Consider the following 55,444-nt stretch of genomic DNA (forward strand, 5'->3'; position numbering starts at 1 on the left):
CATCGTCACTTTCCGTCCTCTGAGCGAGGACAGCTATGTACAGTGGTCAAAATCAGTATTTAAGACATCACTGTTTGTGGTAACCGGAATCAGCTGTGTGCTGGGCCTGGAATTGATTCCGTTAATATGACGGCAGGCGGTTTATCACAATTTACCGATTCAACACTCTCTTAGCTAACAACTTACATTAGCTGCTTTTGTTCCGGTTTGGGTTTTTCCTGCCTCGATACTATCTCCATCGAGTCAGAGAAAAACCTTTTTTTCTTTTCATTCATAAAAAACCGAGCGATTATCGCCCGGTCTTGTCTGTCATTTCCTGCAACTGACTTTGTTGCTTATTCAATACGGCTTGTGCAACGTCGCTTATTTAGTCCGGTTTACTTCACGTAGCAGGCAAAACCTTTGAGGTAGAAACCTTCCGGATACGCTGAATCGAGCGGGTGATCTGCCGCCTGGCTGAATCGCTCAATAAATTGCACTTCACGTTTGGCATCCAGCGCCGCATCAGCAACTATTTTCTGGAACAGGTTGCTGTCCATCAAACCAGAACAGGAATAGGTCAGCAGTGTGCCGCCCGGTTTCAGGATTTGCATTGCCAGCATGTTGATGTCTTTATAACCCCGGCAGGCGCCCACCAGCTGTGCTTTGGATTCAGCAAATTTAGGTGGGTCCATGATCACCACATCAAACAGCTCACCACGTTCGCGGTACTCGCGCAGCAGTTTAAACACATCGGCATTAACGAAGTCAGCGTTTTCCGTTGGCAGACCGTTGATCTCGGCATTGAGTCTGGCGGTATCCAGCGCCGGTTGCGAGACATCAACGTTGATGACTTTGTCGGCACCGCCTTTGAGCGCATACAAGCCGAAACCGCCGGTATAGCAGAAGCAGTTCAGCACCCGTTTGCCTTTCACGTACTTGATGGCAGCCTGGCGGCTGTCGCGCTGATCCAGATAGAAGCCGGTTTTGTGGCCGCCAACGATATCAACATGAATCTTGATGCCGTTTTCTTCAATGGTGACAATTGCCGGTGGAGTCTCGCCATGCAACACGCCGGTGCGAGGCTTCAGGCCTTCTTTTTTACGTACTGATACATCAGAGCGCTCATAGATGCTGCACTCTGGGTAGCAGGTTTTGAGTGCTTCAATCAAATTGTCTTTCTGTGCTTCTGCGCCAGCACTGAGCAACTGACACACCAGGAAATCCTGGTATCGGTCGATAGTAATACCCGGTAGTCCGTCTGACTCAGCAGCGATCAGGCGATAACCTGTCAGCCCGTCACGTTCAGCCAGAATGTCCCGCAGTCCCTGAGCGGCGTTCAGACGCTTGATAAAGAACGCGGTATCAATAGTATCGTTTTGCTCAAAGGACCAGACACGAACACGGATCTGAGACTGGGGAGAATAGGCACCACGGGCTAGCCATTCACCTTTGTGATCAAACACATCAACGGTGTCGCCCAATTCAGGTTTCCCTTCAACACGTTGAATACCACGTGAAAAAACCCAAGGATGGCGGCGGCGCAGTGATTTATCGCGACCTTTCACCAAATAGATAGAAGCTGTCATGTTAGGACCAGAAGCTGTAAAGAATGGAGGCGTATTATCTTGTTCAGTGTGAGGAAAATCAACCGCAAGTCAGGGCATTTCAGGAATAGTGAAGTTCCCCCCTTTAAAGGGGAGGAACCAAGAGGCGTTCAGATACCCTCCCCTTATGAAGGGGAGGGTAGGGGTAATACCGTGATTGCGGTGAGTGTTGAAATCGTCGGGGCAGCCCTGAATCAGGCTTTCACGCCATTCATCAGCATTTCCAGTTGCTGCGCCTGTTGATTCAAGCGCTCTATATCACTGGCCGTGTGGGCAATAACTTGCTTGACCTGGCGCGATTGCTCCCGCACCTGCTCAACGCTGCTGGCAATTCCGTCTGCGACCGAACCTTGTTGCTCCGCGGCAGCCGCAATTTCCGTGCTGCGATCTGAGATATGCTGATTTCGCTCCGATATCTGGGTGATTTGCTGGTCAACCGAGCCCATCAGGGTTTCACTCTCACCGGCGTTGGTGACTGTGCTCTGCATTACGGCCATCAGGGTCTGACTGTTTTTTTGCAGCGATTCAATCATCTGCTGGATTTCGACGGTCGCGGTTTGTGTCCGGCCCGCCAGCGTGCGCACTTCATCCGCGACCACGGCAAATCCGCGCCCTTGCTCGCCAGCGCGGGCCGCTTCAATGGCGGCGTTCAATGCCAGCAGGTTAGTTTGCTCTGAAATGGCATTGATGGTGGTGACCACTGCGTCAATTTTTGCGGCATTACTGTCGAGTGCATTAACGGCTTCAGCGGCCTGATGAATTTCGCGAGTCAGCTGATTGATGGCCTGCTTTGTATTGCTGACCTGGATGCGACCCTGTTCAGTCACGTCCTGGGCTTCCTGGGTCTGCGCTGAGGTGTCGTGCGCATGGGTGGCAACTTCACGAATTGAAGAGGCCATCTCTTCTGTGGCACTCGCCAGCGAGTCCAGATGAGCTTGTTGGTCGGCTGAGAGGTTTTCAGTTTGCATCGAGCGCTGACGAAGCTCGCTGCTGATTTGCTGCATCAGTGCGGTGGCTTCCTGTGTGGCCAGCACCAGTTGCTGTTCACGATCAGCCACTTTGTCGATAGTGATGGCAATGGTGCTGAACTCATCCCGGACTTTAAAAAAGTTCAGGCGCTGCGTCAGGTCGCCATCAGCCAGGGTCGACAGTGCTTTGTGCGTAGTGAACATCGCACCACCAATAAAGGTCATGATGTAGTACACCATGGCACAGGCCATGAATACCACAAAGAGACCCAATCCAATCTGAAACCCTGTGAGGTAGTCAAATAAGCCCGATGACTCAGTGGAAATCAGGCTGTAATTCATTCCCGCCACCGATACTGCATCGATCCCACGTCCAATGGTGAGATCTGAACCGCTTAGCAAGCGTGCCGCATCAGCCTGAGAAACGTTGAGTTCGGACAGCAACTTAGCGGAAGCCTGTAATTTTTGAGCGATAAGTGATTGATACTGCTTTTCCCCAGCATCAGCTAAAATTGCACTTACAGTGATCATTCCGATAAGCGGCAATAAGAACAAGAGGTAGAACTTCTCCTGCAGCCTGAGGTGAATGAGATATTTATCAATCCATCGAAATGCAACTTCTTTCATTTTTTCATCCTGAATATAGGGGTGGTGTGGCGTAAGTGAATACTAATATTTTATCTTTTAAATAGGACTAATCTTGAGGTGATATATGTCACAAATTTGCGTCTTGGTCAGAGTCTCTGGCCATGTTCAGGGGGTGGGGTTTCGTTTTCATACAGCGCATGAAGGGTTGAAAATCGGTGTAAGCGGCTATGCGAAGAATTTACCCGACGGCAGCGTCGAAGTATTGGCGTGCGGTAAAGCCGAAAAAGTTGAACAATTGGTAGACTGGCTGGCCAGTGGTCCCCGCACATCTCGGGTGGACAGTGTAAGCCGGGATGATCTTGAATGGCGTGCGATTGACGGATTTGAAATTATTTAGCCGAAGCAACGTTGCCCCGGCCATAGGATCACAAACATTTTGTCGGTTTAGGTAAACCCGCCAGTTTGGTGGCTTGTTTAGCCGGCCCTTTGGGAAAGAGTTTGAATAGGTACTTGGAACTGCCTTTTTCTTCACCGTATTTTTTTGCCATTGCCTTCACCAGCATGCGGATAGCGGGCGAGGTATTGAATTCCAAATAGAATTCACGAACAAAAGTCACTACTTCCCAGTGGGCGTCAGTGAGCTCAACGCCTTCATCTTTCGCCAGTAGGGGCACCATTTCCGGTGTCCAGTCGCTGACATTCTTTAAATATCCCTGGGCGTCGGTGTCGATAACATTTCCGTCAAATTCAAGCATGGTCGGTCTCACAGTTATTAGCCCGGCAAGGATAGTGATATCGCACGTCCTTCGCAAGTGTTCTGCGCACTATTGCCTCTTAACTGAAGACCATTTACCGCATCGCAGAAAAACAAAAAGCGCCCCGTAGGGCGCTTCTGGCATTGTCAGTGATAGACGAGATTAATCGTCGCTGCCCATGATGCCCAGAATTTGCAGCAGGCTCAGGAACAGGTTGTAAATAGACACATACAAAGTCACGGTTGCAGAGATATAGTTTGTCTCACCGCCGCGAACAATCGACTGCGTAGTCAGCAGGATTGCCGCAGAAGAGAAGAGCACAAACATTCCGCTGATCACCAGAGACAGCATTGGCATTTGCAGGAAGATGTTTGCAATCACGGCAACCACGATAGCAATAAAGCCGGCCAGCAGCATGCCGTTCAGGAACGACAGGTCGCGTTTAGTAGTCAGTGCATAAGCAGAACAGGCCATGAAGGTCAGTGCAGTACCGCCCAGTGCCGGCATGATCACATGTCCCATACCTGCGCCAATATACATGTTCAGGATTGGGCCAAGGGTGTAACCCATGAAACCAGTGAGCAGGAAGGTAAAGACCAGCCCCAGGCTGCTGTCACGGTTCTTTTCTGTCAGGAACAGCAAACCGTAAAAGCCAACCAGGGTGATGATGATGCCAGGATGTGGCAGGTTCATTGCCATTGAAACACCGGCTACCACGGCTGACCACAGTAAGGTCAGGGATAACAGGAAATAAGTGTTACGCAGAACCTTGTTCGTTGACAGTACGCCTTCGTAGCCATTACTACGGACAATACGATCGTTCATAAATGCTTCCCCTTAGGGTTAGTGTTGAAATCTACTATGCCATATATGGCGGCAACGCCGGCAAGTTTCAATAGTAAGTCATTGAAAATTTGAACCGAAATTGAAAAAATCGTCGAAACTATTGGCTTAAATATACTGGAGACAGTGCCAATACCTATGATCAAAGATGTAACAGTGTGTAAATTTGACGGTTTGGCCCGTCTGATTCAGGCAAGACTAACGTATCGGGGGCGCATAATGCAAACCTCCCTGTGTCCAGAGACTGTTTTGTGCCCGCTGTATATGAAGCGGAGACTGGATGCCGACTGTGCGATCAAAGCTTTCGCCGTAATTACCCACTTGTTTGATGATTTGATACGCCCAGTCCGGATTAAGGCCCAGGCTTTTCCCCTGTGGGCCGTCTAAGCCAAGAAACCGGCGTATTTCAGGAATATTGCTGCTTTTCATCTCATCAATATTTTGCGAGCTGATCCCCAGCTCCTCGGCATTGATCATGGCATTCAGTGTCCATTTCACTATGTTGTACCATTGGTCGTCTCCCTGACGAACCACAGGTCCCAGCGGTTCTTTGGAAATGATATCCGGTAAAATAATCGCGTCTTCGGCATTTTTCAGATTCAGCCTTAAGCCGTAAAGGCCGGACTGATCCGCGGTCAGCACATCGCAACGGCCTTCTTCAAAGCCCATGATGGTTTCCTGCGCAGTATCGAAGGGAACCAGAGTGTACATCAGATTATTGAGCTTGAAATAGTCCTCGAGGTTCAGCTCGGTGGTGGTACCAGACTGAACGCAAATGGTGGCGCCGGACAAATCTGCCGCTCTGTTGGCATTGAGGGATTTTTTCACCATAAAGCCCTGGCCATCGAAATACAGGATACCGGCAAAATGCAGTTCAAGCGCCGTGTCGCGCTGCAAGGTCCAGGTGGTGTTGCGTGACAGTATGTCTATTTCGCCTTTCTGCAGTGCCGCAAAGCGCTCTCGGGCATTGAGAGGGATAAATTTGACTTTGCTTTTATCACCCAGTGCTGCGGCGGCGACAGCCTGGCAGAACTCTACATCCAGGCCATACCATTCGCCTTTCTGATTGGGTATGGAGAATCCGGGCAACCCGGTACTGACCCCGCATTCGAGATAACCTTTTTCTGTTATACGTTGTAAGGTCGGGGAAAAGCTGATTTTTTTGCTCAGCCGGCCCCTGAGTGTATTGACTTCTTTTTCAAGCTCTTCAACACGTTGCGAATCCTGACTCAGGAGGCTTTGTACCGGCTGTTCTTCCAGCTGCTGTTCGAGCATCTCGACTTTGTTTTCCAGCGCTTTGACTAACGCTTTGTCTTGTGCGTTATCGCGATCGCACCCTGAGATCATCAGCAGGCATAGGGCTCCCAGCAGACAAGCCTGAATCGTGTCCGTCATAACGTGTCCTTCTGCTTCATCGGTCTGTCGGTGAGAACCGACAGGTAATGATAATTAATAGAAATATCAATCTTCAGTATAGGAACCGTTCACGGATGTGCGAGTATCAATATTTATAAAGGGATCAGTGGTTTGACAGGCGACATATTAATGACCTCCCGTTTAGCAAACAGATCAGTCAGTATCCGGGTTTCCATATCGGTGGGCGGGCGGCTGACGGTCAGCCTCAGAAGAGGGTCTTTTGAGCTTGCCTGTCGGGTCAGTGCGTCCAGATCCACAACCGAAAGCAGCGCATGAAATTTGTGCACATAGTCGCGGGTTTCCTTCGGTAACGAGAGCGCCGTGAACCGGCGGCTGTTGGCTTTTTTTATGGCCCGGCCGACCCTGCCTTCACCGGCATTGTAGGCGGCCAGTGTCAGCGCAAGGTCCTGATCGAACTTGTTGTACAGAAATGACAGGTAAGCGACGGCGGCCTGAGTGCTCTTTTTAACATCAAAGCGTTCGTCGTTATCTGCCTGTACCTGTAATCCGAACCGCTCGGCGGTGGCCGGTATCAGCTGCCACAGGCCGGCTGCATTGGCTGACGAGATCGCATCCACTCTGAACGTGGATTCAATCATGGGCAGTAACGCCAGGTTGGCCGGGAGCTGTTTACTACGCAGTACCTGCTCAATATTTAGCAGTGTTTCTTTATTGCGCAGCAGGTGTCGCTGAATCAGCTGGCGGTGGGGCAGTAACTTGTCGACCTGAGCCTGTAACGCATCGGCACTGAGAGAAAAAGACGAAGAAGCCGGGTTGGCTAATGCGAAACCCGGCAGGATGATCAGTGTGAACCAACAACAGAAACCGGCCCAAAAGCAGGAGCCGGTTTTGCGGGCAATCGTCATATCAGCTCTGCATCAACGCCGTGCCATAGGCAGGTTCGCCTTTAATCTGCATCAGCAACTCACCGTAAGAGGCGGACAGATTGCCGTTTACCTGATTGGCTTTCTGGCAGGACTGGATGTGATTCTCCAGTTGCTGCCAGCTCTGGCGAACCTGAGTATTCAGGGGTGACGGCAGTTTTTTCATCAGTATTGTCATACCTTGCTTATCGGCAGACAGCCCGAGCTGTTGTAATAACTGCCTGCGCTGCGAGGCGCTGTGCTGAAGCTGAGCAAGCAAATGTTCCTGCTTTTTTACCAGTTCGGATAACGTCGTACCGTTAAACTGCAGATAACTGGCTTGCTGCCTTAACAGCAGTTGTCCGAGCTGCTGGTAAGCCTGAAGGTCGTGGCGGATCCCTTGAATCAGTGCTTTCACTATCTGCTGCTTGCTCATGTCTGGCCTCATTCGTGTCCGGTGTGGAATTCCAGAATCGCGCTGGACAGGGTATCAATGTCGAGTTTGAGATCGCCTTTTGCCAGTGCCTGCTTTACCGCATTCACTTTTTCCATATCGATGTCTGGTAAGTCGGCCAGTTTTTCCTGCGCCTGTGAAATGATCTGGTTGCTGACGCTGATCACTGGCTCCAGGCCTTTTGCCTTACCTGCGGTTTCCACTTGTGCCGGGCTGGACGGACGCTGTGTTGACGACGCCACTTGAGAATTAATTACTTTGTCAATTTTCATGAATTTATCCTGCTCGCTTTTTCTACCGCTTGAATTTAAGTATCTGCTAAAGAGGAAAAGCGACCGCTTCCGGGCGGAAATTAAAAAATAGTTTCAACTTTTCCACGCTCAACCACTAAAGCCTGAATGACCTTTCCTGAACTGATATTGCGGACAGAAACTTGTTCACCTTTAACACCACTTTGTAAAGCTTCTCCTTTCATGCTGGCCTCCAGGCCATTTTTGCTGGCCACTATAACGACAGCGTCACCTTCCTCGACCAGCCACAGTGGCTGGAGCTGTAGTGGGTTGATGATCTGGCCGCTGCGGATTCGCCTCAGGGTTCGCTGGCCAATGAGCTGCTCGGGACGGGTCGCAAACGCTTCATTGCGGCTCAGAGTCAGGATCTGAGGTTTGAGCATGGTTGCCGACAGCTTGGTATCCCGCCTGATGTGTGTGGTTGAGACGATAACCGGTAACCGGATACTGACCTGCGCCGTAATGTTCAGTTTCCATGGCTGAGGGCCGGACTGGCATTCGAGCTGACGGCGCAAATAGCCCACCGGCAAGCTTTGTTGATCGGCGGCGCTGATGTACAGCGCAGTGTCACAGGCCGGCAGGTGATCCACGGAAGCCGGCACACTAATACTGATCTCAGTGTGATAGTCCGGCCATTGTTGCCTTGACGCATAGCTGGCGATTTCCTGCTCTATCTGAGCCTGAGTCCAGGCCACCAGTTCAGACTCATCCTGTTTGTTGCCGCTGTCAGCCAGGACAGCAGAAGGGATCATTAATGCCGTTGCCCACAGCGCGAGAATGTGGCCGGATTTCCTGTTTCCTGATTTCCGCTTATGTGTGAAAGGGCGGAAGTTCCGCTTCCCTTCCTCTTTGTAACCTATTGAAAAATAATACATAAAATATTGGCATGTTTCTTGTTAGTAGTCATGGTGCAAGCGTGACCGATTTAAAGGAAAAACAATGGCGATCAGTTTTGAAAATGCGCTGGGTGTCCATCCTGATGCGCTTAATTTCAGGGTACAGCGCAGCAAAGTATTGGCAAGCAACTTAGCAAATGTCGATACCCCTGGATATCTCGCCAGAGACCTGGCGTTTGAAAGCGTGATGAAAAACACAAGCTCACGAGTGGACACACCCCCACCGCAATTGGATGTGAGCGCGAAATACCGGGTGCCGTACCAGAACAGCAAAACCGGTAATACCGTTGAGCTGGGCGTGGAACAAGCCAAGTTTGCCCAGAACAACATGGATTTTCAAACCAGTCTGACCTTTATGAACATGAAGTTCAGCGGACTGGCCAAAGCAATTGAGGGTCGTTAAACACTATGGCTTTTACGGACATCTACTCAATCGCTGGTTCTGCAATGACGGCGCAAACCGTCCGTCTGAATACGGTAGCCAGTAACCTGGCTAATGCCGATGCAGTAGCCAGCAATCCTAATGATGCTTACAAAGCGCTGAAACCTGTGTTTGCTACTGTGTACAGCCAGACACAATTAACTGCCGACAAAGATGTGTACCCGAATGCGGAAGTGCGCATTGTCGATGTGGTTCAGCATGAGAGCAAAGTGGACAAGCGTTTCGAACCGAATAACCCGCTGGCGAATGATGAAGGCTATGTCTTCTATCCGGGTATCGACGTTGTGGCGGAAATGGCAGATATGATGTCCGCCACCCGCAGTTACGAGACCAATGTCGAAGTGCTGGCCAATGTGAAAAGTATGCAGCAGGGCCTGCTGCGTCTGGGGGAGGGTAGCCGATGAGCTTAGCACAATACACCGCCTTGTCCGGGGATAGCCCGGCAACCACAAGCGGCAATAACGGTGTTCAGGCAAACCGTACCAGTGATAACAGCGCCGATGCCCTGCAGAACGAGTTCCTGACCCTGATGGTGGCTCAGATCCAGAATCAGGATCCGCTCAACCCGCTCGACGGCACAGAATACGTCGGTCAGCTGGCGCAGTTCTCTCAGGTTCAGAGCACCGAGAATATGTCCAAGATGATGCAGAACAGCATGGTCTTGATGGACAACATGCAGGTACTGGCAACGGCAGGTTTAGTCGGTCAGACCGTGTATGTCAGCACCAATGAAATGACACTGGGTGAAGGCACGCAGAGCGGCAAGATTGAACTGGCGCACGCGTCTAATCAGGTCAATCTGCTGCTGGAAGATGATTATGGCCGTGTGACCAAAGTACCGCTGGGAGCGCACGGTGCCGGGGATGTGGATTTCACCATTGACCCGGAAGCGCTGGAACTGCCGGAAGGTAACTACACAGTGTCAGTGGAAGTCCAGTCCGGCCAGACAGAACCCAAGGTGCTGCTGGCTGGTCAGGTTGAACAAGTACGTGTTCCAAGTAACGGGGGCTCAGCCCTGGTCAATGTTGCCGGTGTCGGCAGCATTCCTTTCTACCAGATTAGCCAGTTCGGCAGCTGATTTTCATACAAGATAACGAGGATATTATGAGTTTTGATATCGCGCTGAGTGGCCTGGGAGCCACCAATACACAGCTCAATACCATCAGTAACAACATTGCAAACGTGTCGACCACGGGTTTTAAAGAGTCACGTACTGAGTTCTCTTCTGTTTACAACGGTATTCAGGCCGGTGGTGTGGAAGTGGCTGCCATCTCTCAGAACTTTGATAAAAATGGCACGGTGAGCGGCACGGGTCGTTCACTGGATCTGGCTATCGGTGGTAACGGCTTTTTCGTCACTAAAGATACCAGTGGTCAGGTTGTTTATACCCGCTCTGGCGTGTTCAACACAGATAAAGACAACAACATTATCAGTAACACTGGCATGAAGCTGCAAGGTTATACCGTTGACGGTAATAACAATCTGCAATCGGGCGCTGTGGGTGATCTGCAAATTAAAACGGCGTCGCTGGCTGCCAAAGCCACTGATCGTGTGGATTTCGTTGCTAACTTCGATTCTCGCGTGAACACGCCTGCGGTTGCGCCGTTCAATATGGGCGACCACGATACGTATAACTCTTCTTACACCACCAAGGTGTACGACTCGCTGGGTAATCCGCACACCATGACCCAGTATTTCGTGAAAACCGGTGCTAACGCCTGGGACATTCATGTTTCTGTTGACGGTGCTGCACCGGGTGCACCTCAGGCGGCGACATTTAATACTGACGGTACGCTGGCCACACCGGCGGCACCTTTCAATATTGCCTTTAACCCTGCCGGTGCTGACCCAATGAGTGTGGACATCGACCTGCTGGGTACTACACAGTTCGGCGCCGATTTCGGCACCAGTACCAACAACCCGAACGGTTATTCATCCGGTGAACTGACAGGCGTGCGCGTTGAAGATAACGGCATGGTATACGCCACTTACACCAATGGTCAGTCGTTGCTGCAGGGTCAGGTCATGCTGGCCGATTTTGCTAACCCGCAAGCTCTGGTCAAAGTCAGCAACACTGGCTGGCAGCAAAGCTTTGGATCGGGTGCACCGATTACCGGTCAGCCTGGCAGCGGTATTCTGGGCAGCCTGTCGCCGGGGGCGCTGGAAGGCTCTAACGTGGATCTGACCAGCGAACTGGTCAACCTGATGACAGCACAGCGTAACTATCAGGCGAACGCCAAAACCATCTCGACCACAGAGCAGCTGACCCAAGCGCTGTTCAACGCAATTTAAGGGTGAGTTGATGGATAGCTTGTTATACACAGCAACCAGTGGAGCAAGTCGGGTACTGAGCGCACAGCAGGTGCGCTCGAACAACCTGTCGAATGCCGATACCACAGGTTTTCGTGCCGACATGGAAAGAGCAAAGAGTTATGCCATTCAGGGACGTGGTTTTGACGGCAGCACTATGGTGGTAACGAACTCGGCCTCGACCCGTTTTGATGCTGGTGACATGGTGAAAACCGGTCGCAAGCTGGATATCGCCATTAATGGTGATGGTTTTCTGACAGTACAAAGCCCGGATGGCGGTGAGTCTTACACCCGTGCCGGTAACCTGAAAATTGATCAGCAGGGCAACCTGACAGTCAACGGTTTCCCTGTAATGGCAGAAGGCGAACCTATCGTTATTCCGCCTAACCAGAGCATTGAAATCAGTGAAACCGGCATGGTGACTGTCATTCCGCCGGGTGGTGGTGCGGAACTGGAAGTCGGCCAGCTAAAACTGGTTAACCCGAATATTGCCGATGTTCAGAAAATGAATGATGGCTTGCTTCAAGCCCGTGACGGTAATGATTTCGCTGCGGATGCCACAGTGCGTCTGGCACCTGAACACCTGGAAGGCAGTAACGTTTCCGCGATTGAAGAACTGGTCAGCGTCATGTCGCTGACGCGTAATTTCGAAATGCAGGTGCGGATGATGAAAACCGCAGAAAAACTCGCTCAGGCTGGTAACCGTCTGCTGCGTAACGGCTAATAAAAAGGAGAGATCACATGCATTCTGCATTATGGGTCAGCAAAACGGGTATGGCGGCGCAAGACACCAAGATGACCGCCATCTCGAACAACCTGGCAAACGTTAACACAGTAGGTTTTAAACGCGACCGCGTTGTTTTTGAAGACCTCTTCTACACCATTCAGCGTCAGCCGGGTGCGCCGGTCGACCAGGTTAATGAACTGCCGACAGGTGTGCAGTTGGGTAGCGGTGTGCGAGTTGTCGGCACACAGAAAGTCTTTACCCAGGGTAACACGCAAAACACCAGCCAGGACTTGGATATAGCCATCATGGGTGGTGGCTTCTTCCAGATTGAAAACTCTGACGGTGAAGTCATGTACAGCCGCAACGGCCAGTTTCATGTCAACTCGGAAGGGCTGATTGTCAATACTCAGGGTCTGCCGCTGATTCCTCAAATTGAGATCCCGAATGCGGCCACCCGAATCAGTATCGGTGTAGACGGCACAGTCGCGGCGCAGGTTGCCGGTGATCCGCAGCCGCAGGAACTGGGTCAGATCACTCTGGCGCAATTCGCAAACCCGGCCGGTCTGGAAGCGCTGGGCGGCAACCTGTATCGCGAGACAGAAGCCAGCGGCCAGCCGGATGAACTGGTACCGGGTCTGGACGGGGCGGGCAGCATCAAACAAGGTGCGCTGGAAGGCTCTAACGTGCAGGTGGTGGAAGAGATGGTCGATATGATCACCACGCAACGTGCGTACGAAATGAACGCCAAAGTCGTCTCAGCTGCGGATGACATGCTGAAGTTTGTCGCGCAGTCAGTTTAATGCTTACACCGAAAGGAAATCCTATGAAGTGGCTGATTCCATTTCTCATGGTGTTATTGACAGGGTGCACCATGCGCCCTGAATTCTCCACACCAGAACCCGATGATGAAGCCTTCGCGCCACCGGTACTGGATTACTCTTTGCCGGAAGCGTCTGACGGCAGTCTTTATCGCAACAACTACATGATGACCTTGTTTCAGGATCGCCGTGCTTACCGGGTAGGTGACATTCTCACCATAGTGCTGGACGAAGAAACCCAGTCGAGCAAAAAAGCCAATACCCAGTTTTCCAAAGACTCAGAAGTTGGCATCAGTGCGCCGGTATTTGGCAATTACACCGCAGACAACTTATCGGCCAGTGTGGATGCCAGCCGCGGCTTTGATGGTTCATCGCAAAGCTCGCAGGGCAACAAATTGAAAGGGGCGATTACAGTGACGGTGAACGCCGTGCTACCTAACGGCGTGCTGCGTATCCGCGGGGAAAAATGGCTGCGTCTCAATCAGGGCGATGAATTTATCCGCCTGTCAGGGATTGTGCGGGTCGATGACATTAACCGCTTGAATCAGGTGTCTTCGCAACGTATCGGTGATGCGCGTATCACCTATTCTGGCCGCGGAGCACTGGCTGACAGTAACTCAGCCGGCTGGCTGACTCAATTCTTTACTAGCCCATGGATGCCGTTCTGATGAAATCGTTCAAAACCCTATTGCTGTTTATGGCAGTGGCGCTTTGGGGAGCTCACTCTGTCTCTGCCAACGCCTCCATTGCTATGCCTATTATGGATTTAGTGGATGTGCAAGGCATCCGTGGTAACCAGCTGGTGGGCTATGGTCTGGTCGTTGGTCTTGATGGTACGGGTGACCGTAACCAGGTGAAATTTACCAGCCAGTCTGTCACCAATATGCTGCGCCAGTTTGGTGTGCAGATCAGCGAGGGCACCGATCCTAAGCTGAAAAACGTGGCGTCAGTCAGTGTGACTGCGTTTATCGATCCAATGGCAGGGAAAGGCCAGACAGTGAATATTGTGGTGTCATCCCTGGGTGATGCCAAAAGCTTACGCGGCGGGACATTGCTGCTGACGCCTTTGCGGGGCGTGGACGGCGAAGTCTACGCGGTGGCACAGGGCAACGTGATTGTCGGCGGCGCCAGTGCTGAAGGTCTGAGTGGCTCGAAAGTGACCATTAACACCCCAACAACGGGGCGTATTCCGAACGGCGCCACACTGGAGCGAGAAATCCCGACTGATTTCAATCAAAAGCCCAATATCACGCTCAACCTGCGTACCCCGAGTTTCACCACCGCGAAAAACATTGCCCGCGCCGTCAATAACACCTTTGGTTCGGGTGTGGCTACGGCTATCAATAAGGCCAAAGTGGAAGTGCTGGCCCCTATGGATACCCAGCAGCGCGTGACCTTTATGTCGATGCTGGAAGAGCTGGTTGTCCAAGAAGGCCGTCGTCCGGCCAGAGTCGTGTTCAACTCCCGTACCGGTACTGTGGTGGTCGGCAAAAACGTGACAGTCAGCGCCGCAGCCGTCAGTCATGGCAGCCTGACAGTCACCATTCGTGAAATGCAGTCTGTCAGCCAGCCAAACGCCTTTGCCGACGGTGAAACCAAGGTGGTGAATAACTCGCTGGTCGATATCAGCCAGGACGAAGCACCTATGTATATCTGGCCGGAAGGTACTGAACTGAGCACGATTGTCGATGCGGTGAACAGTCTGGGGGCAACGCCGGATGATCTGATGTCAATTCTGCAGGCCCTGCATGAAGCGGGTGCGCTGAATGCTGAGCTGGTGGTTATTTAAGGAGTGGCAATGAAAATTGATGGTCAGGCTAACGCCATGCTGTATCACGATAACAGTGCAGTGAATAACCTGAAGTTTCAGGCTGATAAAAAACAGGCCCTGCATGAAGTGGCCGGTCAGTTTGAAGCCATGTTTCTGCAGATGGTGCTGCGCCAGATGCGCAGCAGCAGTGATGTACTGGCAGCGGAAGACAACCCGTTTTCGAGTAAAGAACAAGGCGTTTTTCGCGACTTCTATGACGGCCAACTGGCGATGGACATGGCGAAGCGACAAAGTGCCGGCATTGCCGACATGCTGGTTAAGCAACTTAGCCCGCATGACAGCAGCGATTCGGCGCTCAGCCGTGACAATCTGGCGGCCAACAGCCCGTCGCTGGCACCGGAGGCGGGCAAATTTAACACCGCCAGTGAGCAGGTCGCCCTTGATAAAGAACAGCTTCCGGCTACTCAACGAGTGACTGCCATTAACAATATGGCGTTTCAGCAGCCGCTAATTTCCAGGATTGATGCGAAAATGGAGCACGGATCTTAATGAGCATAATCAACATTGCATTAACCGGTTTGAATGCAAACCGTGCTGGCCTTGATGTTACCGCGCAAAATGTCGCTAACGTGAATACGCCGGGTTACAGCCGTCAGCAGGCGCAGTTTGCTGCGCTCGGTCCCAGTTCTGCACTGGGCACCAGTGCAGGTAACGGTGTGGAAGTCACCAGTATTCGCCGTATATCCGATGAATTTGTAGTGAGACAAACCTGGGCGACCCAAAGCCAGGCGTCCTATTCTTCACGTTATCTCAGCAATATGTCTCAGCTTGAGAACGTGATGGGGGCAGACAGCTTTAACATCGCCAAAGGTCTGGATAACTTGTACGCCGCCTTGAATGATGCATCGGTGAAACCCGAGTCAACGCCGCTGCGTCAGCAAATCATCAGTGAAGCAGATGCCCTGACGCGCCGTTTCAATACGCTGTCTGAGTCTTATTACTCCCAGCATAAAGATCTGAGTGAACAGCGCACGGCAGCGGTCGAACTGAGTAACAGCCTGCTGGTGAATATTGCCGATGTGAACAAGCGTATTGTTGAAATGAGCTCGACCAACGGCAACCCGTCTCAATTGCTCGATGAACGTGATGCACTGATTGGACAGCTGACTGAAATGATGTCCATCAAAACCAATAAGCAGCCGGATGGCAGTCTGCAGGTCACTCTGGCATCCGGTCAGCCGCTGGTGCTGGGTGATCAGGCCTCTCAGATCAAAGCCATTCCCGATCCGTCTGATCCCTATCTGGCCGACATGGAAATCGATTTTGCAGGCCAGCGTTTTCCAATTAACGGTAATATTGGCGGCGAGCTTGGCGCGATAGCTGATTATCAGGTAGAGACCCTGCTGCCTTTTCGTCAGACGCTGGATGAAATGGCCGTGGCGTTTGCTGATGCCTTTAACAACACCCTGGCCACCGGGCAGGATCTGAACGGCAATGCCGGCCAGCCATTGTTTACCTATGACCCGGCCAGCCCGTCTTCGAGCCTGAAGATTACCGCCTTGAAACCGGAAGAGCTGGCACTGTCTTCAGACGGTACTCCGGGTAACAGTGACGTGCTGACCGATTTAGTCGCTCTGAGCAACCAGACCTTTGCAATTACCGGTTACGGCAATATCGCTATCAGCGATACCTTTACTGCCATGGTAGGGGATACGGCGATCAAAGCACGCCAGGTCACCTCAGACGCAAAAGCGGCGGAAAACCTGAATGCACAAGCGATCTCAGTCAAAGAAAACCTGAGTTCAGTGAACAGCGATGAAGAAGCTGCCAATCTGATGATATTTGCCAATGCGTATCAGGCAAACATGAAGGTGATCAGTACGGCGAATAACCTGTTCGATACTGTACTGGCTCTGTTTTAAGGAATAATTATGCGTATCAGTGACACTCAATTCAGCCAGATGATGCTGAGCAGCCTGAGCAAAAACAATGTGGGTTTGGGCGAAGTGATGCAACAGATGTCGACCGGTGACCGTCTGACCAAATTGTCGGACGATCCGATTGATTCCATCAAGCTACTGAACCTCGGACGCGAAGGCAGCGCACTGACTCAGTATCAGGCTAATATCGCCAACGTGAAAACCACGCTGTCAAGTCAGGAAGCCTATTTAGACACGGCAAGCGATAGTTTAAAGAGTTTACGTGATCTTGTGCTATGGGGTTCAAACGGCACCATGACAGATGAAGATCGTCAGGGCATTATCACGGAAATGGAAAGCCTGAAAGAGGGCTTACAGGCGGTGTTCAATGCACAGGACGAGGAAGGCATTTATCTGTTTTCCGGCACCCAGACCGACACACAGGCTCTGACGGATACCGGCGCAGGTTACACCCTGAACGGCAATGCTGATAAGCGTCTGGTGACAGTCGCCAAAGGGGTCACGATGGAATCTAACGTGACGGCGCTGGAATTGCTGGATTTAGGTGGCGGTGCCACTGTCTTTCAGAAAATTGATGATCTGATTGCAGAGTTTCAGGCCCCGACGGCCAATTTCAGAACCGAAGTGGATGGCACCCTGGCTGCGATAGATACCACCTTTGGCAACGTGTTAGGCGCCATAACCGACATGGGCGGCCGCCACAATAACCTGGATCTGATGTCAGACGGACACGCCGATAACAAACTGTTCGTTGATAAAGTGGAAGGCGACCTGAAAAACCTGGATTACGCGGAAGCGTCTGTACGTTTGAGCAATTATCTCTCGGCACTTCAGGCATCACAGGCCAGCTTTACCAAGATTAACGATCTGTCATTGTTTGATCGCTTATAAGGAAGAGAGAACACTATGGTGAACTCTACTGCAGAGATTCGGCAACAGTCGATTTCACTGCTGAAAAATGACAAGGCAACAATTTCACCACCGGCACCCGCCGGTGGCTCTGTTTCCGCTGTTCAGGACACGGCACCGGCGCAACGCCCGGCTGTTGTAAAAGGCGGATACACGGCAACCAGCGAGTTATTCTCGCAGGGCCAGCAACAAGTGACCCGGGGTCAGATTGCGTATCAGAGTCTGGTCAGCGTGGGCCGTGATCTACAGGGGATGAAAAAAATCCTCACTCAGATGCTGGGCAGTTCGACCGCGATTACCCAAGGCCGTGTGGACCAGCTCCAGCGCCACCATAGCCACATACAGCAAACGCTGAATGGCAGTCGGTTTGATGGTGAACGGGTGCTGGACAGTCAGCTTCAGTTTCAGCCCAAAGGCGATCCCAAGCAAAGCTTTACGGTGAACGGGCTGAACCTGGTACGCCAGCGACAGCAGAGTGAGCAGCTTCACCTGACGGTACAGGATCGCGGCACGGCGCTGCTGACCTTTGATGCCTCGCAAACCGATCGCCAGCTGACCCAGCAAATAGACAAAGCAGTCATTCCGCTCGGTCTGCGGGCGGCTGCCACAGAAAGCGGCGATGTGATCTTCTCAACCTCTCAGTCGGATTTTCAGACCTTAGGCCAGCATGTCACCATCAGCGGGCAGGGCCACCGTTACCCGGCCGGTCAGCCGAATCGCATTAAAGTGCAGCCCGAGCCACAGGGCATTGAAAGTATCTCCCTGAAACTGGCAGACGGTGAACAAATTCGCCACACCATGCGCCATGTCAATCAGGGGTTGCAACAGATCCAGAAAGGGCTGGATCAGTTGAGAAACTTCCAGGCCGATCTGGACTCGAAAGTCGGCAAGGCGATGGCCGGCCAGTCTGCTGAGCGCATTGATACCAAGCTGCAATCGTTGCAGGACACCCGCTCCTTTGCTGCCGCCTTCCAGGTGGTATCAGCCCAGGCGAACGTTCACCGTCATACTGTGGTTGCTTTGTTGAAGTAGCGACTGTTTTGTTGAAGACACTAGTGAAAGGAAGCTCAGCTTCCGCCTGAGTGGATAAGTTTTCCCACCATACTGAATAACGGTCTGCACAGCAGGCCGTTCTTTTTTCATAGGCAGTGTATCTGCCTGCACAAAAATCTGTGCAAAGCCACAGATATGCATGTAAACACATGATATTTAGTGAAACTTCACTCATATCAAAATATGATGCTTGCCTTAAATAATACCTACCATCAAAACGCTAAACCCACTTCGTGACTTGATTGTCAGGGGCGGTAACATGTCTGGCAATGTCTATCGGAAACGGCACTGCGGTACCGAGCTGGACGGCGCGGTGGTGCAGGAAATGTTATGCGTACAACTTAGGAAGCAAATTTATGATCACAATCCGAAAGGCGATTAAGTCAGATGTTCAGGCAATTTTCGATCTCAGAAGTCGTGCGATTCTTGACCAATGTTCAGCATACTATTCCTTAGAGCAGTTAGCATTGTGGACTCAGAGCGGAATAACGGACTCATTAATCCGGGACATTATCGAAACATTCTATGTTTCAGAAGCAGATGATCGAGTGATTGGTTGCGGTAAGCTTACTGCTGCTACGGGTATGGTCGATGCGATTTTTGTCGATCCTGATTACTTTGGTAGAGGTGCTGCAAAGCAAATGCTGGCATTTCTAGAGGAGTTAGGCAAACAACATGGCCTGTCATTGCTAAAGTTAGAATCGACGTTGAACGCAGCGCCTTTTTACCGCTCCTGTGGTTTTATTGGTGAGGCGCTTTCTACTTATCATTCTCCAAGAGGCGTGAGTTTGGATTGTATTCCAATGGAAAAACCCCTGACAAAATACGTATAACAGAGATGGGTAAGTGAGCGTTAACAGGACAGTCTCGTTATGAGTTTTCAGCGGAAATGAATATGGAAATTTTAGTCAAACATCTCGAACCAGGAAATAGTGAACATAAAAACCTATTTGAGTCTTTGTTCAGAGAGTATCTTTCCGGCTTTTCTGTAGCGTTTGATCCTGCAGTCATTGAACAATTGTTTGCGTTGTCCTATTTTCACGGTTTTATGAGCTTCATTGACGACAAGCCTGCAGGTTTTGCTGTTTGCTTTGAATCTTTTTCTACATATCGATTGCAGAGAGTCATGAACATTCATGACTTTATGGTTGCGAATCGCTGTAGAGGTAAAGGGGTAGGTAAGGCGCAACTTCATGCGATAGAGCAGTATTGTCGCGATAATCACTATCTGAAAATTACCCTGGAAGTGGCCGATGATAATATTGCTGCTAAAAAACTGTATAGCTCATGTCAGTACGAAGATTACAGGGTAGTTTTGAAAGGTCAGCAACATTGGCAGAAATATCTGAATAATCGGAAAAAGCATTAATTTAACCTGCAGCCCGTCGCCCTTAGCTGTGCATGAAAGCTGTTTGATTGCTAAGGCATGAACGATTTGCCTGTCATTTAAGCGTTTTCTCGGCACTTTATTGATAACGATGTTGATAAAAATAAGGGTTGGCAGGTGGCAGGTATGAGAGATTATTTCAGTGTGATCAAAAAATATGCGGATTCAGAAGGCAGGGCTCGTCGTCAGGAATATTGGATGTTCTGCCTGATGAATGCGCTGATAAGTTATCTGTTTTTTTTCATGGGTGAGGCCATTAACGATGATTATGCACTTTTCGCTGTGTATACCAGCCTGACTGTAATCCCTTCGCTCATGGTTACTGTACGCCGATTGCATGATACCAATCGTAGTGGTTGGTGGATGCTGGTTGCTTTTGTACCTGTGATTGGCGCAATCATTGGTCTCAGTGTCATGATGGAAGCAGGGACTTCGGGTGAGAATGACTATGGTCCAGACCCGAAAGCGGTGCCTGCTTTAATTTAATACGTGTAAAACAAGGAGAGTGACGTGTATCAGAAAGTCATCGTTTTAATTGCCGTCATCTTTGCTGTTTCTGGCTGTAAAGATCGTGATGAAATATATGCAAACCCACCGCAAGAGTTGCTTCAGCATGTGGAGACCTTGCTTCCTGCCGCAGAAAACTATGTTCGCGGCAATGAAGCAGAGGCATTGGAGAAGGGTATGCCATTGGATGCAAATCAGTTGAGGATTGCCTCCAGGGTTGGTTTGAAATCGCCGGAGAAAGTGCGTGTTTATTATGTCGATAAACTCCCTTTTCCTGATGATCCTGATCTGGCTGCGTTAGCCAAAAAGTATGGCTACAGTTCCCCTTTAACGGGTGCGTATACTTATGGTTACGGACTCTGGATTAAACGCTCAGAGAAAGACAATCAGGAGCTGCTGGCACACGAGCTCATTCATGTTCGTCAGGCAGAGCAGATGGGCGTAAGGGAACAGACTAAACAGTATTTACTACAATTGTTTATTTACGGCTATCGCGATGCGCCTATGGAGCTTGAAGCCTACCGTGAAGCCAGCCAGTATTTGTGAGCACTGAATCTGTGATGGTGCTGCTTCAGTCGATAGGTTATAGCAATGTTGAAATAATAATCAGGGAGTGATTGGAATTCTATGGAAATTAACGAGCTACTTTTTGAAACCACGGACTGGAATCAAATTACGCCTAGCGTACATGAAGGTGAGACGGGTGTTGCTTCTTGGAGAACCAAGCATTTCGGACAAATCAGGGTGCGGGTTGTGGAATATTCAGCGGGTTATCTTGCAGATCATTGGTGTTCAAAAGGACATATCTTATTCTGCTTGTCCGGTGAATTGACCACAGAATTAGATGACGGACGAATGTTCACTCTGAGCCCTGGGATGAGTTATCAAGTTGCCGATAATGCTGAGGCACATCGTTCTTCAACCGAAGTTGGAGCTAAGCTGTTCATTGTTGATTAGGGTGTCAATGCCACCATCAGGAAAAAGACATGGACGAGACAGTAAAAGCAAAGTTTGACAGTTATCCGGCTCACATTAAACCTGTGATGTTTAACCTGCGCAGTTTAGTGTTAGGTGTTGCTGAAAACCATGAACTGGGGAATGTTGAAGAAGCACTGAAATGGGGCGAGCCCAGCTATCAGGTGAAAGGGGGCAGCCCGGTCAGGATGAACTGGTCACCTAAAGATCCTGCACACTATTTTCTCTACTTTAACTGCAATACCCGGTTAGTGGATACTTTCCGTGAAGTGTACGGACACTCGCTGTCTTTACAGGGTAACAGGGCTATAGTCTTGAATGTTGCTGATCCTCTGCCAGCAGCGATTGTCAGTCATTGCGTCGAGCTGGCGTTCAATTATAAACGTCTGCGTCATTTGCCGCTGTTAGGTGTGTAACTTAAGGTAAACACTGATCCTCATCGTTGAGTATCGCAATGCAGTAACAGCAGCCCTTTTTGCAGACTATGCTAATGCATGCTCACGCTTGGTCGGTTTATCAGTGAAAACCTGAGTGTTTGCCAGTGTGAGTGTTTTACCGTCATAGTCTTTTAACCATCGGGTAACTTGTGCCGTCTGGTAAATAGGAGGATTCATCATGAAAGCTGTGTTTAAACCCGGCAACAATATTGCAATGAAGATACCTTCGCATGAGTATGAGAAAACGCTGAGTTTTTATCGTGATGTGATTGCCATTCCGGAACTGGCTCGTGAGAAAAACACGGATACGCCCCGGTTTCAGTTTGGCGATAAAACGCTGTGGCTCGATAACGTTCCGGGTATCAGCCAGGCTGAAATCTGGCTCGAAATTGTGACTGATGATATTGCCGCTGCAGCAGAGCACCTTGCGAGTCACAAGATTGCCCGATGTGATGAGATTGAACCTTTGCCGGAAGGATTCGCCGCATTTTGGGTTGCCAGCCCTTCGAATATTATTCATCTGGTATCGCAATCGGACTAAGCGTCGCTCCCGCAAATAACACCGGCTGGCTTGGTACTTGCCTGTTGTACCTGAATGCGGGCAATATGGGCGGATTGAACCAGCAAGGTGGATTATTCATGGTTGTTTGGCCCGCGGTGTTGAAATATGAGGGTGATCAGGAGCTGAGTGTTGTTGCTGATCGCCATACTTGGGAGTCGGATTCTGATTTGCATTGCTTTGGCTTTCAGCCGGGTGATGCGCTGATTGATTCAGCCGGGCAGGTGTTTCGTCTTCTGAGCCTGCGCCCTGGCGACACCAGCTTAGAAAAGACGGAACAGACAATGCGCCTTGATGAGATTGTTGAGATCATCAAAGCGCATCAGTCTTGTCTGGGAGCATGTTGTGCGGCTAAGGTGTCTTTTGCCTCTGTCGCAGAGGCTATCAGTGCTTTATAGAAAGCGCTCTTAAAAAAGTGCGATACAAGACAGTGCGATACAAGGTCCCGGCTAGCCGCACGCGCAGGGGCTGATTATTTTATTCCCAGCCAAATACCGCATCATAGGTTTGGCAATTACTGACCAGAGTTTCCGTATCTTCAAGGTAGAGCTGTTGCTCAGCCGATACCGGATAAGTCAGCCATTCTGAACACTGAGCACTCTGTCCGTTGCCGATCACCAGTTTGCTGCCTGGCTTCAGCTCACACCGTGTCATTTTGTCCAGCGGCGACCATTGGTAGCAGATTTCGTACCCAGCCCGGTATTGAGCCACTTTGCCGTTTGGCTGATTTGCCGCCCACCAGGCACCAAACTGGCTGTTCGGGTTGGTGCTGTTCCAGGCCCGAAAGACGGTCAGTGCTTCCCCTTCTTTCACTTCGTACACTTTTCCCTGACACAACTTGCCCTTAGTAGGCTGACCGAGAGAACTGGCCAGCAACTGGGGATCATCGACAAGGTTTAACTTACTGGCCCATGCCGCAGGCGGCTCTGTTGAGCCAATACAGGCACTGGCATCAAGAATGTCCTGAGTAGCGTTGGCGGGATTGGCCGTATCAGTTTGTGCGGTATCGCCCGGAGTTGATGTGCAGCCTGAGAGTGCAAAACTGGCAATAAAGATGGCGGTCAGGGTAAGCCTTGTTTTCATTTCATGATCCTTATGTATCCAACTGAATATGTACTGATTATCGTATCTTGATGATTGCTTTTCTGGACTAACTGAAAGTAAACGATGAATTTGAGAAGCAGATAACAGTTTTTAGCTGGCAGTCGGTCAGCAGGAGAGTGCGGAGGGAAAACAGAAATAACCGGAATGCTGGATTCCGGTTATGCCGTTTATTTTCGGGCGTTGGCTTGCTTTCTGGTATCAGTGACAGGCGCCGTCACTGCAGAAGCTGCTGGTTTCACTGGCGCTGCGTTTTTATCCGTAGTACTGGATGCCTCTGCTGATTTGAGCTGAGTTGGTGGTGTTAGTGGTGCGGTCTCTTTACCGCTTTCTTTCTTGCTGAGATCTGGGGAGGCCTCGGCGGCTTTTACCGGTTCTTCTTTATTAATAGTGACGACTTTTTCTTTATCAGCCGGGTAAGTCTGACCGTGGAAGCAACCGCCTCGCTCAATGCAAATATCATTAGTGTAAATGACACCTTTGGCTTTGCCTTTTTCCAGGATCTCAATGCTGTCGGCGTGGCAGGCTCCTTCATGCAGGCCGTTGATGACCACTTTGCTGGCAAAGATCTCGCCAGACACACGGCCCGTTGCACTTATCGATAACGTTTGTTCGGTACGAATACGTCCTTCGATGTAGCCATCAACCTGGATATTACCGCTTAGTTCGATATCTCCTTTAAAGGAACAGCCTTGTGCAATGATAGTTGCAGTTGAGTGCTTGCTTGTGCTTCCAGCACTTTTACTAAAGAGTCCCATTGGATGCTCCTCTCATGGTTAAACAGATAGTCAAAGTTGTCGGGTCCCCAGTTGATAAAATACTTGGGATTCAAAGCCCGACCCAGAAAACGGACCTCATAATGGAGATGGGGGCCAGTCGAGGTACCACTGTTGCCTGATAATGCAATCAAATCGCCTTTTCTGACGAAATCACCGGTTTTGACTTTGAATGCTTTCAGGTGCGCATACAGAGTCATGAATCCATAGCCGTGGTCAATTTTCATTAAATTGCCGTAGCCTTTTTTACTCGGTCGTACCAGCTCTACCACGCCATCGGCAGGGGAGTGCACTGATGTTCCCGTGTGTCCACTGAGATCGATACCCAGATGACGACGCTTGTTACCGTAAACCGGATGGTTACGCGAGCCGTATGAGGAAGAAATACGCCGGTATTCCATAGGGCTACCGTTAGGTATTACTTTCAGCATGGCGACACGTACCGCCGAGTTCAGTGCAGCTGTATCCAGACGGGTATCCAAAGGTTGTTCCCCTTCGCTTTCAATACCCAAAACGTTTTCCAGCTCATTCACGCGGCCAGAAATCTGCTCCAGTTCATAGCGCCTGTCAGCCAGGTTTTGCTCCAGCGACTGCCGGTCGCTTTCCAGATTAAGAATTTCATCTTTCAGTTCATTGGCATGCTGGTTTAACTGCGATTTTTCCTGTTGTGTCTGATCAACAGCATTCCATAAATACTGAATCGAAAATGCCATGACCACGACGGCGACGATGAACAACAGCAGGGTTGCTATCAGGTTCCGTCGTAAATACTTACCCAATTGAAAATGGTAAGACCCGTTAATCGTTGATATCGAGATAGTGAGTTGATCTTTCATTACGCTAAGCTCATTCGCTTTCTCTAATGCATTAGGCGACAAACTGGATGCAGGATTAACCTTTGCCGGGAAAAGAAGATGTAAAACTGTGCTCCCTGGCATAAGTTCATTAAACGTGTCCTGCTGCCGGTTCTATTACGCAATGAGAAAGAAAAAATACAGAAATAGAATAAAAGCCAGCAATATCGCGGCGAGAGTAGGGTAGATAATGTAGAAATCACCGCTACGTCGTGCGCGTTTGAAACACAGATAGGAAAGCAGTCCGTTGTAGCCTAAAAGCAATAAACTGATTGTCGTCCCTGTATTCAGTGTCATGCTGTGCATCCTCAGCAAAAAATGGCTGAGCAGAAAATAATCCAGCACTATGAGCCAGAGAAATAACTTTTGCAGACTGTCCGGTCGACGTTCACTTGGGACAATTGCGGAAGAAGATGCAGCTCTTTTCATGGGTTAACTTCGCTAAAGTTCTCCAGGTGGCAAAGGGATAATCCCTTTGCCGGTTACTCAATTAAGACGCTTCAATGTAGTCCTGACGGATAACAGGCTGATTAAATTCTGCTTTCTCACGGGCCTGCTGTATCACAGGACCGTCATCGTTAGCCGGTGGCCCTTTGAACAGTGTTTCCACCATTCGGGCAGCCACTGATGTGAGGACAAACAACTCAATACGTCGGTTTTCGCTGGCTTTCGGTTCTTCAGGGTTCAGCGGCGCACGATCAGCCATGCCAGCAACCTGCAAGACATGATTTTCAGGCGCTCCGCCGACAATCAGAGTCTGGCGAGCTGCATTGGCGCGTGAAGCCGACAGCTCCCAGTTTGATCTTTCGCTGAAAGTGCCGCTGTAACGAACCGCATCTGTGTGGCCACTGATAATCAGCGGATTCTGAATCTTCTGGAAAATGGGGGCCAGTGCCAGTAATAAATCCTCAAAGAAAGGCGTCAGCTCGCTGCTTCCCCGGTGGAACATGTTCTGGCGGAAGTCGTCCTGCAAGACAATGCGAAGTCCTTGCGGCGTCACATCGACATGCACGTTTCCTTCTGCTGAAACCTGCTTCGCCAGTTCCTCAACCACTTGCGCCAGTACTTTCAGTTGTTCCTGAGTTTCATATGTACCCTGAACCAGTGCATCAGTTTGTGAACCATCGCCATTTCCGTCGTAGAAGGAGGTGACAGTCACAGCAGCATCATGCGAGCTGAGGTCCGCCGCTTCACCGCCCAGATCGATAGGAGACAGGCTGGTGGAGGTATTAAACGGATTACCTGAAGCCTGATCGAACAAACTGGAGCTGTTGAGATAAGCAACGATCGCTTGGCGTTCTGTCTTGTCGACAATGGCCAGGATCCACAGCACAAGAAACAGCGCCATCAGGGCGATCATGAAGTCGGCAAATGCGACTTTCCATGCCCCTCCATGCCCTGCTTCATGCGAATTGCGGCGTGCTCGTTTGATGATGATCTGATCGTGCCGTTGCATTATGCCTCCTGCTCAGACAGCCATTTTTCCATGTCATTGAAGCTTGGCTTCACATCGAGCTGAATGTGTTTACGACCAGCATCTATGGCCAGCAGAGTAGGCTTCTTGGCCACATAAGCGACCAGTGTGGCCCGGACACATTCAAAGGCGGTCATGTCACGTTTAACACGTTGCGACATGGCATTACTGGCCGGGTCAAGCACACAGTAACAACCGAAAATACCGAGGAATGTCCCCACCAGTGCGGCGGCAACTTTGTAGCCAATTTGCGCGATAGAGCCGTCGATGAACTGCATAGTGATAATGATGCCCATCACTGCCGCCAGAATCCCGAAGCCTGGCAGGGCCTCAGCTGTACGGTGCAGTGAACGAGAAGGCAGCAGAAGGTCATCTTCAATGGCCATGATTTCCTGCTCCAGCAGAGCTTCCAGCTCATGGGGTGACATCTGGCCCATGGCCATTAGTCGCAGGTTATCAGTAATGAAAGCCACCAGGTGGCTGTCGTCTTTGACCAGCGGATAACGTTCGAAAATCTCGCTGTTTTGAGAATCTTCTATGTGGCTGTCCAGTGATTTGAAACCACCGTTACGTATGGTTTCCAGCAACAGTTGCATCAGACCCATCAGCTGCATGTAGTATTCTTGCTCGTTTTTGCGGGGCTTCATTATCTGGCGAAACTGAATACGCATTTCACGAATAACATGTGGTGGGTTGCCTATGATGATAGAGCCCAGTGCAGCGCCGGTAATAATAAGAATTTCAGCAGGCTGCCAGATGGCCATCAAGGTACCGCCGGCCCATAGGTAACCGCCGAAAACACACAACAGAATGACGATTGCGCCGGTAAATTTTTGCATGTCAATTTGCTCCTATCAGCAAAGATATTGATTCAGTTGTTTCAGTGCCTGCTTATGAAGCTGGCATACACGAGGCGGTGTCAGGTTCAGCACCAGTGCAATTTCGTGCAGGTTCATATCATGTTGATAGAACAGGGTCAGCAGAAGCTGTTCACGCGGTTTGAGCTTGCCAAGCGCCGCCGATAGCGTACGGCGAATATGTTCATGACGAACCGATTCACCGCCGTCATGGTTCATCGAAAAATCGGAACCGCTTTCAAGTAATTGATCCAGGCTTTGCATTTCGCTGGCCATAGAGGCATTCAGGCGCTGCAGATAATCTGCCTGATCCGTGCCTAACGCTGCGATGATTTCGGCCTCCGATGGCTGGCGGCCGAGTTTTTTCATTAAGTCGCGGGTAACGTCATTCAGTTCATGCGCCTGCTGACGGGTTTGGCGCGAGCGCCAGTCAAGACGGCGCAGTTCGTCGAGAATGGAACCGCGGATCCGGCATACGGCAAAAGACGGGAAATTGGGGTCTTCTACGTTACCGTAACGACGACCTGCTTCCAGCAGTCCCATCAGACCGATTTGCTGCATATCTTCCAGACTGCAGTGGGTGCTGACATGACTGCGTAGCTGATTGACAACACGTTTGACTAAGATCAGGTGATCACGGATCAGCTTATCTTCGTTCACTACCGGGTTGTTACGCCCGGTGTCGTGTTTTTTCTCGTACTCTTCAGTCGGGTTGATATCTAGCATAGGCGCCTCACTGAATCACATATTTGGTCAGCAATACATTGTCGATGGCGCGGGCATAACGTGTCTGACTGAAAGCGTTCAGCAATGTACCTTTGACTTCATCCTGAAGCTCTTCAATCGTCCGTTGGTTCTGCAGTTGCTCATAGGTTTTATTGCTGAAGAGTTTGAGCAGGGCATTGCGTACAACCGGCATATAGTTATCGATACCTTCAATCGCTTCTGCGTTACGTGTTTCCAGCGCCAGTTCCATCATGATGAAGTGCGTTTGACGCTCGCCTTTCACCGACAAAACCAGTTTTTCCAGCGGATGGAAAATAGGATCGGTATTCTCTGGTTGGCTAAAGGGGAGACTGAAACTGGCACCGCCTTCGCCCTGATGACTTTTGACGTACCAAAGGGTACCGCCAACACTGGCAGCTGCGACCAGTACGCTGGTGATCAGCATGATGATAATGATCAAGACGAGATTACGCTGGGTCATGTAAATGGCTCCTCATCAGGCTCTGGTTGATAACCAATGGCCTGAATCTGTTGTTGTTATCTGGCTGTCATCAGCCTGATTGTTGGCAAAAATAACGGGTTGTGAGTCTTCTTGTGTATGCTCTTGCTGCTGACCCTGACGGCCATCACCGACATTGACATCAACATGAACAAAATTCTGTTCCTGTAACTCGGCTCTCAGCCGCTCAGACACCTGAACCAGCGCATCACGGACGGCCGACTGGCTGGCATGGATTTGAACACTGAGACGATCGCCATCCATACGAACGGTTAAATCCAGCTTGCCCAGGTCAGGCGGATCCAGACGAATGCGTGCTTCCTGCAAATTCTGGCTGGCCTGCAATTGCACTCTGTCCTGCAGTACCTGGATCATTTGCTCTCCCCATTTACCTTGCTGGCTCTGAGGGAGTTTGACACTGGCCCATTCTACGGGAGCCGCGGCGTTTTGAGCCTGTTGGGATGAACCGGATTGCAAGGCTGCAGAGTTAGCGGCACCGTCTGCAGACAGTCCTGCGATCAGGGTTTGCAGAGAAGGGGCTGTGCCGGCGCTGCGGGATTCAACTAATCCTGTTAACGCGAGATCCTGCTGAGCCGGTGACTGGCTGCGTTGCTGCAGCAGGGCAGTAAAGCGAGCGTTGTCGGCTGACTGTGTACTGACAGCCTGGCTGTCTGTCGGTGCGGCGGGTGTTGCGGTAGCGCCGGATTGCATCAAGCGCGTTTCTCGCATGCCGGTATTCGCGGACGTTGAAATGGCGTTTTCTGAGGTACCGACCGCCGCTCCGGGCGCCCCGGTATTGGTTGCCGAGCTTGCTCCCAGCTGCTTTTCGGCCTGCGCCAGCAGATTGGCAATGATGTCCGCTGCCGCGGCGGGAGACAGTACCGGATTGCTGTCCGGCTGCTGGTCTGACAGTTCGGCAGCATCGGCCGTGTAAGAGGTCTCAGTAATGGCTGCTTCCTGTTTGTCAGTGGCGGCATTGGATTGCAGCGTGTCACTGAAGTTAGAAGCAGTGCCATCATTGGACGGTTTGACTTTGCCGGAAAGCATGTCCGCCGACTCGTTGTCACTGTTAGCCAGTTTGGAATGTGAGACGATAGTGTTCATTAAAGCTCCATATTCATGGCCATTTGATATGCCAGAAGTCCTTCTTTTCCTTCACCGACGGCATTCATGTCTTGCTGTAACTTTTCTTTCGCTGCATTGACCGCAGCGATGGCTGCCTGATGACTGCTTTTCAAATGGGCAAGCGCCTGAAGATAATCTTCAGTCAGCTGAGTCCCTTTCAGATTCCGCAGTACTTTTTGTAACGTCTGGTCAAGTTGCTGAAGGCGAACCCAGTCGCTATCAGTCACGGTGCGGTCAAGATGCTGTCTGAGAGTCACGAGCTGGCTCACTGTGATGTTAGACATGCTGACCAAAACCTTCCCATCCCTCACGGACGTTAGTCATGACATTTTCCACCGTTGCCAGGTGTTCGACTTTGTTCTGGGAACTGGCCTTAAAGAGCTCGCTGATGCAAAACTCGTAAAGGTCGTGAAGATTGGCAGCCAGCTCGCCACCTGCTTCAACATCCAGCGCACTGTCGAGACCAATCAGGATGTTCATGCACTTACTGATGCCTTTCCCTTTGGCTTCCAGACGGTTGGATTCGATGTGACCTTTGACCCGGACGACTTCATCCAGCAGGCCGTCAATCAGCATGATCACCAGTTGGTGAGGATTTGCTGATGCGGCCTGGGCATCCAGATCGACGCTTTGATACGAATCAAAGCCCGAGTTTTGCATTAGCATGGGTTAACTCCTTTAAATCGCGAATAATCCGCTTGTTTGCTGCATTTGTGTCATCAACTGGTTCATCTGAGTGAACTGGGCGAGATAACGGTCGTAAGACATCTGGTACTTGCGCTCCAGATTGGACATTTTGTCGTCAATACGGCTGATATTTTGCTGAAGGCTGTCTTTGCGGTTTTTGAAGACGCCATCAGAGAACGACAGGTAAGGTTTAATTGTTGCTTCCAGCGAGTCGAACAATTTATCGGTGCCGTTGAACATTTCGTTCAGTGCTGCCGGATCAGCGGCCTGGGCGGCTTCGAACTTGTCATTGTCGATTGCCAGTTTGCCGTTTCGGTCAATACTGACACCTACTGAATACAAGCTCTGGCCGTTGTAAGACTGACGGAAAATACTGCTGATCTGGTTTTCCAGAGAACGGATGGTGCCATCACCGGCCAATGGGCCACGTTTTTCATCTTTTGAACCGACCTTGGTGTATTTGTCGATTTCAGACATCAGCGCGTTATAGGCATCCACCATTTTATTCAGTTGTTCTTTGGTGGCTTCTTTATCAGAACCTACAGTGATACCGATTGGCTGGTCACCACTGGTTTGCGCTTTAGTAACGGTCAGATCAACGCCGTCAATCACACCTTCAAAGGTATTGGAGCTGTTGGTCAGTTTCAGGCCAGTGCCTTCCGCACCCAGCCAGATCACCGCATCTTTAGGTGTGCTGATATCCGTGCTGTTGGCAAAAGCGTTTTCGAAGTTGGCATCACCTGTACCTGTCACGTTGACAGACACTGTATTGGCGACACCGGTTTCCTTGCCGGACAGCATGAAGTGGGTTTCGCCGTTGGCGCGAACCAGTGAGGCGTTCACACCCGGGTTGTTTTCATCAGTATTGATAGCGGCGACCAGTTCCTGAAGGGTGGCAGTGCCATCGCTGTCAGTGTCCACGGTCGCCAGATCAAGCGTCATGGTATTGCCATCCATGGAGATAACCATACTACCTGCAGCAGGAATGGCTGTGTCGGCTGTGGTACCTGCGCCTAAATCAACACCCATCTGATGAGAGGTCGCGATTTGCTCGACAAATACCTGATACTCACCCGCCAGCGCGCTGGCATTGACACTGGCACTGATGTTGCCTTCCTGCGAGAAAGTGGCACCATTTTTTACCACGCTGTCATTCAGGCCATTCATGTCTTCTACTGCAGTTCGGAATGTCCGTAACGCAGTTTCAACTTTGCCGTAAGCAGAAATCTGGCTTTGGTATTTATCAGCCTGAGTCTGAAAACGTTGCTGAAACGGCTGAATCTCATAGGTGGCCAGCTGTGTTGCCATACTGATCGGATCGATGGAACTCATGGAAAAACTCCTCTATTTATGACTACTAAAGCAATTAGTGTGCCACTTCGTTAATTGGTTGAAATTATTGGAATTGTCATGGTTTTTCCACGTAAAGCGGAAGCTGGATTTCCGATCGGGTTTCCGCTTTGTCTTCCGTCTGGCAGTGATTGCTTCCAGATGGAAACTGCTCCGCTTCAGCAGGAAACAGACAGGTGAAGCCAACTCGCTTTGCAGGATCACCTTGTCGCCTATGCAACAATCCCTATGAAGTAGGGCGGCGAATTGGTTGGGGTCATTAAGAAGTGCAACGGGAAATCAGGGACAGGGGGGAGAGCTAACGATAAAGAACCGGAAACCCGGGTTTCCGGTAACCTTGGTGGGATAAAATATCAGGGGGAAACATCCCCCTGTTGCTGGTGAGTCAGCGCAGACTACTGCGTTGACGCCTTAAGTGTCACCCCAGAAAACTGGCGATAGCCATCCAGCATGATGGAGTAAGTGCCCGGTGTGGCCCCGGCAAAGGTACAGACTTCGTTATTTCCGTTCCGGTATGGACGGCAATCCCAGTTTTGCTTGCTGGCCTCCGAGCCAAATGACACATAGAGATCAACATCCCCCGAACCACCGGATGTGCTGATCTGCAGTGTTTTCTGAGCGGGCAGCTCGAAGCTATACCGAATCTGACTGCCGGTTGCACCGGACAATCCGTTAACCGGTACGCCATCTTTGAGCTCGTTACCTGTCGGCGGCGGTGGGGTTCCGCCTGTAGCATTGGCCATTTCAATGGCGTAGGCGAGACCCAGCTTAGTGAACTTCACCGCATGTGAACCTGTGGGATCTGAGTTCTGCAGCGTGTCGTTCGGTGTGTGGATCATAGGGTTGTAGTCGTTGAATTTTGCTTCAAAGGGCATAGCTGCAGAATAACCGGCTTTATGCCATGAAGCGTGATCTGAACAGGCATAGCCGCAGGTGTCGAACCCGTAGGTTAAGCTTGGCAGATATTCATCAACCAATTGGCTCAGGAAAGTGGTCAGATTACTGTCTGTGTAATCAGTAATAAACACAATATCTTCAACCGAGCCTTTGTAGTTGGTCATGTCCAGCTGCAGAGCAGAGATAACCTTTTTGCCTTCCGCTTTATATTGGTTGGCCAGATCCTGTGAGCCACGTAATCCCACTTCTTCCGCAGCATAAGCCATAACGGCAATACTACGTTTAGGCTGGAAATTGTTTTCCGACAGCACGCGAATAATTTCCGTTACGCTGGCGATGCCGGATGCATCGTCATCGGCGCCGGGCGCAATACTCTGCTCATTGGTATGCGAGCCGATGGTGGAGTCCAGGTGACCGCCCAGTACGATCCATTCATCCGGCTTTTCTGATCCTGTTATTGTGAATACGACAGATTTCTGGTTGTAACCAAAGTGCGAAACTTGCTTAACGCTGGCATTGGGCAACGAAGCACTCAGCGAACGCCATTCACTGGCCAGCCAGTCAGATGCTTGCGCACCTGAAGTGGTGGTATAAAAACGGTTGATGAAGCTGGTCAGTGAACTGATTGTGCCGGTAATGGCTTGTGAACTTACCTGAGGCAACCAGGCATTGACTGTGTCTTGCTGGCTGATGTCAGGAATCTGAAAAACCGCGAGTGACTGCGGTATATTGCTGGCGGCAATGGCACTTTCTGCCGAGGAATGGACCATGTATCCGCCGCAGCGCTGATGGTCCTCATGCATGTGGTGCGATAACTCAGCCAACTGGCTGTAATCCACTTGTCCTACCCACACCGGCCCGCTGCTGGCCAATGACTCTGGCAATATAGCTTGCGCTTTGTGCTGCATGACAGATTTCACTGTCTGGCTGGCATCCGACCCGATGGATATCCAGACTTTGTCCTCAGCATATGCCTGACTGCAGACAGCTGAAATGAGTAAAGCCAATAACGTTGTTGTGTTTTTCATATTCTCCTCCCTGGAGATTTTTGTTAAACCAACAAAACTTAGGCCAGTTTGGATGGAAAGCGAAAGTATCCTTTTTCATCAATGCGTAACGCAGGGTTGTCACAAAACTATCAATAAAGTGTTCGGCGCCGAGGGAGAATGAAATATTCATGATGAACTGCTTAGTTACGGCGTTTCATTAACGTTATGCGCAGAAATTTCGGGTAGATATGGAGAAAAATATTGTTGAGATTGATTGATATTAGATTTCAATTTTGCGAGCTATGCGGAAAAGCACAATGCTGTTGAGTGCAACCTCCTCTCGGACAGTTGTGACTGAAAAGGGACTTAAATGGACTTAAAAGGACAGTCACCTTTAGAGCCATATCAAGGTAATTTTTTGTTTTTAAACACCTATCAACATGTCTGAGGTGATGTAATAAATTTGAGTCCGATTGTTTTGAACTGTTAGTTTTTGCGGGAATGTTGGAGATGTCTGCACATTGCACCTGATGCAACCTGCACATGAACCGTCGTTCTGGTATCACTGAAATTGAACTGATGCCGAGTTGAGTTTACGCGTTTGCGGCGAAATGCGATCTGCCATAGAGTTTGTGAAGTAGATTGAATTGCAATTATACGCATACTGCGTTTAGGCTTTATTGTAATTTTTTGTTTGTCAGGCATACCAGGCATGCAAAAAAGCACTTGTTTTATTCCTCTATGGTATTCACTCGGAAGATTTAACCCTGCTATATAGCTTTCAACTCAAAGTACGTATCGCGGGTGTTCTTTGTCTTTCAGGTAAATGCTCAGGCATCGTTTCGGTGAAACGGAGGCTGGGCATGACAATCACGTTTAAGGAGAGTTACGTGGAGCAATACGCTTACTCAGTTCAATTTAATAAGATCGAATGTATTTCAAAGACCAACGAAGGTTCAGCACACGATGAAGTGTACTTTGAAGTACGGACCTATTCGAATCCGTCAAATCCTGATGAGTTCGAGCGAAAATACTATTACCACGACAGCCCACTGGAAATGAATCCATCCAATGAGGACGGTCATCGGAATGTTGATATTGTGGTTCCGGCCAGTGGCTTGCACAAGATTGAATTCCAGCTCTGGGAGCGGGATAAATCAGATATGAGCAAAGGAAAGGACGATGACCTCGGCACGATGACGATTACGCGTGACACAGCGAAAGTCACGACGTCCGACATTTGCAATGAAATTGATCAGCCCTCACATGATAAATACGGCAAGTACAATATCTATTGGCGGGTGATGAACAAACCTCTGCCAAGTCTGCGCGTGCTTGGGATTTACTGTGAAAAACAATCCTGTGGCTGTAATAAAGAAGTGATTGATACCGTTGCTGATTATACCTCTCAGGCGGAAGCTGCGGCAGCTGAAGTGTTAGGTGAAATCAAAACGCCAAAGGCACAGCTGATGTCTGATGCCTTTAATGCTGCCTCTTACGTGATCAAGTTTGAGGCGGCGTTGATCGAATGGCTTGCGAAAATCATTGAAGGCGATGATGACGTGTATATCCAGCATCTTGACGATGCGCAAAGCGATCCAACGGGTGGTGCCTTCTGGCCGGAGTCGGGGTCGAATATCAAAATGACGGACGAAGACCAGTTCGCTTTTGTTGAAAGCGAATCCTATTACTATCGATTCCCGCTGGACCGTGGGCCAGTCACAATCAAAATCCGTGACAGAGACCCAATCAAGAAAGACATCGATCTGGGAGCACTGACGATCGACGAGAGTCAGTATAATACGTTGAAGGATTTGGGGGCTCAGGTGGTTGTCCTTTCCGGGATGGGAGATACGAAGGCAGGAGAGCAGGGCGCGATTTACTATCTTTGTTACAGTGTGGGTGAAGAAGATTACGCGAAAGCGCCGACACCTGAAGCACAGGGATACGCGACGGCCTAATTCCTCAATCACCCGAAAAGAAATGAAAAGAGCGCTTCAAGCGCTCTTTTTTTTCATGAAAATCGGGCGGGCTTAAAGGGACAGTCACTTTGGGTTACAAGGACAGTCACAATCGGCCTTTTGGGTCATCGGCCTGAAAAAGGTAGTGTGCTTTGTGTTGATTTCACCGAATTGCTGTTAAAAGCATCTTAATAATATTGATTTACAGTTGTTGATAGCAACAGCGGCTCTTCTGTCTCTGGTCTGATTTTCAGGAGAGTGTAGCGTACATATGACATTCAATGTGTTGTGTGCAGAGAGTTCAGTGTAGCGGGTCAGGATTATGGAATTTGTAAAGCGGTTCGCCGTTGCCTGTTAAACTTGGGTAATGCTGTTTGAATTGCAGCTGCAGAACCAATGAGTGTGCATTTTTTTATATTTGTACAAACATCCAGCCACGAATCAGCCTTGATACCAAGTCGCTCAAGGATAGGAAGCTGAGCTGATTGTATATGTCCGGACTTATCTCCTCTGACTTGTTGTCCTGTCCAATCAACCAGTTCAAGATAATCTGCCAGGCTAAATGGCAGTCCTTCCGGCATATCGTTTCGCGGATTACCGGCGAAGGGAAAAAGAGATGGGGCCGTTATCTGATCTTTCCGATGCGATTCTATGCGTGCTTTCACTGAAGTGAAGCTGGAGGCTTCTGGTGTGTCTGCGATTCCGGCTCGTATGGGGTTTAGATCAACGTATGCCATTGCAGCAGCCAGGGCTTTTTCATCCAGCAATGCCTGGCTTTTGAAACGTCCTTCCCAAAAGTGGCCGGTGCAGTTATCTTCACGATTAGCTTCGCTTGCTATGTATTGATTCAGCAGGCGCATGAACCAGCTGATGGAACAGAGTCTTTCCCGCCAGGTCTGGATGATGGCCAAGCAAGCATTTTGCTCGATCTCAGATAAGTTTTCGCTTTTTAAGAACCGTTGAATCAGCATGGGAGCACGATGTATGGTGAGCCAGCGATCAATGACTTCGTGATTTGATAAGCGATAAGCCTGATCTTTGTTGATATGCAGAACGACATGGTAATGATTGCTCATGATGGCGTAAGCACAAACATCAACACAGAATACACTGGCAATCCGTTTCAACCGTTTTTCAACCCAGCCCCGCCGGTGTTCATAGCTGGTTTGGGTAAGTTCGTCATATCCGCACAGAAATGAACGCCGAACACAGCGGGAAACACAATGGTAATAGGGCGTTGCTTCTACACTAATGAGTTGGCTACGTGCTGTTGTCATTGGTAATGATTGATTGATACTGGATGAATTCACAGTATATGTATTTGAGCGCAGACGAAAGGGAGAAGTTCAGAATTTCGGGCCAGGTACGAAAATCATGAAATTGATGAAGTTGTATTTTTCTTAATGTGCCTGTCCTTGTAGGAATGATGTGTAGGAGAATGACTGATAGGCTGGCTGCGTGCTGCTGTTTCGTAATATGTCTGTCCTGATAAAAATGGAGTTACTGGTTAACATGCCTGTCCTGATAGGAGGCTCATGTGTCTGTCCTTATAGGAGGGGAAAGCGTTAGCATCATTCAAGGTGGGACATTCAGGGGGGAGACGAAAAAAAGCCCCGAAAATCGGGGCTTTGAACATTGGAGTGACTTTGACTAGGTATCTGAGACTAATCAGTTGATTAGCGCAGCAGAGACATTGCCATGCCAGACAGCTGGTTAGTTTGAGACAGTACAGAAGTACCGGCTTGCATCAGCATCTGGTTCTTAGTCATGTTAGAGGTTTCAACAGCGAAATCAGCATCCATGATACGGCCTTTCGCAGCAGAGGTGTTCTCAACCATGTTGCCCAGGTTAGTGATGGTGTGTTCCAGGCGGTTGATGTTCGCACCCAGAGCAGCACGTGCGCCACCGATGGTGTCCAGAGAAGTCTGGATAGTGTCCATTGCAGTCTGTGCAGCAGTTTGGTTAGCCGCTACAGTTGCGCCTGTGTCACCGAAGGTACCCAGAGAAGCGATAGTACCACCTGCTTCCAGCATAGTTACTGCTGCGCCAACTTTACCATCGATAGAAGTAGCGAAGTCCAGAGTTTCAGCAGAAGAACCACCGATTTGCAGTACGATACCGCCGCCTTTCACGCCCGCTGCGTCAAACACAGTTTCGCCAGCGTACTTAGTGTTGGCCATTACGCTGCCCAGCTCGCTGGTCAGTTCAGTGAATTCTGCGTACAGAGCTTCCTGATCGTTGACTGAGTTAGTACCGTTCGCTGCCTGAGTAGCCAGGTCGTTCATGCGGTACAGGATGTTGCTTGCTTCGTCCAGTGCACCTTCAGTCGTTTGCATCATAGAGATGCCGTCCTGAGAGTTGCGCATTGCAACAGACATGCCGCGAGTTTGAGATTCCAGGCGGCTTGCGATTTGCAGACCAGCCGCATCGTCAGCAGCAGAGTTGATACGGTAGCCAGTCGCCAGACGCTCCATGGCCGTGTTCAGCATGTTGCCTGTGCCGTTCAGGGTGTTTTGCGTAACCAGAGATGCGTAGTTGGTGTGCATTGATAGAGCCATGAAAATTCTCCTAAGTATTGCTTCTTTATATTGGTTTATATCGGCACACAAATCAGTTTGTTGTTCTGTGTGGCCGTTATTCCTACTCGCTAATATGAGGCGGAAGAGGCTCTGAGAACATTAATCAGAAAAGTGAAAAAAAATGATTTCATCTTGATGTTTAGCGGTTTTTTATCTGGGTTTCATGAGATAAATTTATTAAAAATCAGTAACTTGATTTTTATATGGAATGCTAAAATAAATTTTGAAAAATTTGCTAAATTCACAGTTTCCAGCTGTAAAAGCCATGGTATGAGGTTTCAATTTTATTAAACCGGGCAATGAAATAATCAGCCAAAGTGCTGGTTAGAGTAAATGGTCTACACCTGAATGAGTGAAGGATTAGGTAAAGACAGAAAAGAGCCAGGTAAATAGGTAGCAAAGAGTTGTGATCGAGATTCAATATTTGGCGGGCAACAACAAAAAGCAAGACGCCAGCTGAAGTGCTGGCGTTGTAAATTCTGGCGTTATAAATACTAGCGTTATAAATAACAGTGTTGAGGGGCTATTTAACGAGTTTAAATTTTCTCGGTGCGGAGAAGGAGGTGGGTATATCGCTGATGTACCCGAAATAATAACCCGCACCCAGACGGCGGAAGCGGATCAGATCGTATTGAGTGGCCACGCGTCCGGCGACAAACTCGACATGGCACTGTTTCAAAAAGCGGATGACCGGCAGTAAGCCTTGCTTGAAACTGGTGTCTTCATTGAATTGGGCAATCTTGATGGCTGCGGGTGGATGCGTTTCCAGCAGAGGGAGATAGGCGGTTGGCAGCCTGATATCCACCCAAAACGCCGGGCAGGTGTCATGTAACCAGCCCAGCAGTTTACCTAACTGCCCGGTATCTGAATCGGATTGAAAAAGCTGGAGGCAGGGCACGACGTCCTGCATCGCCTGGCTATGGTGTTCAAACAGGGAAGATAAAAAATGCTGGCCGGGTTCCCATTTCAGCAAGGTTTCCACCTGCAGGGGCACAACTAACGGATTAATCAGGCTGGTATGAATGGTTTCTTGCTGAAATTTAATGTGCCTGACAGCCAGCAGCAGCCCGAACAAATCCAGCGCATAACGCATCTCTTCAGACAGGTCGAAACGGTAGACACTCTGCTCGTTATTGCTGCCGAACCGTAAAGTGAGGTGCTGGAATGTGACCTCGTTGGTTTCTGTGTGTCTTATCGGCTGACAGACATGACGTATATCATTGTGCTGCATGGCCTCAAGCAGAATGTGATCATCCGGAGTCTGGGCTGCCTGAATCAGCAGCCCGCGTGCATGCTCGCCTAACGCGGCATCGGTAAACAACTTAGCCAAGGTTTCCTACCACATTGATTTGCTTGTGTTCTGGAATCTCATTATATGACAAGACAGCCAGACCTTGTGCAAAAGTACGCGCATAACGTGACAGAAGTGGCCGAAGTTGTGGCATCACCAGCAGAACCGGAGGCAGGTTTTGCTGCTTAAGCTGCTGTTTGACTAATGGCAGGTTTTGCTGGAATTGCTGAAGGATATTGGGCTCAACCGGGAAACTGTCCAGCATGGCCTGGCCGTTTGACTGTGCCTGCTGCAAAGATGTCAGCAAAATCTGCTCCAGATCATCAGACAAGGTGTACACGTTCAGATCTTTGCGGTCACCGTTAATCAGGTTGACTAAAGTGCGGCGTAAACTACAACGCACATCGGCGGCCAGCAAAATAGGATCTTTGGTATTTTCTGCACTGTCGAGCATGGTGTTGGCTATGGTGCGTATGTCTTTGACCGGCACCTGATCCTGCAGTAAGTGACGGAACACCTTGAGTTGCTGAGCCGGTGTCATGACATTGCCCTGTGCCTCGGCCAGTTTCGGTGCCTGCAGCGACAAGCGGTGGATCATGTTGTCGACATCATCATGGGTGAACAAATCGGCCAGGTTGTTTTTCATTACCTTACTCAGGTGCGTAGCGATGACGGTAGCGTCATCAATGACCTGATAACCCATATTCAGTGCCTTGGCTTTGTCGCCGGGCTCAATCCAGACGGCCGGTAACTGATAGGCCGGGTCAGTACCCAGTATGCCGTCAATGTCACCGTATGTTTCACCCACAGCAATGGCCATCAGGCGATCCGGTTCAATTTCACCTTGTTCGACTATCTCACCCTGTACGGCGATGGTGTATTGGTTTGGCCGCAGGCTGAGGTTGTCCTGAATACTGACTTCAGGCAGCAGATAACCCACTTGCTCGGACAGTGTTTTACGAATCCCCCGGATCCGCTGCGACAGCGGCGCGCCCTGATCTTTATTGACCAGATGGACCAGACGGAAACCCAGGTGCAGCGAGAGGCTCTGAACATGCGGAATATCATCCCAGGCCAGCACTTGATCGCTTTCACGGCGCATGGCGTAGCCAAGTTGTTCAACCTGTTCCAGTTGATCATCATGGGTGGGTGATTTGAGTTGTCGCCAGCCCGAATAGGCCAGTACGGCAGCGAATGCGTAAAATGCCAGATGCGGCATACCCGGCACACTGCCGACAATCGCCATAATCGCGGCGGCAGTGAACAAAGTGGTTGGGGAAGCGAGCAGCTGATTGCGCATCGACTCAGCCATGTCATCATCGCTGTCATTGATACGCGTTACGATAATCGCCGCTGAGGTGGCCAGCAGCAGGGACGGGATCTGTGCAACCAGACCGTCACCGATAGTCAGTAAGGCAAAGGTTTTGAACGCTTCTGCGCCCGTCATATCGTATTCGAACACGCCAATGCTGATACCACCAATAATATTGATGAACAGAATCAGCAGGCCGGCGATGGCATCACCACGGACGAATTTTGACGCACCGTCCATCGAGCCGTAGAAATCGGCTTCATTGGCGACTTCTTTCCGGCGGAGCTTGGCACGTTCCTGATCGATCAAACCGGCATTCAAATCGGCATCAATGGCCATTTGTTTACCCGGCAAGGCGTCGAGGGTAAATCGGGCAGCGACTTCTGAAATCCGCTCGCCACCTTTGGTGATGACCACGAAGTTGATGATCATCAGAATGACAAAGACCACCATACCGACGACATAGTTACCGCCGATCACCACTTCACCAAATGCCTGGATCACTTTACCGGCCGCATCGCCGCCATTGTGACCTTCAAGCAACACCACCCGTGTGGACGCTACGTTCAGCGTCAGACGCAGCAGCGTAGCCACCAGCAAGATGGTCGGGAAGATAGAAAAATCCAGTGGTCGTTTTGCCGTGGTACTGACCAGCAGTACCATGATTGCCAGCACTATGTTGAAGGTGAACATGGCGTCCAGCAGCATAGGGGGCAGGGGCAGCATGACCATGGCCAGTATCATGAGCAGAGCAGCAGGAATACTGATATAGCTGCGCTTTAAATGGTTAAATTTAGGTAGCCTGTTTAACATGGGTTTGATCTCTCTCCTGCCTTAATACTGTAAGTGGCGTGGAATCGCAAAAGTCGGTAATGCCTGTGGTTTGCCGCCTTTCCCGGTACGGAAAGCTTTGAGCTGCATGACATAAGTCAGAATGTGCGCCACGGCGATATACAGCTGGTTCGGCACGGCCTGTTCCAACTGAGTGGTATGATAAATAGCACGCGTAAGTGGCGGGGAATTCAGTATTTCCACATTGTTTTCGCGGGCGATACGCTGAATATGCAGGGCCATTTCATCCACCCCTTTGGCAACCACGAAAGGGGCGTCGTACATAGTCGGATCGTATTTGATGGCGACCGCATAGTGGGTTGGGTTAGTGATCACTACATCTGCCTGAGGCACGGTTTTTTCCACTTTACGCCGCGCAAACTGTTGCTGAATCTGGCGGATACGCTGTTTCACTTCCGGCCGGCCTTCGTTGTTTTTGTATTCTTCCTTGGTTTCCTGCTTGGTCATTTTCAGCTGCTTTAAGTGCTCCCAGCGCTGGTAGGGGACATCAAGCAAGCCAAATATGATCAGCGCAACGCCCATCAGCAGCACACCGTGGAAAAGGATACTCATGACGGCGACAACGCCCTGGCGCAAGGGCAGGTTCTGCATCGCCATCAGCTCAGCCAGATGAGAATCCAGATAGGTATATAGCAGCAAGAAGATAACGGTCACCTTGAGGGTCGATTTCAGCAGTTCAACCAGTGAGCGTGTCGAGAACATACGTTTGATGCCGGCAATCGGACTGATCTTCGACAGTTTTGGCAGCACACCGGCAGGGTAGAACAGCCAGCCGCCCAGCATCAGACTTCCCGCGATAGCCGCTAACAGTATGACCGCAAACAGTGGCAGCAGCAGTTCTATCAAAATAGCCAGGCTTTGCCCCATATGTTCAATACCTTGCCAGGGTGACTGCAGATCTTCGCGGGTCAGTTGCATGTTGAACCGGAACACACCGCTGAGCGCATCCCAGATGGCCTCAAGCTGGACCGAGAAGAAATACACCACAACGATAAAAATCACTGCGGCGGTGAGATCTTTGGCCCGTGGGATTTGCCCCTGCTCTCTGGCTTTACGGATTTTCTGGGGCGTAGCTTTTTCTGTTTTGTCCTGCGTACTCTGGTCACTCATAGGCCGTTTCCTGCGACATAATAGGTCAGCTCCTGCAAGGTGGTATGCACGAACTGGGTATAGCGGCTGGGTACACCGCTGATAGCAATGAGAATACTGAACAGGCCTAAAAGCATGGTCATTGGAAAGCCTAATGCGTACACGTTCAGGCTGGGCGCGGCCCGGTTCATGACACCGAAGCTGATGTTGGCGAGCAGCATGGAAACGATGGCGGGTAAGGCCAGCGCCAGTGCTGAGGCGAACATCCAGCCAACCATGGACAGAATCTGGTGCAGCGTTGCTTCACTGATACCAGCGCCGACTGGCCAGATATGGAAGCTCTGGACCAGAATATCAATCACGATCAGATGGCCGTCCAGTGCCAGAAAAAGCAAGGTGCTGAACATCAGGAACAGGCGGCCGAGCAGGGCGACAGACATGCCGTTCACCGGGTCATTCATGATCGCCATACTCAGGCCCATTTGCATAGAGACAATCTGCCCGAGCATGGTCATGGTGTTGAATAAAAGGTGAATGATAAATCCGAAGAACACTCCCCAGATCGCTTGCTCGAAGGCGAGCACCAGTGCTTTAAGGGAAAGGGGATCCACAGCTGGCATCGCTGGCATCAGTGGCGCAATCAGAATGCTGATCGACAAGGCAAAAAGCAGCCTTATCCAAATCGGAATGGCGCCGTCGCCAAAAAAGGGCATAGCCACGAGCGCCGCCCCGAGGCGGAAAAAGGGCCACCAGACTTGCCCCAGCCAGGCTGTGATTTGCGCAAAGGTCAGATCCATCAGCCAATCATTCCCGGAATGTTATGGAACAGATAGGTGAACAGGTCGACGAGCTTTCGGATCATCCAGTGGCCGGCGAAAATCACCATCAGCAGGGTTACCAATAAGCGCGGAAGAAAGCTCAGGGTCTGTTCATTAATCTGCGTTGCCGCCTGAAACACGGCAATAAGCAGCCCGACAAGCAGCCCAGGAATGACCAGTACCGTCACAATGGTAATGATCATCCACACGGCATCTGAAAACAGGGTAACAGCGAGTTCCGGTGTCATGTTGTTCTCCTACCCGAAACTGGCTGCGAGTGTGCCAACCGTCATTGCCCAACCATCCGCCAGCACGAATATAACCAGCTTGAACGGCAAAGAAATGATCAGAGGTGACAGCATCATCATACCCATCGCCATCAAGACGCTGGCAACCACCAGGTCGATAATCAGGAAGGGAATAAACAACATGAAACCAATCTGGAATGCCGTTTTCAGTTCACTGATCACGAAAGCGGGTAACACGACGGCAAACGACAGATCTTCAGCGTTCTGATTGATGGGCTCGTTGGCAATGTGCAGCATTTGTTCCAGAGAACTTTGCTGGGTTTGCTTGAGCATGAAATCTTTGACGGGTTTTTCTGCCACTGCAAAGGCATCCATCAAGGTCATCTGGCCTGCGTCATACGGCTTGAAAGCGTGCTCGTAGACGTCTGTCCACACAGGGCGCATGATGAGCAAGGTTAACGCCAGCGCTATGCCGACCAGAACCCGGTTAGGCGGACTCTGCTGCAGGCCGAGCGCCTGACGCAAAATGGCCAGCACTATGATAATCCGGGTAAAGCTGGTGGCCATCAGCAGGAAGGCGGGCAAAAAGCTCAGCGCCGTCATTAAGAGCAGCACCTGCAGCTTAACGCTGTATTCCTGATTGGCGGCACCATCAGACACTGTCATGAGTGTCAGGCCGCCACTTTCAGCCGCAAATACCGGGTGTGAAGACAGAAGAAATACGAGAAAACCGGTGATACATAGCCCGCCTGTGCGGGCTATTCGGTGACAGGTACTGCGGAGCATCATCAGGATTCCACGGAGTTAAGCGGCGAATCCACGATGTCGATCAGGCGCAGACCATATTTATCATTGACCACAACAACCTCGGCATGGCCCATCAGCGATCCATTGACTTTGACATCCAGTGGTTCGCCGTTGAGCTTATCCAGCTCAATCACGCTGCCTTCACCGGCTTTCATCAGTTCACCCAGCGAGACTTCGGTACTGGACACTTCCAGCGTGACAGTGACGGGGATTTTTTTGAAGAAATTGATATCGCGTGAAGGCACGTCGTCATAGGGAATAAAGGGCGAAGCAGCTGAATCCTGCTCGGTTTCAATATCATCATCCAGCTGGTCCAAATTCAGATCGTCAAAGTTCAGATCGTCTTCGCTGAATGCGTTTACGTCTGTCATCTCATTCAAATCAGTCATGTTTCAATCCTGTAATAGTATTATTTATCTTTAAGAATCAGGACGAGCTGGCCGTCTTTGTCGGCCACGCATCCGTTAAATAAATGTTCCTGTCCGATACGCACCGGCACATTGGTGAGGAGATCAATGTTCAGTACATCGTCAGGACGCAGCTTGAGCACATCATCCAGCGGCATTTTTTTCTGGCAAAGCGTGGCATGAAGCTGAACCGGCGTATTCTCCAGCGCGAGCCTGAAATCATCGCTCAGGTGATGGTTGGTCTGGAACGCCATATCATCCATCAGCACCTGAAGCATGTTTTCATCGAAGTACAGGCGGAACGCCGCCACTTTTTTACGGTAGCTCACAGTGAAAGTGGCGAGTAAGCCGACACCGTAAGTCATGCCATCATCGGTCAGTTGCCACGCCTTCTCATCGGCAACTAGTGAACAAATACGCTGCAGTAATCGCTGTTGAAGACGCAGGTCACTGGCTGTCAGCGTCGAATTCGCGTAACCGGCATCGCTGCGATCGATATCGGCGTTGTAAAATTTATCCGACAGCGCCAGTAACAACTGGGTATCCAGTTGCGCTTCAATCAGCCCTCCGGCTTGATGCCGAATGACAGAGGCATTGTTGCTTTGATCCGTGGCATCCCGGTTGGAGAGTTGAATGTCAGCCAGCTTAATGGTCAGATTTTTGTCTTTCACCCAGCGTTGTAAATCCTGGGTAATTGACGAATCTGCCTGCGAAAAGATTTTCTGCAACTCTTCCCGGATGACATGGATTGGGCGCCCTAAATGTTCAACGTTCAGTGTGGGGAAATGTTGAGCATTGTTTAACTCAATTTTTTTCATATTGGCATATCCGTCAGAACTCATATGCAACTTATTAACTGTTGCGGATTTAATTTACTTCTATTTTGGTAAAACCACTATTAGTTTCGCTAAGTCTAGCCTGAGCTATTTCCTGTGTTTTAGTTATTGATTTTGAATTTGTGATGTTAGTCCACATGTTGATTATATCTTCATTTATAGGGTTTTCTTATATATGAATTGATGAGACTTTTATGGCCGCCTTTGAAATACCCTGTGTTTTGTTAGGTTTTGCTTGCCACAAGTAGCTGTTTTTGAAGCCATATCAAAAAAATCATTCTGACGGATAGAATGTCGGTACGGTGTCAAATTAGTGTCAGAGTGGCGTCAAATATAAATTGAATCAAGATCACCTTTATTTTATTAAAGTGATTTTGAGCAAGAAACAAATATATAGAAACAACAAACCAATTTGGCTGTTTAATATTTTGTGGCTAAGTTGGATATTATGATTAAAAAATGAATTTTGGTTTTTTTCCAAAATCTGAGAAGGGTAAAAATGTTAATTTCATTTCTCAAGAAATACACATTCTTATTTATTGCTCTTGCGGCAGGTTCGGTTGAAGCAAAGCTTGTTTCAACACCGATGGATCTTGTCGAGTGGAAATACCAAGGCGACAAATTTCACTGTTCATTAAATCAGCAGGTGGATAATTTCGGTCAGGTGAGCTTTATCGCGAATGCCGGGGAAAATCTGACGCTGAAAGTGAAGCCTATGCGACCTGTGGTTCAGTTTCAATCTGCAGGTCTGTATCTGCAGGATGGTCCTTGGGTGGCGACACCTAAGCAGACATCTCTGAGCCCGGGTAAGCAAGTCAGTCCGACTGAAGTGTCGTTCACTCATGCAGTTGATGCATTGCTTGACGGTATGACAGCTGGCCAGTGGGCGCGGGTTGGGATGCTCTATCAGAACAACAATACCCCGGTCGATTTGCTGCTATCGAGCGTTAATATGGCACCGGCACTGGCTGATTTTACTCTCTGTCGTTCCCGCCTGCCGGCCATGTCGTACAAACAGGCTCGTGACCTGGTGTTTCAGTTTGATTTGGGACAACGCACAGTTTCCACTGAGCAAAAAGCAACGCTGTCAAATCTGGCTGAATACATTCGTCTTGATACGTCAGTCAATCAGGTGTTGATTGATGGTCACTCAGATAATGTGGGCTCAAGGCTGGGCAATGTGCAGGTGTCTAAAGTCCGTGCCGATGATGTGGCCAGTTTTCTCCGGGAAGCCGGCGTAAAAGACAGCTTGATTCAAATCAGGGCACATGGTTCCCGCTATCCGATCGCCCATAACGAAACGGCGAAAGGGAAAGCGTTAAATCGTCGGGTAACAGTGCGTGTTATGCGTGCTGGCAACAATGATGAAAGCAGGGTTCAGTAATGATTACGAAGACAATTCAGTTCATTGAACCGGACAGGCAGCAGGCTCAGCAAGTGATTCAGGTGCTGGAGCAGGCGGGCTATCAGGTGGATTATCTGACATCCGGCAAAGCCGGCTTGCAGTCACGCCAGGCGGCGATCACTCTGGTCAGCTCCTCGCTGCCGGATATGTCACTGACCGAATGGGTTCGCTACAGCCAGACAGTGGCGGACACACAGCAGCGCCGGATTGCCATTGCGATTGTCGATCAGCACGAAGGCTTGCTGGCGGCGGAAGCGATGAAAGCCGGTGCAACGGATTATTTGTTAAAACCGTTCGAACCCAGTCAGCTGTTAAGCCTGATTGCCCGGGTTGAAGCGCTGCAAAAGCCCATGTCTGACATAGTGGCGCAATCCTGGCGCAGTAAGCAGATTTTGCAATTGGCCCACCGTGCGGCCTGTACGCATGCCAGTGTGCTGATCACCGGCGAATCAGGAACAGGTAAAGAAGTGCTGGCGCGCTATGTTCATCAGCAGTCACCACGCAGCAAGATGCCGTTTGTCGCGGTGAACTGTGCTGCTATCCCGGAATCCATGCTTGAAGCTGTCTTATTCGGCCATGTAAAAGGGGCCTTTACCGGGGCAACCGGCAGCCAGAGCGGCAAGTTCGAAGAAGCAAACGGCGGCACCATTTTGCTGGATGAAATTGCCGAAATGTCGCCGGCGCTGCAAGCCAAGTTATTACGTGTGCTGCAAGAGCGCGAAGTCGAGCGTGTGGGCAGCCATAAAACCATCAAGCTCGATATCCGGGTGATAGCCGCCACCAATAAAGATCTTCGTGTCGCGGTACAGGAAGGGGTGTTCCGGGAAGATCTTTATTACCGCCTGGATGTGTTACCTCTGCACTGGCCACCGCTTCGCGAGCGTCCTGAGGATATTCTTCCGCTGGCCGATTATTTCATCGGTAAGTATCAGCAAGGCAGTGCCTGCCAGCTATCCGCGGATGCCCAGCAGATGATGATGCAGTACCACTGGCCGGGCAACATCCGCGAGCTGGAAAACATTATCCAGCGCGCATTGGTAATGAGGCACGGCGATTTCGTGACCTCCCAGGATCTCATGCTGCCGGTAGACAGCAGCAAAATTCAGGCGATTAAACCTGAATATATGCCAGCATCAGCGGGCAGCGCAGGAACAGAACAGGGCCATATTGGTGCGAAGAAACAGGCCGAATATCAGTATGTGCTGGACGTGCTTAAACAGCATGAGGGTAACAGAACACTCACGGCAAAAGCACTGGGTGTGACGACAAGGGCTTTACGTTACAAATTGGCGGCAATGCGTGAGCAAGGCATTGATATTTCACAAATTGGCTCAGCAGCCTAACGATCAGGAGACACAAGTATGCTTGCGACGAATTTGACGCAGACGACCACCGCCCAGCAATTAATGCTGGATAAAATGCAGCTCATGCAAGCTCAGGCTGAGCAGAACATTGCTGTGAAAGCCAATCCATTAGACCAACAGGTTAAACCACTTGCTTTTTCTTCTGCCATGACACAAGTGCTTGACCTGGTAAACGGCCATCAGGCCGCTGCAAGTGCGAAGATGACGGCGGTTGAAACCGGGAAAAGTGATGATCTGGTTGGCGCGATGATTGCCAGCCAGAAGGCCAGTTTGTCTTTTTCTGCCTTGATGCAGGTAAGAAACAAGGTGGTCGGTGCGTTTGAAGATGTAATGAAGATGCCGGTGTAAATTATGACCATGATTACTCAAGCAGCGGCAGCGGAACTGACTGCTGCCAACCGTTCTGATCATTCTCTGCTGGATCGGGCTAAACGCGCCTGGTACAGCAGCCAGCGTAATCTTGTTTTGTCTGCTGCGCTGGCGGCTGTGGTTGCCGCTATCATAGTGGTTGCACTCTGGACGTCGACACAAAGCTATCGCCCGCTTTACAGTCAGCAGGAGCGCTTTGATACCAGCGAGATTATCTCTGTACTGGAAGCGGAAGGCATTCCATACCGCTTACAGGAAACCAATGGTCAGGTGCTGGTAGAAGACGGCCGAGTTGCTGAGGTCCGTATGTTACTGGCCGCCAAAGGGGTGAAAGCCAAACTGCCGACCGGTCTGGAAACACTTCAGACTGATTCTGCTTTGGGTACCAGCCAGTTTATGGAAACGGCACGTTACCGTCATGGTCTGGAAGGGGAACTGGCCCGTACCATTATTTCACTTAATGTCGTCAATAACGCCCGTGTGCACCTGGCGATTCCACGCCAGACTCTGTTTGTGCGCCAGAACACGGAGAAGACCACGGCCTCTGTCATGGTGGAGCTTAAGCCGGGTGAAGATCTCAAACCTGAACAGGTGGAAGCGATTGTGAATCTGGTGTCGGGCAGTGTCACCGGCATGACGGCTGAACACGTTTCAGTGGTGGATCAGTTCGGTCGTTTACTGAGCGCCGATATCGGCTCGGAAACGTCCGGCCGAATGAATACCAAATATCTGGAGTATCAAAAGAATCTGGAGAAGCAGGTCATTCAGCGTGCTTCTGACATGCTGACTCCGGTTCTCGGCCCGAGCAACTTCCGGGTGCAGGTGGCGGCCGATCTGGATTTCAGCCGCATTGAAGAAACCCGTGAAATGGTGGATGACAATCCGGTTGTCCGTTCAGAACACAGCATTGAGAACAACTCAACCGATAAAATTGCCTTAGGGGTGCCGGGTTCACTGAGCAATCAGCCACCAACGGTTGAAGAAGAAGGTGAAGGTGAGGCACCGAAGAACACCAGTGAGCGCTCTGAAGTGAATCGTCAGTTTGCATTAGGCAGCAGTGTCAGGCATACCCAGTACCAGCAGGGGCAAATTAAGAAACTGAATGTGTCTGTGTTGCTGAACAATGCTGTTGCGCCGGACGGTGCCGTCTGGGATGAGGCACAGAAAGCCGAAATCAGCCAGATGATCTCTGAAGCGGTCGGCCTGAATGCCGAGCGTGGCGACAGCCTGAGCCTGATGAGCTTCAACTTTACCCCGGTCAACATTGAACCTGTTGCCCCTATGCCGTGGTGGCAGGATACAGCATTACAGCAGCCGTTGCGTTACATCATTGGCGGCTTGCTGGGACTGGCGATGATCTTCTTTGTTCTGCGTCCTCTGATTCGTCACCTGACCGGTGTGGACAAAGCACGCCAGGAAATGGACATTGCCACTTTGCCAGACAACATTCTGAGCAAAGAGCTCGATGAGCAGGCGCAGGAGAATGAACTCAATCGACGTCTGTCCGACAGAGGCCTGAGCAATACCACCAACGGACTGGATGCAGATGCTGAGATGATGTTGCCGCCTTCAGGTTCGCCTTTGCACATCCAACTGAAACATCTGACATTAATTGCCAGCGAAGAACCGCAGCGCGTTGCTGAAGTCCTCAAACAATGGGTAAATGGAAATGAGCACAACCGAGACAACTAATCCGGCAGACATGCAAACCTTAAGCAGCGTGGATAAAACAGCGCTGGTTTTGCTGGGCATGGGAGAGGATGCAGCCGCTCAGGTTCTGCGTTATTTCTCCCGCGATGAAGTACAACGCGTCACCCGATCCATGGCGAAACTCACTGGCATCAAAAGTGAGAACGCCAAGGTCGTGATTCAGCGGTTTTTCGATGATTTTCGCGACCACAGTGGTATTCGCGGCGCGTCGAAAGATTATCTGTCGAACACACTGTCGAAAGCCCTGGGCAATGATCTTGCCAAAGGTGTACTGAACAGTATTTATGGCGATGAGCTGCGAAATAACATGCAGCGCCTGCAGTGGGTTGATACTGACGTTATTGCAAAATTTATCAGTCAGGAGCACCCGCAGATGCAGGCGATTTTCCTGGCTTATCTGCCGCCGGAAACCTCGTCTCAGGTGCTGGCGAAACTGCCGTCAGAGCAGCATGATGAACTGATTTACCGCGTCGCCCGTCTGAGTGAAATCGACCATGAGATCGCCAAAGATCTGCATCTGTTGATCGACCGCTGTATCCAGCAGGTTTCGGGCGGTCAGGGCGCATCGGTGCTGGGTGCCAAGCAGGCTGCCGACATTATTAACCGCTTTGAGGGTGATCGTGCTCAGCTGATGGAAATGCTGAAACTGCATGACGAAAAAGTGGTCAGCGAAATCGAAGAAAATATGTTCGACTTCGTTATCCTTTCCCGTCAGCGTGAAGCAACGATGGATCGCTTGATCCAGGAAATTCCGCTCGACTTGTGGGCAACCGCGCTGAAAGGGGCAGAGCTCAAGCTGCAAGTGGCAATCAAACAGTCCATGCCACAGCGTATGGCCAACTCGCTGGATGATGAAATGGCCATGCGTGGTGCGATGCCATTATCCCGGGTTGAGAAAGCCCGCCAGGATATTATGCAAGTGGTTCGTGAACTGGCCGATGCCGGTGAGATCGAACTGAGCCTGTATCAGGAACAAACAGTGGAGTAAGTGATGCGTTCAGTAAAAGTGATGCAGCTGAATCCTGGTGAATACCGCTCACACCGCTTTCCGCCCATGGTGAAGCCTGTTGTACAGCACGAAAGTGGTGCACAGGATGCAGACAATTATGTCGCCCAGGCGGAGTTCAATACCAAGGAACACCAGGCAGCTTTGCAAAAACAGCTGGAAGAAGGGTTTCAGCAAGGCTTGCAGCGGGGCCATGAAGAAGGCCTGCGTCAGGGTGTTGAGCAGGGTCGCCAGCAAGGCTTTACCTTAGGTCAGCAAGACGGTTTTCAGCAGGGATACAGCAAAGGCGAAAGCCAGGGCCGCGAAAAATATGAATCTGCCATTGCGCCGGTACAGGCACTGCAGGCGCATATTCAGCAATGGCAGGATGAGCGGGAACATGCTCAGCGCGAGCAGATTTGTTCCCTGGTGCAGAAAGTTGCCCAGCAGGTTATTCGTGCAGAGCTGACACTGATGCCGCAGCAAATTCTGGCGCTGGTGGAAGAAACCTTAGACAGCATGCCGGGTAACAGCGACAAGGTGGTGATCAATCTTAATCCGCAGGATCTTGAGCGTATTACCAATCTCAGTCCCACCCTGCACCCGAGCTGGAAACTGGTCGCGAACAAAGAAATGCCTGTCGGCGGTGTTCAGCTGGTAACGGATCAAGCAGAAGCCGATGCCAGCAGTGATGCCAGACTGGAAGCCTGTATGGAAACGCTGCGCGAGCACTTGCTGGAGAATCCGGCGGCTGAAGCCAGCCATACCGCAACAGCAGAAACGGCGGAGAGTATCAGTGAGTGACGGTGCATTTCATGATCGTTTGAATGATGCTATCGCCTCCATGTCATCCATTCCGATTGCCCGGGTCACCGGGCGGTTGGTCAAAGTCAACGGCCTGATGCTTCAGGCCGTTGGCTGTAAGTTCAGACTGGAACAGCGCTGTCTGGTTGAAACGGATGATGGTGAAGCCATTGAAGCCCAGGTGGTGGGCTTTGACCGCGACGTGGCGTATTTGATGCCCGTGAGGCAGTTAGGCGGGCTGTACGCCGGAGCGAGGGTCGTCCCGCTGGACGGCGACAGTACAGTCGCGCTCGGTGATCACTGGCTTGGCAGGGTCGTTAACGGTCTTGGCGAGCCATTTGACGATCTTGGCCCGCTAAAAGGCGGAGAGAAAGTGTCGCTGAACCCTTCACCGATCAATCCGTTAAAGCGTCGCCTGGTTGATACACCGCTGGATGTGGGTATACGTGCAATCAACGGATTACTGACTCTGGGCAAAGGCCAGCGGATCGGACTCATGGCAGGCAGTGGCGTGGGTAAGAGTGTCCTGATGGGCATGATCACCAAAAACACCAAAGCCGATATTGTTGTCGTGGGTCTGATTGGTGAGCGTGGCCGGGAAGTCCGGGAATTCATACAGCGCAATCTCGGTGCAGAGGGTATGAAGCGGGCTGTGGTGATAGCGGCGCCGGCCGATGAATCCCCTTTAATGCGCCTGCGTGCCACTAAACTGTGTCACCGCGTAGCGGAATATTATCGCGATAAAGGCAAAGATGTCCTGCTGCTGATGGACTCTTTAACACGTTACGCCATGGCGCAGCGTGAAATTGCCTTGTCCCTGGGTGAGCCGCCTGCTTCTCGTGGTTATCCGCCTTCAGTGTTCAGCCAATTGCCTCAGTTGCTTGAGCGTGCCGGTAACGGTGAGCACCCGGATGGCAGCCTGACGGCAATTTACACCGTACTGGCGGATGGCGATGATCAGCAGGATCCTGTGGTGGACTCTGCCCGTGCCATTCTTGATGGTCATGTGGTGTTATCCCGTACGCTGGCAGAGCAGGGGCATTATCCGGCGATAGATATTAATGCCTCTATCAGCCGCTGTATGAGCAGCTGTACCGAAAACTCTCATGTCACAGTGGCAAACCGTTTCAGGCAGCTCAATGCCAACTACTTGCAAGTCAAAGAGCTGTTGCCTTTAGGCGGGTATCAGCCCGGACAAGATGCCGAACTGGATCTGTCTGTCCAGGTGTTTCCGCAACTCAAAGATTTTCTGGTTCAGCAGGTTGATGAAGTGACTGACTACCAACAGTCGCTGGTTCGGCTTGCTGAGTTATTTACACAAACGCAGTAAGGTTAGGAGACGGTGTGATGAAGGGCAGACTGAAAGCTGTGAGTCAGCTTCAGCAGATTGCTGAGCAGCAGCGTGATCGTCACGGACAGCACTTTGCACGTCAGCAAGATCAGGTCGGCTTTTTTGCCCAGCAACTACAGGCGCTGGCCGGGCTGAAATCGGGCTGTCAGCAAGAAGGAAGCGCCGGGTTGAACGCATTGGCGCTGCAGAACACCACTCAGGTCAATACTATGCTCAGCCGCCTGATTTCCCATCAGCAGCACGAAATGGCGCTGATGCACGCAGAAAGTCAGCGCACGAAAAAGGCGCTGGAGCAAAGTCAGGTAAAGGTAAAAGGCTTGGAAACCGTGATGGAGCGCTGGCAAGCTAAACAACGTTATGAGCAGGCCAGAAAAGATCAAAAGCTCATTGAAGATTTGATCAATGCCAGATACAAACGTCCATCCATATAACAAGCGCCCGCGGGCGCTTTTCTTTGTCACCCCTAAACCACCGCCTATGGCGTTGGTGATTGTTTTTGAAGTGAAAAACTCTCAGGCCGCTTCTTTATAGAATGCTAACCCCGACGCCATCGCGACCAGCACGGTAGCACAGGTCTTGTTGAGCGATTTCAGGCGACTGACCGATAAATACTTTGCTGCCTGAAAACCTGCCGTTGCGTAAACCAGCATCACAGCGACATCAATCACGATGGTAGCCACCGCGAAGAGCACGTATTGCATGAAAACCGGCGCTGTTAAATCCAGAAACTGAGGCAGAAAGGCGCCGAAGAACAGGAGCCCCTTTGGATTTGACAGGGCTGCGAACAGGCTGCGCCGGAACGCTGCTGCTGGGCTGTGCACTTGTGTGCTTTTGAGTTTGTCTGCTGTTAATGCGCCGGCTGAAGGTGTACTGCGCCACAACTGGTATGCCAGCCACAGCAGGTAAGCCACGCCACAATATTTGACGGTCAGAAAGAGGGTTTCAGAAGCCGCCATTAATGCCCCCAGTCCCAGCCCGGCAGCACTGATCAAAATTGCGTCAGAGATAGCAGCCCCTAAAATGCCATAAAGTACAATTTTCTTATTTTTACTCACACCGTTCGATAGAGATAACAGCATGGTCGGCCCCGGAATGACGGTCACGGTAAATGAAGCGATGCAATATAGAAGTAATGTACTGACCATGGTGGAAGAATACTCCAAGTGAATTTGAATCATTTGATGCATTGTCAGGCATCATATTGATTCAATACCTAATAATTCAAATGCATAGTGTATAGATGCATATCGACTTAACGCGAAAACGATGATATCCCTACTATGAAAGCAAATCAAACTAGCGAACTAGTTCGTTAGTTTTCGGTTAGATGAGTCTCACAACTTTGATTCTGTTTTCACACCTGTTGGCAGGCGTGAGCCTATGCTGCGGAACGTGAAAAACCAGTGTTGTTTTCCAATATAAACAGA

At 50.4% G+C, this 55,444-nt stretch carries 65 protein-coding genes (1 of these 65 running past the window's edge); 31 read left to right on the forward strand and 34 right to left on the reverse strand.

The features are described 5' to 3' along the window. Positions 1-130: the 3' portion of a heme o synthase gene (cyoE, locus tag IFO68_RS14170; RefSeq protein ID WP_192016511.1), read on the forward strand. The gene continues 734 nt to the left of window position 1, outside the view; 130 of the gene's 864 nt are visible here — the last part of the coding sequence; its start codon lies beyond the left edge, outside the window; its stop codon occupies positions 128-130. 247 nt (positions 131-377) lie between these two features. On the opposite strand, the gene IFO68_RS14175 is transcribed toward cyoE, so the two are convergent. Together IFO68_RS14175 and IFO68_RS14180 are read right to left on the reverse strand one after the other, a co-directional pair. After that, positions 378-1,568 carry a class I SAM-dependent methyltransferase gene (locus IFO68_RS14175; protein WP_192016512.1) on the reverse strand — a complete coding sequence of 397 codons (1,191 nt, stop codon included), beginning with the start codon at positions 1,566-1,568 and terminating at the stop codon, positions 378-380. Between the two features lie 212 nt (positions 1,569-1,780). After that, entirely contained in the window at positions 1,781-3,181 is a 1,401-nt protein-coding gene (locus IFO68_RS14180) for a methyl-accepting chemotaxis protein (protein WP_192016513.1), read from the reverse strand. Positions 3,182-3,266: 85 nt separating this feature from the next. Between IFO68_RS14180 and yccX the strand changes: the two genes are divergently transcribed. Then, a complete protein-coding gene (gene yccX / locus IFO68_RS14185) occupies positions 3,267-3,539 on the forward strand; it encodes an acylphosphatase (protein ID WP_192016514.1) in 273 nt (90 codons plus the stop codon). Positions 3,540-3,567: 28 nt separating this feature from the next. On the opposite strand, the gene IFO68_RS14190 is transcribed toward yccX, so the two are convergent. The 7 genes from IFO68_RS14190 to flgA form a co-directional block, all read right to left on the reverse strand. Then, on the reverse strand, positions 3,568-3,897 hold the full coding sequence (locus tag IFO68_RS14190; protein ID WP_192016515.1) for a TusE/DsrC/DsvC family sulfur relay protein: 330 nt from the start codon (positions 3,895-3,897) through the stop codon (positions 3,568-3,570). 162 nt (positions 3,898-4,059) lie between these two features. Next, positions 4,060-4,722 (reverse strand): Bax inhibitor-1/YccA family protein, encoded by a 663-nt coding sequence (locus IFO68_RS14195; protein ID WP_192016516.1) that lies wholly within the window; start codon positions 4,720-4,722, stop codon positions 4,060-4,062. A 216-nt stretch (positions 4,723-4,938) separates the two neighbouring features. Next, a complete protein-coding gene (locus IFO68_RS14200) occupies positions 4,939-6,135 on the reverse strand; it encodes an amino acid ABC transporter substrate-binding protein (protein ID WP_225445237.1) in 1,197 nt (398 codons plus the stop codon). A 113-nt stretch (positions 6,136-6,248) separates the two neighbouring features. Further along, on the reverse strand, positions 6,249-7,022 hold the full coding sequence (locus IFO68_RS14205) for a lytic transglycosylase domain-containing protein (protein WP_192016517.1): 774 nt from the start codon (positions 7,020-7,022) through the stop codon (positions 6,249-6,251). 1 nt (position 7,023) lies between these two features. After that, positions 7,024-7,455: a flagellar export chaperone FlgN gene (flgN, locus tag IFO68_RS14210; protein WP_192016518.1), complete on the reverse strand. Its 432-nt coding sequence runs from the start codon at positions 7,453-7,455 to the stop codon at positions 7,024-7,026. Between the two features lie 8 nt (positions 7,456-7,463). Then, a complete protein-coding gene (flgM, locus tag IFO68_RS14215; RefSeq protein WP_192016519.1) occupies positions 7,464-7,745 on the reverse strand; it encodes a flagellar biosynthesis anti-sigma factor FlgM in 282 nt (93 codons plus the stop codon). A gap of 80 nt (positions 7,746-7,825) precedes the next feature. Next, positions 7,826-8,515 (reverse strand): flagellar basal body P-ring formation chaperone FlgA, encoded by a 690-nt coding sequence (flgA, locus tag IFO68_RS14220; RefSeq protein ID WP_192016520.1) that lies wholly within the window; start codon positions 8,513-8,515, stop codon positions 7,826-7,828. 187 nt (positions 8,516-8,702) lie between these two features. Here flgA and flgB point away from each other — a divergent pair, with 187 nt between their 5' ends. The 18 genes from flgB to IFO68_RS14310 all read left to right on the forward strand — a co-directional run bounded on the left by flgB (position 8,703) and on the right by IFO68_RS14310 (position 21,914). Further along, entirely contained in the window at positions 8,703-9,062 is a 360-nt protein-coding gene (gene flgB / locus IFO68_RS14225; protein WP_027252394.1) for a flagellar basal body rod protein FlgB, read from the forward strand. 5 nt (positions 9,063-9,067) lie between these two features. Continuing rightward, positions 9,068-9,505: a flagellar basal body rod protein FlgC gene (gene flgC / locus IFO68_RS14230; RefSeq protein WP_192016521.1), complete on the forward strand. Its 438-nt coding sequence runs from the start codon at positions 9,068-9,070 to the stop codon at positions 9,503-9,505. Then, positions 9,502-10,179, forward strand: a complete 678-nt coding sequence (gene flgD / locus IFO68_RS14235; RefSeq protein WP_192016522.1) for a flagellar hook assembly protein FlgD — start codon at positions 9,502-9,504, stop codon at positions 10,177-10,179. The genes flgC and flgD overlap by 4 nt, the downstream gene beginning before the upstream one ends. Positions 10,180-10,205: 26 nt before the next feature. After that, positions 10,206-11,393: a flagellar hook protein FlgE gene (flgE, locus tag IFO68_RS14240; protein WP_192016523.1), complete on the forward strand. Its 1,188-nt coding sequence runs from the start codon at positions 10,206-10,208 to the stop codon at positions 11,391-11,393. Between the two features lie 10 nt (positions 11,394-11,403). Further along, positions 11,404-12,135 (forward strand): flagellar basal-body rod protein FlgF, encoded by a 732-nt coding sequence (flgF, locus tag IFO68_RS14245; RefSeq protein ID WP_192016524.1) that lies wholly within the window; start codon positions 11,404-11,406, stop codon positions 12,133-12,135. A gap of 17 nt (positions 12,136-12,152) precedes the next feature. After that, positions 12,153-12,938, forward strand: coding sequence for a flagellar basal-body rod protein FlgG (gene flgG, locus IFO68_RS14250; protein WP_192016525.1), 786 nt, complete (start codon positions 12,153-12,155; stop codon positions 12,936-12,938). Between the two features lie 23 nt (positions 12,939-12,961). Further along, entirely contained in the window at positions 12,962-13,624 is a 663-nt protein-coding gene (gene flgH, locus IFO68_RS14255) for a flagellar basal body L-ring protein FlgH (RefSeq protein WP_192016526.1), read from the forward strand. Positions 13,625-13,653: 29 nt separating this feature from the next. Continuing rightward, on the forward strand, positions 13,654-14,745 hold the full coding sequence (locus IFO68_RS14260) for a flagellar basal body P-ring protein FlgI (protein ID WP_225445250.1): 1,092 nt from the start codon (positions 13,654-13,656) through the stop codon (positions 14,743-14,745). 9 nt (positions 14,746-14,754) lie between these two features. Continuing rightward, a complete protein-coding gene (locus tag IFO68_RS14265) occupies positions 14,755-15,276 on the forward strand; it encodes a rod-binding protein (protein ID WP_192016528.1) in 522 nt (173 codons plus the stop codon). Next, on the forward strand, positions 15,276-16,649 hold the full coding sequence (flgK, locus tag IFO68_RS14270) for a flagellar hook-associated protein FlgK (RefSeq protein WP_192016529.1): 1,374 nt from the start codon (positions 15,276-15,278) through the stop codon (positions 16,647-16,649). The genes IFO68_RS14265 and flgK overlap by 1 nt, the downstream gene beginning before the upstream one ends. A 9-nt stretch (positions 16,650-16,658) precedes the next feature. Next, positions 16,659-17,558: a flagellar hook-associated protein FlgL gene (gene flgL, locus IFO68_RS14275; protein ID WP_192016530.1), complete on the forward strand. Its 900-nt coding sequence runs from the start codon at positions 16,659-16,661 to the stop codon at positions 17,556-17,558. 15 nt (positions 17,559-17,573) lie between these two features. Then, positions 17,574-18,608 carry a flagellin gene (locus IFO68_RS14280; protein ID WP_192016531.1) on the forward strand — a complete coding sequence of 345 codons (1,035 nt, stop codon included), beginning with the start codon at positions 17,574-17,576 and terminating at the stop codon, positions 18,606-18,608. A 377-nt stretch (positions 18,609-18,985) separates the two neighbouring features. Next, positions 18,986-19,462: a GNAT family N-acetyltransferase gene (locus IFO68_RS14285; RefSeq protein WP_192016532.1), complete on the forward strand. Its 477-nt coding sequence runs from the start codon at positions 18,986-18,988 to the stop codon at positions 19,460-19,462. A gap of 62 nt (positions 19,463-19,524) precedes the next feature. After that, positions 19,525-19,998, forward strand: coding sequence for a GNAT family N-acetyltransferase (locus IFO68_RS14290; RefSeq protein WP_192016533.1), 474 nt, complete (start codon positions 19,525-19,527; stop codon positions 19,996-19,998). Positions 19,999-20,142: 144 nt separating this feature from the next. After that, positions 20,143-20,502 (forward strand): DUF805 domain-containing protein, encoded by a 360-nt coding sequence (locus tag IFO68_RS14295; protein ID WP_192016534.1) that lies wholly within the window; start codon positions 20,143-20,145, stop codon positions 20,500-20,502. Positions 20,503-20,526: 24 nt separating this feature from the next. Continuing rightward, entirely contained in the window at positions 20,527-21,069 is a 543-nt protein-coding gene (locus IFO68_RS14300; RefSeq protein ID WP_192016535.1) for a DUF4157 domain-containing protein, read from the forward strand. An 81-nt stretch (positions 21,070-21,150) separates the two neighbouring features. After that, positions 21,151-21,480: a DHCW motif cupin fold protein gene (locus IFO68_RS14305; protein ID WP_192016536.1), complete on the forward strand. Its 330-nt coding sequence runs from the start codon at positions 21,151-21,153 to the stop codon at positions 21,478-21,480. A gap of 29 nt (positions 21,481-21,509) precedes the next feature. After that, complete coding sequence (locus tag IFO68_RS14310) at positions 21,510-21,914, forward strand: DUF1801 domain-containing protein (protein WP_192016537.1); 405 nt, start codon at positions 21,510-21,512, stop codon at positions 21,912-21,914. A gap of 66 nt (positions 21,915-21,980) precedes the next feature. Here the strand turns inward: IFO68_RS14310 and IFO68_RS22005 are convergent, their stop codons facing one another. Continuing rightward, positions 21,981-22,115: a hypothetical protein gene (locus tag IFO68_RS22005; RefSeq protein ID WP_272872731.1), complete on the reverse strand. Its 135-nt coding sequence runs from the start codon at positions 22,113-22,115 to the stop codon at positions 21,981-21,983. On the opposite strand from IFO68_RS22005, the gene IFO68_RS14315 reads away from it, so the two are divergent. After that, positions 22,114-22,476: a VOC family protein gene (locus tag IFO68_RS14315; protein WP_192016538.1), complete on the forward strand. Its 363-nt coding sequence runs from the start codon at positions 22,114-22,116 to the stop codon at positions 22,474-22,476. The two genes, IFO68_RS22005 and IFO68_RS14315, sit on opposite strands and share 2 nt — an antisense overlap. Before the next feature lie 98 nt (positions 22,477-22,574). Then, positions 22,575-22,892, forward strand: coding sequence for a DUF4144 family protein (locus IFO68_RS14320; RefSeq protein WP_192016539.1), 318 nt, complete (start codon positions 22,575-22,577; stop codon positions 22,890-22,892). 79 nt (positions 22,893-22,971) lie between these two features. On the opposite strand, the gene IFO68_RS14325 is transcribed toward IFO68_RS14320, so the two are convergent. The 13 genes from IFO68_RS14325 to IFO68_RS14385 form a co-directional block, all read right to left on the reverse strand. Further along, complete coding sequence (locus tag IFO68_RS14325; protein ID WP_192016540.1) at positions 22,972-23,577, reverse strand: hypothetical protein; 606 nt, start codon at positions 23,575-23,577, stop codon at positions 22,972-22,974. Positions 23,578-23,765: 188 nt separating this feature from the next. Further along, positions 23,766-24,353, reverse strand: coding sequence for a bactofilin family protein (locus IFO68_RS14330; protein WP_192016541.1), 588 nt, complete (start codon positions 24,351-24,353; stop codon positions 23,766-23,768). Continuing rightward, on the reverse strand, positions 24,257-25,207 hold the full coding sequence (locus IFO68_RS14335; protein WP_192016542.1) for a peptidoglycan DD-metalloendopeptidase family protein: 951 nt from the start codon (positions 25,205-25,207) through the stop codon (positions 24,257-24,259). Before IFO68_RS14335 ends, IFO68_RS14330 begins: the two co-directional genes overlap by 97 nt. A 135-nt stretch (positions 25,208-25,342) precedes the next feature. Beyond that, positions 25,343-25,654 carry a hypothetical protein gene (locus tag IFO68_RS14340; RefSeq protein WP_081669253.1) on the reverse strand — a complete coding sequence of 104 codons (312 nt, stop codon included), beginning with the start codon at positions 25,652-25,654 and terminating at the stop codon, positions 25,343-25,345. 61 nt (positions 25,655-25,715) lie between these two features. After that, positions 25,716-26,681: a flagellar motor protein MotB gene (locus IFO68_RS14345; protein ID WP_192016543.1), complete on the reverse strand. Its 966-nt coding sequence runs from the start codon at positions 26,679-26,681 to the stop codon at positions 25,716-25,718. Beyond that, the gene (motA, locus tag IFO68_RS14350) at positions 26,681-27,538 is read right to left on the reverse strand and encodes a flagellar motor stator protein MotA (protein WP_027252369.1); all 858 of its coding nucleotides are present in this window, start codon (positions 27,536-27,538) and stop codon (positions 26,681-26,683) included. The genes IFO68_RS14345 and motA overlap by 1 nt, the downstream gene beginning before the upstream one ends. Before the next feature lie 15 nt (positions 27,539-27,553). Continuing rightward, entirely contained in the window at positions 27,554-28,282 is a 729-nt protein-coding gene (locus IFO68_RS14355; protein ID WP_192016544.1) for a FliA/WhiG family RNA polymerase sigma factor, read from the reverse strand. Positions 28,283-28,289: 7 nt separating this feature from the next. Further along, complete coding sequence (locus tag IFO68_RS14360; RefSeq protein WP_192016545.1) at positions 28,290-28,763, reverse strand: flagellar basal body-associated FliL family protein; 474 nt, start codon at positions 28,761-28,763, stop codon at positions 28,290-28,292. 15 nt (positions 28,764-28,778) lie between these two features. Continuing rightward, positions 28,779-29,885 (reverse strand): flagellar hook-length control protein FliK, encoded by a 1,107-nt coding sequence (locus IFO68_RS14365; RefSeq protein WP_225445238.1) that lies wholly within the window; start codon positions 29,883-29,885, stop codon positions 28,779-28,781. After that, a complete protein-coding gene (locus tag IFO68_RS14370) occupies positions 29,885-30,190 on the reverse strand; it encodes a hypothetical protein (protein WP_192016546.1) in 306 nt (101 codons plus the stop codon). The genes IFO68_RS14365 and IFO68_RS14370 overlap by 1 nt, the downstream gene beginning before the upstream one ends. Beyond that, positions 30,183-30,572: a flagellar export chaperone FliS gene (gene fliS / locus IFO68_RS14375; protein ID WP_192016547.1), complete on the reverse strand. Its 390-nt coding sequence runs from the start codon at positions 30,570-30,572 to the stop codon at positions 30,183-30,185. Before fliS ends, IFO68_RS14370 begins: the two co-directional genes overlap by 8 nt. A gap of 12 nt (positions 30,573-30,584) precedes the next feature. Beyond that, positions 30,585-31,925, reverse strand: coding sequence for a flagellar filament capping protein FliD (gene fliD / locus IFO68_RS14380; RefSeq protein WP_192016548.1), 1,341 nt, complete (start codon positions 31,923-31,925; stop codon positions 30,585-30,587). Positions 31,926-32,338: 413 nt separating this feature from the next. Beyond that, positions 32,339-33,868 (reverse strand): M28 family metallopeptidase, encoded by a 1,530-nt coding sequence (locus tag IFO68_RS14385; protein ID WP_192016549.1) that lies wholly within the window; start codon positions 33,866-33,868, stop codon positions 32,339-32,341. A gap of 824 nt (positions 33,869-34,692) precedes the next feature. On the opposite strand from IFO68_RS14385, the gene IFO68_RS14390 reads away from it, so the two are divergent. Beyond that, entirely contained in the window at positions 34,693-35,790 is a 1,098-nt protein-coding gene (locus tag IFO68_RS14390) for a hypothetical protein (RefSeq protein ID WP_192016550.1), read from the forward strand. 320 nt (positions 35,791-36,110) lie between these two features. Here the strand turns inward: IFO68_RS14390 and IFO68_RS14395 are convergent, their stop codons facing one another. The 10 genes from IFO68_RS14395 to IFO68_RS14440 all read right to left on the reverse strand — a co-directional run bounded on the left by IFO68_RS14395 (position 36,111) and on the right by IFO68_RS14440 (position 46,011). After that, positions 36,111-37,067, reverse strand: coding sequence for a transposase (locus tag IFO68_RS14395; protein WP_192016551.1), 957 nt, complete (start codon positions 37,065-37,067; stop codon positions 36,111-36,113). A gap of 399 nt (positions 37,068-37,466) precedes the next feature. Then, positions 37,467-38,348, reverse strand: a complete 882-nt coding sequence (gene lafA, locus IFO68_RS14400; protein WP_192016552.1) for a lateral flagellin LafA — start codon at positions 38,346-38,348, stop codon at positions 37,467-37,469. A 544-nt stretch (positions 38,349-38,892) separates the two neighbouring features. Further along, positions 38,893-39,699, reverse strand: coding sequence for a hypothetical protein (locus tag IFO68_RS14405; protein ID WP_192016553.1), 807 nt, complete (start codon positions 39,697-39,699; stop codon positions 38,893-38,895). Beyond that, positions 39,692-41,785, reverse strand: a complete 2,094-nt coding sequence (gene flhA, locus IFO68_RS14410) for a flagellar biosynthesis protein FlhA (protein ID WP_192016554.1) — start codon at positions 41,783-41,785, stop codon at positions 39,692-39,694. The genes IFO68_RS14405 and flhA overlap by 8 nt, the downstream gene beginning before the upstream one ends. Before the next feature lie 21 nt (positions 41,786-41,806). Beyond that, positions 41,807-42,934 carry a flagellar biosynthesis protein FlhB gene (gene flhB / locus IFO68_RS14415; RefSeq protein WP_192016555.1) on the reverse strand — a complete coding sequence of 376 codons (1,128 nt, stop codon included), beginning with the start codon at positions 42,932-42,934 and terminating at the stop codon, positions 41,807-41,809. After that, entirely contained in the window at positions 42,931-43,710 is a 780-nt protein-coding gene (fliR, locus tag IFO68_RS14420) for a flagellar biosynthetic protein FliR (protein ID WP_192016556.1), read from the reverse strand. Before fliR ends, flhB begins: the two co-directional genes overlap by 4 nt. Continuing rightward, positions 43,710-43,979: a flagellar biosynthesis protein FliQ gene (gene fliQ, locus IFO68_RS14425; protein ID WP_027252354.1), complete on the reverse strand. Its 270-nt coding sequence runs from the start codon at positions 43,977-43,979 to the stop codon at positions 43,710-43,712. The genes fliR and fliQ overlap by 1 nt, the downstream gene beginning before the upstream one ends. 9 nt (positions 43,980-43,988) lie before the next feature. Then, entirely contained in the window at positions 43,989-44,768 is a 780-nt protein-coding gene (gene fliP / locus IFO68_RS14430) for a flagellar type III secretion system pore protein FliP (RefSeq protein ID WP_036759474.1), read from the reverse strand. Further along, on the reverse strand, positions 44,768-45,166 hold the full coding sequence (gene fliN / locus IFO68_RS14435; protein ID WP_027252352.1) for a flagellar motor switch protein FliN: 399 nt from the start codon (positions 45,164-45,166) through the stop codon (positions 44,768-44,770). The genes fliP and fliN overlap by 1 nt, the downstream gene beginning before the upstream one ends. A gap of 29 nt (positions 45,167-45,195) precedes the next feature. Further along, positions 45,196-46,011 carry a FliM/FliN family flagellar motor switch protein gene (locus IFO68_RS14440; RefSeq protein WP_192016557.1) on the reverse strand — a complete coding sequence of 272 codons (816 nt, stop codon included), beginning with the start codon at positions 46,009-46,011 and terminating at the stop codon, positions 45,196-45,198. Positions 46,012-46,528: 517 nt separating this feature from the next. Here IFO68_RS14440 and IFO68_RS14445 point away from each other — a divergent pair. Genes IFO68_RS14445 through fliJ form a run of 8 tightly spaced genes read left to right on the forward strand, consistent with a single transcriptional unit; the run spans position 46,529 to position 54,448 of the window. Next, positions 46,529-47,413, forward strand: a complete 885-nt coding sequence (locus IFO68_RS14445) for an OmpA family protein (protein WP_192016558.1) — start codon at positions 46,529-46,531, stop codon at positions 47,411-47,413. After that, positions 47,413-48,777, forward strand: a complete 1,365-nt coding sequence (locus tag IFO68_RS14450; RefSeq protein ID WP_192016559.1) for a sigma-54-dependent transcriptional regulator — start codon at positions 47,413-47,415, stop codon at positions 48,775-48,777. The genes IFO68_RS14445 and IFO68_RS14450 overlap by 1 nt, the downstream gene beginning before the upstream one ends. Before the next feature lie 18 nt (positions 48,778-48,795). Continuing rightward, positions 48,796-49,146, forward strand: a complete 351-nt coding sequence (gene fliE, locus IFO68_RS14455) for a flagellar hook-basal body complex protein FliE (RefSeq protein ID WP_192016560.1) — start codon at positions 48,796-48,798, stop codon at positions 49,144-49,146. Positions 49,147-49,149: 3 nt separating this feature from the next. Continuing rightward, positions 49,150-50,859 carry a flagellar basal-body MS-ring/collar protein FliF gene (gene fliF / locus IFO68_RS14460; RefSeq protein WP_192016561.1) on the forward strand — a complete coding sequence of 570 codons (1,710 nt, stop codon included), beginning with the start codon at positions 49,150-49,152 and terminating at the stop codon, positions 50,857-50,859. Continuing rightward, positions 50,837-51,865 carry a flagellar motor switch protein FliG gene (locus tag IFO68_RS14465; protein ID WP_192016562.1) on the forward strand — a complete coding sequence of 343 codons (1,029 nt, stop codon included), beginning with the start codon at positions 50,837-50,839 and terminating at the stop codon, positions 51,863-51,865. The genes fliF and IFO68_RS14465 overlap by 23 nt, the downstream gene beginning before the upstream one ends. A gap of 3 nt (positions 51,866-51,868) precedes the next feature. Then, positions 51,869-52,666 carry a flagellar assembly protein FliH gene (fliH, locus tag IFO68_RS14470; protein ID WP_225445239.1) on the forward strand — a complete coding sequence of 266 codons (798 nt, stop codon included), beginning with the start codon at positions 51,869-51,871 and terminating at the stop codon, positions 52,664-52,666. Beyond that, positions 52,659-53,996, forward strand: coding sequence for a flagellar protein export ATPase FliI (gene fliI / locus IFO68_RS14475; protein WP_303460018.1), 1,338 nt, complete (start codon positions 52,659-52,661; stop codon positions 53,994-53,996). The genes fliH and fliI overlap by 8 nt, the downstream gene beginning before the upstream one ends. Positions 53,997-54,013: 17 nt before the next feature. Continuing rightward, on the forward strand, positions 54,014-54,448 hold the full coding sequence (gene fliJ / locus IFO68_RS14480; protein WP_218384747.1) for a flagellar export protein FliJ: 435 nt from the start codon (positions 54,014-54,016) through the stop codon (positions 54,446-54,448). Positions 54,449-54,529: 81 nt separating this feature from the next. Here fliJ and IFO68_RS14485 read toward each other — a convergent pair whose 3' ends face one another. Then, complete coding sequence (locus IFO68_RS14485; protein ID WP_330872753.1) at positions 54,530-55,204, reverse strand: LysE family translocator; 675 nt, start codon at positions 55,202-55,204, stop codon at positions 54,530-54,532. Between the last annotated feature and the right edge of the window lie 240 nt (positions 55,205-55,444).

Source organism: Photobacterium arenosum (genome assembly GCF_014841115.1).
Classification (GTDB): Bacteria; Pseudomonadota; Gammaproteobacteria; order Enterobacterales; family Vibrionaceae; genus Photobacterium; species Photobacterium arenosum.

Excerpts from the sequence above, each read along its gene's own strand:
- IFO68_RS14335 (WP_192016542.1), bottom strand. The coding sequence starts at position 25,207 with ATGAAAGATCAACTCACTATCTCGATATCAACGATTAACGGGTCTTAC.
- IFO68_RS14395 (WP_192016551.1), bottom strand. The coding sequence starts at position 37,067 with ATGACAACAGCACGTAGCCAACTCATTAGTGTAGAAGCAACGCCCTAT.
- IFO68_RS14385 (WP_192016549.1), bottom strand. The coding sequence starts at position 33,868 with ATGAAAAACACAACAACGTTATTGGCTTTACTCATTTCAGCTGTCTGC.
- IFO68_RS14205 (WP_192016517.1), bottom strand. The coding sequence starts at position 7,022 with ATGACGATTGCCCGCAAAACCGGCTCCTGCTTTTGGGCCGGTTTCTGT.
- IFO68_RS14325 (WP_192016540.1), bottom strand. The coding sequence starts at position 23,577 with ATGAAAACAAGGCTTACCCTGACCGCCATCTTTATTGCCAGTTTTGCA.
- IFO68_RS14370 (WP_192016546.1), bottom strand. The coding sequence starts at position 30,190 with ATGTCTAACATCACAGTGAGCCAGCTCGTGACTCTCAGACAGCATCTT.
- flgG (WP_192016525.1), top strand. The coding sequence starts at position 12,153 with ATGCATTCTGCATTATGGGTCAGCAAAACGGGTATGGCGGCGCAAGAC.
- flgC (WP_192016521.1), top strand. The coding sequence starts at position 9,068 with ATGGCTTTTACGGACATCTACTCAATCGCTGGTTCTGCAATGACGGCG.
- IFO68_RS14180 (WP_192016513.1), bottom strand. The coding sequence starts at position 3,181 with ATGAAAGAAGTTGCATTTCGATGGATTGATAAATATCTCATTCACCTC.
- IFO68_RS14305 (WP_192016536.1), top strand. The coding sequence starts at position 21,151 with ATGGAAATTAACGAGCTACTTTTTGAAACCACGGACTGGAATCAAATT.
- fliF (WP_192016561.1), top strand. The coding sequence starts at position 49,150 with ATGACCATGATTACTCAAGCAGCGGCAGCGGAACTGACTGCTGCCAAC.
- IFO68_RS14390 (WP_192016550.1), top strand. The coding sequence starts at position 34,693 with ATGACAATCACGTTTAAGGAGAGTTACGTGGAGCAATACGCTTACTCA.
- IFO68_RS14295 (WP_192016534.1), top strand. The coding sequence starts at position 20,143 with ATGAGAGATTATTTCAGTGTGATCAAAAAATATGCGGATTCAGAAGGC.
- yccX (WP_192016514.1), top strand. The coding sequence starts at position 3,267 with ATGTCACAAATTTGCGTCTTGGTCAGAGTCTCTGGCCATGTTCAGGGG.
- fliR (WP_192016556.1), bottom strand. The coding sequence starts at position 43,710 with ATGGATCTGACCTTTGCGCAAATCACAGCCTGGCTGGGGCAAGTCTGG.
- IFO68_RS14450 (WP_192016559.1), top strand. The coding sequence starts at position 47,413 with ATGATTACGAAGACAATTCAGTTCATTGAACCGGACAGGCAGCAGGCT.
- IFO68_RS14360 (WP_192016545.1), bottom strand. The coding sequence starts at position 28,763 with ATGACCCAGCGTAATCTCGTCTTGATCATTATCATCATGCTGATCACC.
- IFO68_RS14260 (WP_225445250.1), top strand. The coding sequence starts at position 13,654 with ATGGCAGTGGCGCTTTGGGGAGCTCACTCTGTCTCTGCCAACGCCTCC.
- flgE (WP_192016523.1), top strand. The coding sequence starts at position 10,206 with ATGAGTTTTGATATCGCGCTGAGTGGCCTGGGAGCCACCAATACACAG.
- IFO68_RS14445 (WP_192016558.1), top strand. The coding sequence starts at position 46,529 with ATGTTAATTTCATTTCTCAAGAAATACACATTCTTATTTATTGCTCTT.
- fliD (WP_192016548.1), bottom strand. The coding sequence starts at position 31,925 with ATGAGTTCCATCGATCCGATCAGTATGGCAACACAGCTGGCCACCTAT.
- fliE (WP_192016560.1), top strand. The coding sequence starts at position 48,796 with ATGCTTGCGACGAATTTGACGCAGACGACCACCGCCCAGCAATTAATG.
- flgK (WP_192016529.1), top strand. The coding sequence starts at position 15,276 with ATGAGCATAATCAACATTGCATTAACCGGTTTGAATGCAAACCGTGCT.
- flgA (WP_192016520.1), bottom strand. The coding sequence starts at position 8,515 with ATGATCCCTTCTGCTGTCCTGGCTGACAGCGGCAACAAACAGGATGAG.
- IFO68_RS14190 (WP_192016515.1), bottom strand. The coding sequence starts at position 3,897 with ATGCTTGAATTTGACGGAAATGTTATCGACACCGACGCCCAGGGATAT.
- IFO68_RS14195 (WP_192016516.1), bottom strand. The coding sequence starts at position 4,722 with ATGAACGATCGTATTGTCCGTAGTAATGGCTACGAAGGCGTACTGTCA.
- IFO68_RS14465 (WP_192016562.1), top strand. The coding sequence starts at position 50,837 with ATGAGCACAACCGAGACAACTAATCCGGCAGACATGCAAACCTTAAGC.
- fliP (WP_036759474.1), bottom strand. The coding sequence starts at position 44,768 with ATGATGCTCCGCAGTACCTGTCACCGAATAGCCCGCACAGGCGGGCTA.
- IFO68_RS14310 (WP_192016537.1), top strand. The coding sequence starts at position 21,510 with ATGGACGAGACAGTAAAAGCAAAGTTTGACAGTTATCCGGCTCACATT.
- IFO68_RS14485 (WP_330872753.1), bottom strand. The coding sequence starts at position 55,204 with ATGCATCAAATGATTCAAATTCACTTGGAGTATTCTTCCACCATGGTC.
- flgB (WP_027252394.1), top strand. The coding sequence starts at position 8,703 with ATGGCGATCAGTTTTGAAAATGCGCTGGGTGTCCATCCTGATGCGCTT.
- IFO68_RS14280 (WP_192016531.1), top strand. The coding sequence starts at position 17,574 with ATGGTGAACTCTACTGCAGAGATTCGGCAACAGTCGATTTCACTGCTG.
- lafA (WP_192016552.1), bottom strand. The coding sequence starts at position 38,348 with ATGGCTCTATCAATGCACACCAACTACGCATCTCTGGTTACGCAAAAC.
- fliS (WP_192016547.1), bottom strand. The coding sequence starts at position 30,572 with ATGCTAATGCAAAACTCGGGCTTTGATTCGTATCAAAGCGTCGATCTG.
- flgF (WP_192016524.1), top strand. The coding sequence starts at position 11,404 with ATGGATAGCTTGTTATACACAGCAACCAGTGGAGCAAGTCGGGTACTG.
- fliJ (WP_218384747.1), top strand. The coding sequence starts at position 54,014 with ATGAAGGGCAGACTGAAAGCTGTGAGTCAGCTTCAGCAGATTGCTGAG.
- fliQ (WP_027252354.1), bottom strand. The coding sequence starts at position 43,979 with ATGACACCGGAACTCGCTGTTACCCTGTTTTCAGATGCCGTGTGGATG.
- flhA (WP_192016554.1), bottom strand. The coding sequence starts at position 41,785 with ATGTTAAACAGGCTACCTAAATTTAACCATTTAAAGCGCAGCTATATC.
- flgM (WP_192016519.1), bottom strand. The coding sequence starts at position 7,745 with ATGAAAATTGACAAAGTAATTAATTCTCAAGTGGCGTCGTCAACACAG.
- IFO68_RS14340 (WP_081669253.1), bottom strand. The coding sequence starts at position 25,654 with ATGAAAAGAGCTGCATCTTCTTCCGCAATTGTCCCAAGTGAACGTCGA.
- IFO68_RS22005 (WP_272872731.1), bottom strand. The coding sequence starts at position 22,115 with ATGATGAATCCTCCTATTTACCAGACGGCACAAGTTACCCGATGGTTA.
- IFO68_RS14290 (WP_192016533.1), top strand. The coding sequence starts at position 19,525 with ATGGAAATTTTAGTCAAACATCTCGAACCAGGAAATAGTGAACATAAA.
- IFO68_RS14175 (WP_192016512.1), bottom strand. The coding sequence starts at position 1,568 with ATGACAGCTTCTATCTATTTGGTGAAAGGTCGCGATAAATCACTGCGC.
- flgL (WP_192016530.1), top strand. The coding sequence starts at position 16,659 with ATGCGTATCAGTGACACTCAATTCAGCCAGATGATGCTGAGCAGCCTG.
- flgN (WP_192016518.1), bottom strand. The coding sequence starts at position 7,455 with ATGAGCAAGCAGCAGATAGTGAAAGCACTGATTCAAGGGATCCGCCAC.
- IFO68_RS14200 (WP_225445237.1), bottom strand. The coding sequence starts at position 6,135 with ATGACGGACACGATTCAGGCTTGTCTGCTGGGAGCCCTATGCCTGCTG.
- motA (WP_027252369.1), bottom strand. The coding sequence starts at position 27,538 with ATGCAAAAATTTACCGGCGCAATCGTCATTCTGTTGTGTGTTTTCGGC.
- IFO68_RS14365 (WP_225445238.1), bottom strand. The coding sequence starts at position 29,885 with ATGAACACTATCGTCTCACATTCCAAACTGGCTAACAGTGACAACGAG.
- IFO68_RS14320 (WP_192016539.1), top strand. The coding sequence starts at position 22,575 with ATGGTTGTTTGGCCCGCGGTGTTGAAATATGAGGGTGATCAGGAGCTG.
- IFO68_RS14315 (WP_192016538.1), top strand. The coding sequence starts at position 22,114 with ATGAAAGCTGTGTTTAAACCCGGCAACAATATTGCAATGAAGATACCT.
- flgD (WP_192016522.1), top strand. The coding sequence starts at position 9,502 with ATGAGCTTAGCACAATACACCGCCTTGTCCGGGGATAGCCCGGCAACC.
- IFO68_RS14345 (WP_192016543.1), bottom strand. The coding sequence starts at position 26,681 with ATGCAACGGCACGATCAGATCATCATCAAACGAGCACGCCGCAATTCG.
- flgH (WP_192016526.1), top strand. The coding sequence starts at position 12,962 with ATGAAGTGGCTGATTCCATTTCTCATGGTGTTATTGACAGGGTGCACC.
- IFO68_RS14330 (WP_192016541.1), bottom strand. The coding sequence starts at position 24,353 with ATGGGACTCTTTAGTAAAAGTGCTGGAAGCACAAGCAAGCACTCAACT.
- IFO68_RS14440 (WP_192016557.1), bottom strand. The coding sequence starts at position 46,011 with ATGAAAAAAATTGAGTTAAACAATGCTCAACATTTCCCCACACTGAAC.
- IFO68_RS14285 (WP_192016532.1), top strand. The coding sequence starts at position 18,986 with ATGATCACAATCCGAAAGGCGATTAAGTCAGATGTTCAGGCAATTTTC.
- flhB (WP_192016555.1), bottom strand. The coding sequence starts at position 42,934 with ATGAGTGACCAGAGTACGCAGGACAAAACAGAAAAAGCTACGCCCCAG.
- IFO68_RS14355 (WP_192016544.1), bottom strand. The coding sequence starts at position 28,282 with ATGCTAGATATCAACCCGACTGAAGAGTACGAGAAAAAACACGACACC.
- IFO68_RS14265 (WP_192016528.1), top strand. The coding sequence starts at position 14,755 with ATGAAAATTGATGGTCAGGCTAACGCCATGCTGTATCACGATAACAGT.
- fliH (WP_225445239.1), top strand. The coding sequence starts at position 51,869 with ATGCGTTCAGTAAAAGTGATGCAGCTGAATCCTGGTGAATACCGCTCA.